This is a genomic window from Mesobacillus zeae (genome assembly GCF_003570705.1).
GTDB classification, from domain to species: Bacteria; Bacillota; Bacilli; order Bacillales; family Cytobacillaceae; genus Mesobacillus_C; species Mesobacillus_C zeae.
The window spans coordinates 1-57,671 of sequence record NZ_QWVT01000009.1; the positions used below are offsets into that span (position 1 = coordinate 1).

General features: G+C 43.3%; 53 protein-coding genes, 3 pseudogenes and 2 riboswitches (1 of these 58 running past the window's edge). Of the genes and pseudogenes, 20 read left to right on the plus strand and 36 right to left on the minus strand.

Going from position 1 to position 57,671, the window contains the following annotated elements:
• Window positions 1-75 precede the first annotated feature (75 nt).
• Window positions 76-1,854 carry a S9 family peptidase gene (locus D1970_RS04645; RefSeq protein WP_119111728.1) on the minus strand — a complete coding sequence of 593 codons (1,779 nt, stop codon included), beginning with the start codon at window positions 1,852-1,854 and terminating at the stop codon, window positions 76-78.
• Window positions 1,855-2,164: 310 nt separating this feature from the next.
• Here D1970_RS04645 and D1970_RS04650 point away from each other — a divergent pair, with 310 nt between their 5' ends.
• Both D1970_RS04650 and D1970_RS04655 read left to right on the plus strand, forming a co-directional pair.
• Window positions 2,165-2,890 carry a DUF3784 domain-containing protein gene (locus D1970_RS04650; RefSeq protein WP_119111729.1) on the plus strand — a complete coding sequence of 242 codons (726 nt, stop codon included), beginning with the start codon at window positions 2,165-2,167 and terminating at the stop codon, window positions 2,888-2,890.
• Between the two features lie 246 nt (window positions 2,891-3,136).
• Window positions 3,137-3,649, plus strand: coding sequence for a hypothetical protein (locus tag D1970_RS04655; RefSeq protein WP_119111730.1), 513 nt, complete (start codon window positions 3,137-3,139; stop codon window positions 3,647-3,649).
• 105 nt (window positions 3,650-3,754) lie between these two features.
• On the opposite strand, the gene D1970_RS04660 is transcribed toward D1970_RS04655, so the two are convergent.
• Window positions 3,755-4,558 carry an arylamine N-acetyltransferase family protein gene (locus D1970_RS04660; protein ID WP_119111731.1) on the minus strand — a complete coding sequence of 268 codons (804 nt, stop codon included), beginning with the start codon at window positions 4,556-4,558 and terminating at the stop codon, window positions 3,755-3,757.
• Window positions 4,559-4,696: 138 nt separating this feature from the next.
• On the opposite strand from D1970_RS04660, the gene D1970_RS04665 reads away from it, so the two are divergent.
• Window positions 4,697-5,092: a (deoxy)nucleoside triphosphate pyrophosphohydrolase gene (locus D1970_RS04665; protein ID WP_119111732.1), complete on the plus strand. Its 396-nt coding sequence runs from the start codon at window positions 4,697-4,699 to the stop codon at window positions 5,090-5,092.
• A 145-nt stretch (window positions 5,093-5,237) separates the two neighbouring features.
• On the opposite strand, the gene D1970_RS04670 is transcribed toward D1970_RS04665, so the two are convergent.
• The gene (locus D1970_RS04670) at window positions 5,238-7,400 is read right to left on the minus strand and encodes a beta-propeller domain-containing protein (RefSeq protein ID WP_119111733.1); all 2,163 of its coding nucleotides are present in this window, start codon (window positions 7,398-7,400) and stop codon (window positions 5,238-5,240) included.
• A gap of 101 nt (window positions 7,401-7,501) precedes the next feature.
• On the opposite strand from D1970_RS04670, the gene D1970_RS22025 reads away from it, so the two are divergent.
• The 4 genes from D1970_RS22025 to D1970_RS04685 all read left to right on the plus strand — a co-directional run bounded on the left by D1970_RS22025 (window position 7,502) and on the right by D1970_RS04685 (window position 12,010).
• Complete coding sequence (locus D1970_RS22025; protein ID WP_142920991.1) at window positions 7,502-7,861, plus strand: hypothetical protein; 360 nt, start codon at window positions 7,502-7,504, stop codon at window positions 7,859-7,861.
• 11 nt (window positions 7,862-7,872) lie between these two features.
• Window positions 7,873-9,597, plus strand: coding sequence for a hypothetical protein (locus tag D1970_RS04675; RefSeq protein ID WP_119111734.1), 1,725 nt, complete (start codon window positions 7,873-7,875; stop codon window positions 9,595-9,597).
• 333 nt (window positions 9,598-9,930) lie between these two features.
• Window positions 9,931-11,136, plus strand: coding sequence for an MFS transporter (locus D1970_RS04680; protein WP_119111735.1), 1,206 nt, complete (start codon window positions 9,931-9,933; stop codon window positions 11,134-11,136).
• Between the two features lie 247 nt (window positions 11,137-11,383).
• The gene (locus D1970_RS04685) at window positions 11,384-12,010 is read left to right on the plus strand and encodes a nitroreductase family protein (RefSeq protein ID WP_119111736.1); all 627 of its coding nucleotides are present in this window, start codon (window positions 11,384-11,386) and stop codon (window positions 12,008-12,010) included.
• 134 nt (window positions 12,011-12,144) lie between these two features.
• Here D1970_RS04685 and D1970_RS04690 read toward each other — a convergent pair whose 3' ends face one another.
• The 6 genes from D1970_RS04690 to D1970_RS04715 form a co-directional block, all read right to left on the minus strand.
• Entirely contained in the window at window positions 12,145-12,645 is a 501-nt protein-coding gene (locus D1970_RS04690; RefSeq protein ID WP_119111737.1) for a flavodoxin domain-containing protein, read from the minus strand.
• Entirely contained in the window at window positions 12,645-13,691 is a 1,047-nt protein-coding gene (locus D1970_RS04695) for a ribonucleotide-diphosphate reductase subunit beta (protein ID WP_119111738.1), read from the minus strand. The genes D1970_RS04690 and D1970_RS04695 overlap by 1 nt, the downstream gene beginning before the upstream one ends.
• 36 nt (window positions 13,692-13,727) lie before the next feature.
• Window positions 13,728-15,944 carry a ribonucleoside-diphosphate reductase subunit alpha gene (locus D1970_RS04700; protein WP_374978536.1) on the minus strand — a complete coding sequence of 739 codons (2,217 nt, stop codon included), beginning with the start codon at window positions 15,942-15,944 and terminating at the stop codon, window positions 13,728-13,730.
• A gap of 258 nt (window positions 15,945-16,202) precedes the next feature.
• Window positions 16,203-16,406: riboswitch (cobalamin riboswitch) on the minus strand.
• Between the two features lie 138 nt (window positions 16,407-16,544).
• Window positions 16,545-16,829, minus strand: a complete 285-nt coding sequence (locus D1970_RS04705; RefSeq protein ID WP_119111740.1) for a YkvA family protein — start codon at window positions 16,827-16,829, stop codon at window positions 16,545-16,547.
• On the minus strand, window positions 16,813-17,256 hold the full coding sequence (locus D1970_RS04710; RefSeq protein WP_119111741.1) for a sporulation protein: 444 nt from the start codon (window positions 17,254-17,256) through the stop codon (window positions 16,813-16,815). The genes D1970_RS04705 and D1970_RS04710 overlap by 17 nt, the downstream gene beginning before the upstream one ends.
• Window positions 17,257-17,304: 48 nt before the next feature.
• Entirely contained in the window at window positions 17,305-17,433 is a 129-nt protein-coding gene (locus D1970_RS04715) for an FbpB family small basic protein (protein WP_119111742.1), read from the minus strand.
• 434 nt (window positions 17,434-17,867) lie between these two features.
• Window positions 17,868-17,912, plus strand: a riboswitch (PreQ1 riboswitch).
• A gap of 11 nt (window positions 17,913-17,923) precedes the next feature.
• Between D1970_RS04715 and D1970_RS04725 the strand changes: the two genes are divergently transcribed.
• Window positions 17,924-18,409, plus strand: coding sequence for a QueT transporter family protein (locus D1970_RS04725; protein ID WP_119111744.1), 486 nt, complete (start codon window positions 17,924-17,926; stop codon window positions 18,407-18,409).
• Between the two features lie 76 nt (window positions 18,410-18,485).
• Here D1970_RS04725 and ymaG read toward each other — a convergent pair whose 3' ends face one another.
• The 3 genes from ymaG to D1970_RS04740 form a co-directional block, all read right to left on the minus strand.
• Complete coding sequence (ymaG, locus tag D1970_RS04730) at window positions 18,486-18,824, minus strand: inner spore coat protein YmaG (RefSeq protein WP_219915709.1); 339 nt, start codon at window positions 18,822-18,824, stop codon at window positions 18,486-18,488.
• A gap of 362 nt (window positions 18,825-19,186) precedes the next feature.
• Entirely contained in the window at window positions 19,187-20,746 is a 1,560-nt protein-coding gene (floT, locus tag D1970_RS04735; protein WP_119111745.1) for a flotillin lipid rafts scaffold protein FloT, read from the minus strand.
• Complete coding sequence (locus D1970_RS04740; protein WP_119111746.1) at window positions 20,743-21,291, minus strand: NfeD family membrane protein; 549 nt, start codon at window positions 21,289-21,291, stop codon at window positions 20,743-20,745. Before D1970_RS04740 ends, floT begins: the two co-directional genes overlap by 4 nt.
• A gap of 384 nt (window positions 21,292-21,675) precedes the next feature.
• Between D1970_RS04740 and D1970_RS04745 the strand changes: the two genes are divergently transcribed.
• A complete protein-coding gene (locus tag D1970_RS04745) occupies window positions 21,676-21,903 on the plus strand; it encodes a hypothetical protein (RefSeq protein WP_119111747.1) in 228 nt (75 codons plus the stop codon).
• Window positions 21,904-21,967: 64 nt separating this feature from the next.
• Window positions 21,968-24,571 (plus strand): bifunctional acetaldehyde-CoA/alcohol dehydrogenase, encoded by a 2,604-nt coding sequence (gene adhE, locus D1970_RS04750; RefSeq protein WP_119111748.1) that lies wholly within the window; start codon window positions 21,968-21,970, stop codon window positions 24,569-24,571.
• Window positions 24,572-24,831: 260 nt separating this feature from the next.
• Here adhE and D1970_RS04755 read toward each other — a convergent pair whose 3' ends face one another.
• Window positions 24,832-25,752, minus strand: coding sequence for a DUF1002 domain-containing protein (locus D1970_RS04755; RefSeq protein ID WP_374978537.1), 921 nt, complete (start codon window positions 25,750-25,752; stop codon window positions 24,832-24,834).
• 361 nt (window positions 25,753-26,113) lie between these two features.
• On the opposite strand from D1970_RS04755, the gene D1970_RS04760 reads away from it, so the two are divergent.
• Window positions 26,114-26,938: an undecaprenyl-diphosphate phosphatase gene (locus D1970_RS04760; RefSeq protein ID WP_119111750.1), complete on the plus strand. Its 825-nt coding sequence runs from the start codon at window positions 26,114-26,116 to the stop codon at window positions 26,936-26,938.
• A gap of 51 nt (window positions 26,939-26,989) precedes the next feature.
• On the opposite strand, the gene D1970_RS04765 is transcribed toward D1970_RS04760, so the two are convergent.
• From D1970_RS04765 to D1970_RS04775, 3 genes are read right to left on the minus strand one after another with little or no spacing between them, the layout of a single operon-like run.
• Complete coding sequence (locus tag D1970_RS04765) at window positions 26,990-28,390, minus strand: nucleoside recognition domain-containing protein (protein ID WP_119111751.1); 1,401 nt, start codon at window positions 28,388-28,390, stop codon at window positions 26,990-26,992.
• A complete protein-coding gene (locus tag D1970_RS04770) occupies window positions 28,341-29,078 on the minus strand; it encodes a FeoB small GTPase domain-containing protein (RefSeq protein WP_119111752.1) in 738 nt (245 codons plus the stop codon). The genes D1970_RS04765 and D1970_RS04770 overlap by 50 nt, the downstream gene beginning before the upstream one ends.
• Window positions 29,075-29,317, minus strand: a complete 243-nt coding sequence (locus tag D1970_RS04775; RefSeq protein WP_119111797.1) for a FeoA family protein — start codon at window positions 29,315-29,317, stop codon at window positions 29,075-29,077. The genes D1970_RS04770 and D1970_RS04775 overlap by 4 nt, the downstream gene beginning before the upstream one ends.
• Before the next feature lie 450 nt (window positions 29,318-29,767).
• Here D1970_RS04775 and D1970_RS04780 point away from each other — a divergent pair, with 450 nt between their 5' ends.
• Together D1970_RS04780 and D1970_RS22770 are read left to right on the plus strand one after the other, a co-directional pair.
• Entirely contained in the window at window positions 29,768-30,535 is a 768-nt protein-coding gene (locus tag D1970_RS04780) for a MerR family transcriptional regulator (protein ID WP_119111753.1), read from the plus strand.
• Window positions 30,536-30,770: 235 nt separating this feature from the next.
• Window positions 30,771-30,887, plus strand: a pseudogene (locus D1970_RS22770) (methyl-accepting chemotaxis protein); the annotation flags it as partial.
• 102 nt (window positions 30,888-30,989) lie between these two features.
• Here D1970_RS22770 and D1970_RS04790 read toward each other — a convergent pair.
• On the minus strand, window positions 30,990-31,598 hold the full coding sequence (locus tag D1970_RS04790; RefSeq protein WP_119111754.1) for a methyltransferase: 609 nt from the start codon (window positions 31,596-31,598) through the stop codon (window positions 30,990-30,992).
• 484 nt (window positions 31,599-32,082) lie between these two features.
• Window positions 32,083-33,600 (minus strand): DHA2 family efflux MFS transporter permease subunit, encoded by a 1,518-nt coding sequence (locus D1970_RS04795; RefSeq protein ID WP_119111755.1) that lies wholly within the window; start codon window positions 33,598-33,600, stop codon window positions 32,083-32,085.
• 185 nt (window positions 33,601-33,785) lie between these two features.
• Between D1970_RS04795 and D1970_RS04800 the strand changes: the two genes are divergently transcribed.
• Complete coding sequence (locus D1970_RS04800) at window positions 33,786-34,691, plus strand: TetR/AcrR family transcriptional regulator (protein WP_119111756.1); 906 nt, start codon at window positions 33,786-33,788, stop codon at window positions 34,689-34,691.
• A gap of 98 nt (window positions 34,692-34,789) precedes the next feature.
• Here the strand turns inward: D1970_RS04800 and msrB are convergent, their stop codons facing one another.
• Both msrB and D1970_RS04810 read right to left on the minus strand, forming a co-directional pair.
• On the minus strand, window positions 34,790-35,731 hold the full coding sequence (gene msrB / locus D1970_RS04805) for a peptide-methionine (R)-S-oxide reductase MsrB (RefSeq protein WP_119111798.1): 942 nt from the start codon (window positions 35,729-35,731) through the stop codon (window positions 34,790-34,792).
• A gap of 57 nt (window positions 35,732-35,788) precedes the next feature.
• Window positions 35,789-36,874: a YecA family protein gene (locus tag D1970_RS04810; RefSeq protein ID WP_119111757.1), complete on the minus strand. Its 1,086-nt coding sequence runs from the start codon at window positions 36,872-36,874 to the stop codon at window positions 35,789-35,791.
• Between the two features lie 256 nt (window positions 36,875-37,130).
• On the opposite strand from D1970_RS04810, the gene D1970_RS04815 reads away from it, so the two are divergent.
• Entirely contained in the window at window positions 37,131-39,122 is a 1,992-nt protein-coding gene (locus D1970_RS04815; RefSeq protein WP_119111758.1) for a methyl-accepting chemotaxis protein, read from the plus strand.
• Between the two features lie 79 nt (window positions 39,123-39,201).
• Here D1970_RS04815 and D1970_RS04820 read toward each other — a convergent pair whose 3' ends face one another.
• The 6 genes from D1970_RS04820 to D1970_RS04845 all read right to left on the minus strand — a co-directional run bounded on the left by D1970_RS04820 (window position 39,202) and on the right by D1970_RS04845 (window position 45,054).
• Window positions 39,202-41,388 (minus strand): MMPL family transporter, encoded by a 2,187-nt coding sequence (locus D1970_RS04820; RefSeq protein ID WP_119111759.1) that lies wholly within the window; start codon window positions 41,386-41,388, stop codon window positions 39,202-39,204.
• A 51-nt stretch (window positions 41,389-41,439) separates the two neighbouring features.
• Window positions 41,440-41,832 (minus strand): hypothetical protein, encoded by a 393-nt coding sequence (locus D1970_RS04825; RefSeq protein WP_119111760.1) that lies wholly within the window; start codon window positions 41,830-41,832, stop codon window positions 41,440-41,442.
• Between the two features lie 110 nt (window positions 41,833-41,942).
• Complete coding sequence (locus D1970_RS04830; protein WP_119111761.1) at window positions 41,943-43,322, minus strand: sensor histidine kinase; 1,380 nt, start codon at window positions 43,320-43,322, stop codon at window positions 41,943-41,945.
• Entirely contained in the window at window positions 43,319-43,996 is a 678-nt protein-coding gene (locus D1970_RS04835; protein WP_119111762.1) for a response regulator transcription factor, read from the minus strand. Before D1970_RS04835 ends, D1970_RS04830 begins: the two co-directional genes overlap by 4 nt.
• Window positions 43,997-44,079: 83 nt before the next feature.
• On the minus strand, window positions 44,080-44,658 hold the full coding sequence (locus D1970_RS04840; protein ID WP_119111763.1) for a histidine phosphatase family protein: 579 nt from the start codon (window positions 44,656-44,658) through the stop codon (window positions 44,080-44,082).
• A 3-nt stretch (window positions 44,659-44,661) separates the two neighbouring features.
• Window positions 44,662-45,054: a nuclear transport factor 2 family protein gene (locus tag D1970_RS04845; protein ID WP_119111764.1), complete on the minus strand. Its 393-nt coding sequence runs from the start codon at window positions 45,052-45,054 to the stop codon at window positions 44,662-44,664.
• A gap of 572 nt (window positions 45,055-45,626) precedes the next feature.
• Between D1970_RS04845 and D1970_RS04850 the strand changes: the two genes are divergently transcribed.
• The gene (locus tag D1970_RS04850) at window positions 45,627-46,571 is read left to right on the plus strand and encodes a response regulator (RefSeq protein ID WP_119111765.1); all 945 of its coding nucleotides are present in this window, start codon (window positions 45,627-45,629) and stop codon (window positions 46,569-46,571) included.
• Window positions 46,572-46,772: 201 nt separating this feature from the next.
• Here D1970_RS04850 and D1970_RS04855 read toward each other — a convergent pair whose 3' ends face one another.
• The 6 genes and pseudogenes from D1970_RS04855 to D1970_RS04870 form a co-directional block, all read right to left on the minus strand.
• The gene (locus D1970_RS04855) at window positions 46,773-48,029 is read right to left on the minus strand and encodes a M20 family metallo-hydrolase (RefSeq protein WP_209796898.1); all 1,257 of its coding nucleotides are present in this window, start codon (window positions 48,027-48,029) and stop codon (window positions 46,773-46,775) included.
• The gene (locus D1970_RS22035; RefSeq protein WP_142920992.1) at window positions 48,029-48,274 is read right to left on the minus strand and encodes a hypothetical protein; all 246 of its coding nucleotides are present in this window, start codon (window positions 48,272-48,274) and stop codon (window positions 48,029-48,031) included. The genes D1970_RS04855 and D1970_RS22035 overlap by 1 nt, the downstream gene beginning before the upstream one ends.
• A gap of 192 nt (window positions 48,275-48,466) precedes the next feature.
• A complete protein-coding gene (locus D1970_RS04860; RefSeq protein WP_119111800.1) occupies window positions 48,467-49,543 on the minus strand; it encodes a nitric oxide synthase oxygenase in 1,077 nt (358 codons plus the stop codon).
• Window positions 49,544-49,721: 178 nt separating this feature from the next.
• A pseudogene (locus D1970_RS04865) lies at window positions 49,722-50,042 on the minus strand (redoxin domain-containing protein); the annotation flags it as partial.
• A 15-nt stretch (window positions 50,043-50,057) separates the two neighbouring features.
• Entirely contained in the window at window positions 50,058-50,222 is a 165-nt protein-coding gene (locus D1970_RS22200) for a hypothetical protein (RefSeq protein WP_181213342.1), read from the minus strand.
• Window positions 50,223-50,374: 152 nt separating this feature from the next.
• Complete coding sequence (locus D1970_RS04870) at window positions 50,375-50,821, minus strand: GNAT family N-acetyltransferase (protein ID WP_119111767.1); 447 nt, start codon at window positions 50,819-50,821, stop codon at window positions 50,375-50,377.
• A 413-nt stretch (window positions 50,822-51,234) separates the two neighbouring features.
• On the opposite strand from D1970_RS04870, the gene D1970_RS04875 reads away from it, so the two are divergent.
• From D1970_RS04875 to D1970_RS04885, 3 genes and pseudogenes are all read left to right on the plus strand, one after another.
• On the plus strand, window positions 51,235-52,452 hold the full coding sequence (locus tag D1970_RS04875; RefSeq protein WP_119111801.1) for an MFS transporter: 1,218 nt from the start codon (window positions 51,235-51,237) through the stop codon (window positions 52,450-52,452).
• A gap of 150 nt (window positions 52,453-52,602) precedes the next feature.
• Window positions 52,603-52,935, plus strand: coding sequence for a hypothetical protein (locus D1970_RS23340; RefSeq protein ID WP_181213343.1), 333 nt, complete (start codon window positions 52,603-52,605; stop codon window positions 52,933-52,935).
• 74 nt (window positions 52,936-53,009) lie between these two features.
• A pseudogene (locus D1970_RS04885) lies at window positions 53,010-53,425 on the plus strand (transposase); the annotation flags it as partial.
• A gap of 247 nt (window positions 53,426-53,672) precedes the next feature.
• Here D1970_RS04885 and D1970_RS04890 read toward each other — a convergent pair.
• The 4 genes from D1970_RS04890 to D1970_RS04905 form a co-directional block, all read right to left on the minus strand.
• On the minus strand, window positions 53,673-54,527 hold the full coding sequence (locus D1970_RS04890; protein ID WP_119111769.1) for a hypothetical protein: 855 nt from the start codon (window positions 54,525-54,527) through the stop codon (window positions 53,673-53,675).
• 229 nt (window positions 54,528-54,756) lie between these two features.
• Window positions 54,757-55,035 carry a hypothetical protein gene (locus D1970_RS04895; RefSeq protein WP_119111770.1) on the minus strand — a complete coding sequence of 93 codons (279 nt, stop codon included), beginning with the start codon at window positions 55,033-55,035 and terminating at the stop codon, window positions 54,757-54,759.
• A gap of 168 nt (window positions 55,036-55,203) precedes the next feature.
• Window positions 55,204-56,751, minus strand: a complete 1,548-nt coding sequence (locus D1970_RS04900) for an aminotransferase class V-fold PLP-dependent enzyme (RefSeq protein WP_119111771.1) — start codon at window positions 56,749-56,751, stop codon at window positions 55,204-55,206.
• Window positions 56,752-56,760: 9 nt separating this feature from the next.
• The gene (locus D1970_RS04905) at window positions 56,761-57,336 is read right to left on the minus strand and encodes a glycerol-3-phosphate acyltransferase (RefSeq protein ID WP_119111772.1); all 576 of its coding nucleotides are present in this window, start codon (window positions 57,334-57,336) and stop codon (window positions 56,761-56,763) included.
• A gap of 223 nt (window positions 57,337-57,559) precedes the next feature.
• Here D1970_RS04905 and D1970_RS04910 point away from each other — a divergent pair, with 223 nt between their 5' ends.
• Window positions 57,560-57,671 carry the 5' portion of a MarR family winged helix-turn-helix transcriptional regulator gene (locus tag D1970_RS04910; protein ID WP_119111773.1) on the plus strand. Its footprint extends 302 nt past the window's final position, so only the first 112 of its 414 coding nucleotides appear in the window; the start codon lies at window positions 57,560-57,562; its stop codon lies beyond the right edge, outside the window.

The window sequence follows — 57,671 nt, forward strand, 5'->3', positions numbered from 1 at the left end:
AAGGGTGCCTGACCCCCAGCGCTTTAAAGCGCTGGGGGTCAGGCACCCTTCAATGCGTTGGTCTGCTAAATTCATTCATTTTCCGGCAATGGAATCAAGGAATTGGGCCATACGTGTATATGCGACAAATTTATTTTTCATTTTTGAAAGCGAATGTCCTTCGTCTTCGAACCGGATATAGGCTACAGGATGTTTTCTTTTCTTCAGCTTTGCGGCAAATTGCTCCGATTCGCCAATCGGAACTCTAGGGTCGTTCGCGCCATGAATGAGCATCAATGGACATCGGATCCTGTCAGTGTAGTGCAGTGGATCAATCGCATCAAAAAACGCGCCATCCCTCTCGATCGTTCCGTACTCCGCTTCTCTGTGCCTTCGCCTCCAAAGGCTTGTGTTTTCTAAAAAACTTCTGATACTCGAAATACCAACAATACTGATGCCTGCTGACCATATTTTCGGATAATGGGTGACAGCGGCCAGCACAAGGAATCCTCCATAGCTCCCTCCCATTACAGATAACCTGGTCGAATCGGCTCCTCCTTCCGCCTTAAGCCATCCGGCAAGTGAAACAAGATCCTTTACGGCATCCATCCTTTTTCGCCTATCATCGAGATGGGTATATTGTTTTCCATAACCAGTGCTTCCGCGAAAATTGGGCGCACAAACACCATAACCTTTTTCAATTAGATGCTGAATGAACGAGTTATAGGCTGCGCGTGCCTGGCTTTCCGGCCCGCCGTGCAGATAGACAACGACTGGAAAACGTTTTTTAGCTTGCTTTGGCCTGTAAAAAATCGCTGGGATCATAAGGCTATCAAAGGAGCGGAATGATATAAAGCTTGGTTCCACGAGTTCCTTCTCCCTTGTGAGATCTCTTAAAAATCCTGTCAAACGCTCTGTCTGAACTGTTGCCACATCAACCTTCCAAATATCCTGAGGGTGCGCTGGCCCGCTGAATGAAAAGGCCAATTTTTTCCCATCTGCAGAAAAAACAATATCATTAATCACCCCCATAGGCGTATCCCATGTAACCATGCTGCCAGTCTGTAAATCAGCGATTATTCCCCGTGAGATGCCTCCTTCATTGATGCTGAAGGCAAGCCTATTTTTATCCCGATCCATGGCGAGACCTTCATAATCCCACTCCCCCTGGCTTAGCCAGGTTATTTCACCTGTTGCAAGACTTAAAGAAGCCAGCCCATAAAACTCTCTTCCTATATTTGTGAGTAAATAGAGCCGCGAAGCATCTTTACTGAAGTGCGGGTTTTTAAATCCAGCTTCGCCTTTATGTAGCGTAAGCCAGCGGAGTGAACGTAATGACAGGTGAAGCAGTCCGATATCATTATCCTGCGGGGAATTGGTTTTTCGTATGACTAAATACTCACCGTCAGGAGACCACATGAGACATTCGTAAGTCCCATTCCCTGTAAAAACAGGATGGATTTCTTGTGTATCTAGCCGCTGAATATATATATCAAAATAAGCCGGATGCCTCCGGTTGCTTGACCAGGCAATCCATCGGCCGTCAGGGGAACTCCCACCGTAGTGGTGGACATGCTCAGGAGAATTTGTCAGTGGAATGGGGTCTTTGTCTTTCACCAGTAAAAACAATTGCTGTTTTTCATCCCCGCCCGCGTCCATGCCAATAATGGCCATGTCACTATTGGCAATATATTTAAAAAGCGTGATTCTTTCTTTTGAGAAAGTCACTTTTACAGGCTGGCCATCCTCCCCTTGCTGCTCCCAAATTTGCGGAAGACCGTCATAATCGGCAATAAAACGCAGTTTTTGTCCATCCGGTGCATATACCGGACTGCTGGCTGCTGGTTCCTGGAAGATGTAATCCTCGGTGTCCATCGTTTGACCCCCCTTTTCAGCGAATCTCATCATTCGGCTCACAAATTAATATATTGATACGGTCTATATGCCATGCGCGTTTTTTTGTCAGAAGCCTGAACCACTTATTCTTTTTTGAAAGTGATTTTTTGGTAAATGAGTCTGGAATGCAACAGTGATGATGATTACATAATATCCAGGATAAAGTTAATTCCTCTCGGCTTAAATTTTATGTATCTTTTACCTGCTACTGTCGTAAATAGATTAAGTGGGTATATAATTGAGATGAATGTTAGAAATATTCAGAACCAACGTTAAGGGGGAAAAAATCATGCTAGTACTGATTGTGGTTCAATTGGTCATCATTTTATTATTCTTCATCATTGGATGGGCATTATTGAAAAAGAAAGCTTACTGGATGCTCTCGGGCTTCAGAGGCCGTCCCCAGGAAGAACAAAACCTGCTGATTGAGAACGGGTATCCCCAGAAAGCAGGGAAACTGATTGTCTATACTGCTGCTGGTATGACTCTTTTTCTTCCTCTGTTCCTGACTCCATTTACATACACAATAGAAGTCCAATTTGGATTTATGATCTTATTTTTGATGGGGGGCATGATGTACCTTTCAAAATACGAAGTACCTCATAAACGCAGAAGGAGCTTTATCATTACGTCCTCCTTATTTGTTGTGGTTTTGTCTATTATCAGTGTGCTTACATTTTTGGGGTACCAGGAGCCTGTGCTTGTCACAAGGCAGGATTCATTTGAAATCACTGGAATGTACGGCCGGGAGTGGTCATACAAAGACGTGAAAAAAGTTGAACTCCTCGATAAAATGCCGAAGGTCACATACAAAGAGAACGGATTTGGAATGTCAGATATGTCAAAAGGCCGCTTCCATGTAAAAGAATATGGAAGCAGCCTACTATTTGTCCGGAAACACTCGCAGCCTATTTTGTTTATAAAAACTAAGGATCAAAACATTTTTATCACTGCCATAACTTCGGATGCAACTCAGGATTGGTATAATAATCTCAAAGGTAAAGCAGGTATTTGATATAAACTACTTCCGCTTCCCTCTAGTTTCCCAGGCGCCATTTAACCCGTTTATACGGCATTTAATGGCGATTTTTTATTTTTTTTAATGTTTTGTTATTATTTTATTTTAAAAAGTTGAAATTATTTGAAACAAATTTTATAATATAATAGTTGCCTTGTGTGCACCAAAGTCTGTTAACTATGGTTAATATTTCTTAGGCTATCATACTGGGCGTATATAAACAGAAAAAGGGAGGACTTTTACATGAAAAAGTTTTGGTTACTGGCAATGGCATTGACTTTTGCAATTGGCCTAACTGCATGCTCTGGCGGCAAGAAAGAAGAAAGCTCATCAGAAAGCAAAAAGGAAACTGAAAAGGCGCCTGAGAGCAGTGCGAAGAGCACACTTTATAAATTTTATATGGACATGTCTAAAACCATCAATGATGCTGATGCAGACTTGAATGCATATGAAAATGCTGCACCTGAGGAGCAAACACCTGAAATGAAAACAAAGGCGAGCGAATCGGCAGCTAATGTTTCAAAGGCACTTGATCAAGTGGAGGTTCCTGGCGAACTTAAAGACCAAAAAGCTGATTTGGAAGCTGCAATCAAAGACTTCTCCGCTTCCTATAAAGCGAAAGCAGAAGAGCTGAAAAAGGACGAGCCTTCCCTTGATGCTGCTAATGCGACCTTTACTACAGGCGAAGAAAAACTTGGAAAAGCTTTCGAAAGCGTAAAAATGAAAAAGCCAAGCCTTGTTAAAGAAGTAGGCTGATAAAAAGAAGGGTGCCTGGGATCAGGCACCCTTTACTAATTTAACGCGCTGGGGGTCAGGCACGCGGACGTAGGGTGATACTTCATTGCGTCAGCGCGTTGGGGGTCAGGCACGCTTTTGTAAGGCACGCTTTTGTATGCTAAAGTGTGCTTTCGCCAGGCTTTCGAATTTTTCTTCAGTGATTTCTTCTTTGGTCATTTTTCCATTCTCCCACTTGATAAAGCTGTTCTTTGTCAGGATTATATTCCCGCCATCCGTGAATTTTGTCAGTAGCGGCTTTTTATTGAAGGGAGATTGCGGGTGCTCCACAATGATTTGCTGTACCACATTCAAATCGTCCCAGTTTACCATTTGCTGCCGCGAGTCGAAAGCATAACCTTTTCTCCATTCATCGTCCTTATGCTTTAACTTCAATTCAAGAAAATAATCCCCGTGCTCACTGTCCTCCTTGCGAACCCTAAACTCTCCATTCCAGGAACGGACTACCTTGCCATCAAATGGCACCAATACTAGAGGTAAATTACCTCCAAACCCTGTATCAATGAGATACCGCTCATTTCCATTGATCAGCACGGTTGCGACATGCGTTTTCCCCGTCGGGCTAAAACTTCCATTCTCTTTGTTATAAACAGTTCCACGAACAAGCTGAACATTAAGGCCGTTTTCCCGCAAAAACAAGTAAAGGATGGCATTTAATTCATAACAAAGCCCCCCCTCGTTATGTTGCAAGATTTTATCCACAAGATTAGTTTCGTTCATCACCATTACATTGTTGTTTATCACACAAATATTTTCAAACGGAATGGACTTCGCCGTCAGTTCAAGGACTACCTCTAAGTTATCCACAGTAATCTCTTCATCCTCAGGGAATCCTATTCGCTGACGAAATAATAGGTCTATATCAGGCATTTTAATCTCCCTCCAATCATCAGTAGTATTTTATCAGAAGGCACTGTTAACCGGTTTCGTCAAATTAGGACCTTTAGCTCTGTCTTCCTAAAGTGCTATGCTTAATATAAGCATAACTTAAAAATGGAGGAGTATTCCTTGAAAGAGCTTATCAAAGTCGTAGCTGCCATTATCGAAAATGACGAGCACGAAATATTGTGTGCGCTTCGTTCTCCTAACATGATCATGCCAAATATGTGGGAGTTTCCGGGCGGGAAAGTTGAGAAGAATGAAGACCTTTTTACTGCACTAAAGCGCGAAATCTTTGAGGAACTGGGTTGTGTGATTGAAACACAGTATATCGTCAATGAACATACCCATGAATACGATACATTTATCATTAACCTGATTTCAATAAAATGTGAAATTATAAAGGGCATACCGGAACTTAAGGAACATTCGAAGTTAATCTGGCTTAAAAGAGAAAACCTTACTTCAATAAAATGGGCTCCAGCTGATATTCCGGCTGTGGAGGAAATCATCCGGGAAAAATAGGTATCGAGTTAAAGAAGGCTGCCATCAATTTAAAGGCAGCCTTCTTTAGCAGTTTAACGCACCGGGGGTCAGGCACGCTTCATCGGTGCATTACTTTAACGCACTGGGGGTCAGGCACGCGGGGGCGATGTGCCGCTTTAATGTTTTAATGCAGCTTCAATTCTCCTTTTTTATTATAGGTTTTGAGGCTGTGACTTGTGATTTTCTCTGGCGATAAGGCGTACAGGGTATCATCAATATAAAGCAGGCGGTTGATGCTGCTCTCATATTCTTCATACACCGGCTTTTGCTTTCCGTCTATATGAGTGATTTTCGACCTTAATTCGAAGCCTTTATCCGGGTCAATTCCGTAAACATTTGCTCCCTGATACTCAAAGGTTTGCTCCATTTGTTCGCCGCCCTTCTTATTGGTATAAACGGCCACTGGGAAGGCAAACAAGTTTTTATTTTTATTAAACAGCAGGGCTCTATGATCGTTGTTAAGAGGTGAATTAGTCCCAGCCTCCCCTATTGTCTCCGTGAACTTTTCTTTTGGGTTAGTCATGTCACTGACATCGAACAACGATATTTTGACACCACCACTAATAATCTGTGGCTCTTCCTTCCCTTTCCCGTCAATTACTTTCGTATCCTGGCCAAATCCAATAAGATGATTTTCATCATATGGATGAAGGTAATTGCTAAAGCCAGGAATCTTCAATTCTCCGAGAACTTTTGGATTTGAAGGCTCGCTAGCATCAATGGCAAACAAGGGATCCGTTTCTTTAAATGTGACCATATAGATGCGGTCACCCAGGAATCGGGCAGAATAAATCCTTTCCCCTTTCGCTAGCCCCTCAAGCTTTCCTGCCAGGTTCAAGCCTTCATCGAGAATATAAAGCTGATTTGCCGAATTTCCTTTTTCGTCCCATGCATGCCCTTTTGTTGTGACTACCCTAAAATGACCATCATGTTCGTCCATTGAAAACTGGTTCAAGACCGTTCCTTGCACCTCAGCCGACCCTTTAAAAATAACTTCCATACCATCGATGGAAAACTTGTGGATATCGGTGTCCGGAGCAATCATCTGCCTGTCCTCTAATGGCTGCTCACCATACTTCGAGACAGCCAGGTATAAATGATTATTTGACATATACATCTGTCCGCCGCTTCCCAAATAGGTGGTGACCCCGGCTTTTTTTGAAAGATCATTAAGATCGAGTGCCATAATCATCGTGAAATCAGGCTCGCGTGATTCAGGAAAAAATTGAATTTTATCATAATCTACCTTCTGCTTTACAGGCTTGACCGCTGTATCTGAATAACCCGGCCTAAAATCAATATTTCGTTTTTCTTTCATAATCCAATAATCTGGGCGGTGCTCAGCTGTCATATAAAGAAAACCGTCAGCCTTCCTAGAAGAAGCGTAGGAACCCTCGAGTTCTGCTTCTCTCATAACTTCTGGCTTTTCTGGGTTCTCCACATTATAGACAATCACTTTTGCCGCTTGGGACATTGGTGCAATTATTGCAGCTTCCTCTTTGGAACTCCAGTCTCGGTATTTGGAACCGATGACAATCAACTGCTTCTTGTGCAGGAAAAGCTGATATGGTGTGAAATTATGATCGTAGGAAATCGTGGCAAGGAGCTTCATTTTATCTTCCGGAACTGCTTTTATGATTCGCACTTTATTTTGTTCAGCCTGAAAAATATGTGTCCCATCGGTTTTAACGATATCCGCTTCATCCACGCCTTCAACCTGGACATTCGTTTCAGAAAAATCACCTTCAGCGGAACTAAATTCTTTTTTCTCAGAATCATCACTAATCATAGACTTGGATTCTCTCGTTGTAGTAAAAAAACCTCCAGAAGTGTTCTCTTCCTCCAAAATAGTATCGAAGTAGTCAGCAAGTTTTTGCCGTGACCCCACGACAGGCAGCTCCTTCTGAACGGTGAATGTCTGTTTCATGGCCGAGACCAACCTCCGCCCTGATACTGAACGAATGCCCTTTTTGAAGTGGATTGTGTACGACTTTGAACTGGTGTCGTATCCAGATTTGGGAGGATAAATATAGACAGTCTTCTTGTCATCACTGAGAGATAATTTGTTCTCCTGTGTTTCTCCTTTGTCGTTCATAACATAAATCTTGTTTGGTTTTAAGCTCTTTGCGGATATCTTCTGGGAAAACTGCACTTTCCATACTTTGTTTGTTAAAACGACTGTCTTATCGTCAAGCTTGTTGGTGATTTTAACCTGGGTTGCAGAAAGAAAGATAATTCCAGCTAAAATTAAAAGCAAAACGGCGGTCCACAGACGCCAATATTTCATGATCACCCCTCCTGTAAGATTAGACGAAGTTTCATAATAGGGGTTTCAGGAGCGTCTTAAAATAGATGTGTTTTTCCCCTATCGCTTTTTGCTTGTTTTAAATGGACTATTTTCAGCGGAAGCGCGTCGAGTATGATTCATCAGTGCATTACTTTAAAGCACCAGGGGTCAGGCACGCTTCATCGGGATACTACTTTAAAGCATCGGGGGTCAGGCACGCTTCATCGGGATACTACTTTAATGCACCGGGGGTCAGGCACGCTTCATCGGGATACTACTTTAATGCGCCGGGGGTCAGGCACGCTTCATCGGGATACTACTTTAATGCACCGGGGGTCAGGCACGCTTCATCGAGATACTACTTTAATGCACCGGGGGTCAGGGGGCTTTGCGGTGATGAAATGAATCTTTTTCCGTTTTTTTTCGTAGTATTATTTGGTTTATATGACAGATTAAGATAGAAGGGATATTTATGGAAAATTTATTTTTATTTTCGCTTACCGTAGGAATTGTCGCTGCCTTCGGTCTTGTACCTATTTTTGGCGGAAACGTCAGAAACATTAAAAGCACAAAAAATACTAAAGCGGCTAAAGGTAATAATGCTGAAAAAGGAGGCAAAAGCCTTCAGGCTGGCGGCTTGGTCGCGGCAGCTATCATCTTGACGCTTATCATACTGGCAGTCTATTACTTTACGAACCTTGACAGGAACCTTTCTTCCTTGTGGCTTCCTGCCATCCTTGTCACTGGAGCCGGTACACTTTTCGCATCAGGAGCAGAAAGAACGGTTAAGTTTTCGCTCTTTTCAGCAAGCCTGATTATCGCCACCTATTTTCTGGCTGCACCACTGTTTAACTCCACTGAAAAATTCGAAAGCGCAAAAATGGCTCAGAAAGTGGAAATCAAAAGTTTCGATGAAAAAGAAACTCCGGCAAGCGTCCCGCCACAGTTTGCACGCAATAAAATGAAAAAGGCATTCGGCCAGGTTCCAAACACAAGTTATTATGAACTTGGTAGCCTGCAGATCCAAAAAGTCAAAGGGGATTATGTCTATGTTGCACCAGTAGAATTCTCTGGTTTTTTCAAATGGATGAAGGGCAACGAGACTCCAGGGTACTTTATGTTAAGTGCAACTGACTCATCTGCCAATCCGAAATTTTCTAAAACAAAAATGACATATACTCCATCTTCATTTTTCAATAAAAATATTGAGCGGCATATCCGCAAGAACTACCCAGAAGCTATTTTTAACGGAGACACTCAGCTTGAAATTGATGAAGATGGAAAACCATATTATATCCGGACTTATGGTGAATTTATTTCAGCCCGTAATGGTTTTGAAGCAAAAGGGGTTGTGATTGTCGATGCCCAAAGTGGGAAAGCAAAAGCTTACTCTCTTGCGGAAGCACCTGAATTCATTGATGGTGCAGTTTCTCCTGAGACTGTCAGCCTGCAAAACAGCTACTTCGGTAATTATGTGCATGGCTACTGGAACAGCCTATTCGGTAAATCGGATGTAAAGCTTCCTTCAGATCAGGGAACAGAAGCAAATGTCACGCCGATATTTACACCGAACGGGGAAATGTACTATTTTACTGACTTTACGAGTCCCAAGAAAGGTGTAGACTCCATGCTTGGCTATTCACTGACCAACGCAAGGAGCGGGAAAGCTACTTACTATACGGGAGACCCAGAAGAAGCCTATATGGATTCACAGGGTGCACTTCAAATTATCGAAAAGAAATTCATTGAGAAAAAATGGAAAGGTAAAATGCCTGTTCTCTACAATTTTTACGGTGAAGCCAGCTGGCTGACACCTGTCCTGGATTCCAATGGATTCCTGCAAAATTACTTTATCGTTTCAGCTGCAAACCAGGAAATTTCAGCGTATGGCAATACGCCAAATGAAGCCCTGAGGCAGTATAAAACTGCTTTGCAGCGAGGAGGCGGAAGTGTTGACGGAACTTCTAAGGCTGATGAAAAGACTACAGCTGGTGCAGTGAAGCGCGTTTATAAGGAAAAGACGGGTGATTATACCGTTGTTTCGTTCCTTCTTAATAATGGCCAAAGCTACATGATTTCGTCTGAGAAAGAGCCAATGGCCATCTACCTGAAGGAAGGAGACAAAGTAAAGATTGTCTACTTCGAAACTGGGGAAGACTTCCTCCCAGTAAAAAAACTTGAAATAGAAGGCCTTTAATTGGAAAGCAGAGCTATTAAAAGACTTTCATGACAGTGCCTGCCCCTTAAGCTAACTGAAGGGGCAGGCATTTTCTGTTGTGAGGGATACTTTTCCAATGTAAAGCATCACCGCCCCGGGGGTCAGGCACGCTCTATTTATTTACCACTTTACCGCACTGGGGGTCAGGCACGCTTTGGGGGAGGAGCGCTTTGTTGTATTGGCGCTTTATATTGATGAGGAGGCTTCTTTTCCCCATATATTTTTCATATATTTAGCGAGTCGAAGTATTACAATTGAGTGAATATTATGGTACTTTATAGAGACAAGTAAAAAGGATCGTGAGGACAAATTATGTGGCGAAATAAAAATGTGTGGATTTTATTGTCGGGCGAGTTCATCGCTGGTCTCGGATTATGGCTTGGAATTATTGGCAACCTTGAGTTTATGCAGGAAAAAGTACCATCAGACTTTCTGAAATCGCTTCTGCTCGCGGCTGGTTTGCTTGCAGGGATTGCAGTCGGACCCCTTGCTGGCCGACTGACGGATCAAATGAGCAAGAAGACCGTCATGCTTGCTTCCGGCTTTGTACGCGCCATATCGATCCTCTTTATGCTTATTGCCATCCAGACCGGCTCCGTTTGGTGGATGCTGGTGTTCCTGGTGTGCCTACAGATTGCAGCAGCATTTTATTTTCCTGCTTTGCAAGCAGCAATCCCGCTGGTCGTGGCTGAAAAAGACTTGCTCCAATTGAATGGTGTCCATATGAATGTCTCCACTCTTTCACGTATATTGGGAACTGCACTAGCAGGTATCCTGCTGGTACTTATTCCTTTATACATGCTGTATGTCCTTTCACTTGCAGCATATATCATCCTTTTCGTGTTCACGATGTTCCTTCAGTTCGAGGAAAAAAAGAAAGAGCTAGGAACGAACACTAAGAGTGCAGAAGGCGGGTTCAAGGAAGTGTTCCCTGTCATCAAGATGCTCCCCATTGTCTTTATGACCCTTGTCATGTCGCTTATACCCCTTTTGTTTATCGGTGGATTTAACCTCATGGTGATCAACATCAGCGAACTCCAGGACAGCTCGGCCATCAAAGGCTGGATTTACACCGCTGAAGGAATCTCCTTCATGACGGGCGCATTCATAATAAAACAAATCAACTTTAAATTTTCACCTTACAAAATTCTGTTCACAAGTTCGCTTGCCATTGGACTATCACAGCTGCTTCTTTACTTTGCTAATATCCCGCTCCTGACGATTGCCGCCTTCTCCCTTTTTGGTTTTTCAGTCGGCTGTTTTTTCCCGACCGCTGCAACTATTTTTCAAACGAAAGTGCCGAAAGACTTTCACGGTCGCTTCTTTTCGTTCCGTAATATGCTTGACCGAGTCACCTTCCAGGTCGTCCTGCTCCTAACCGGCTTCCTGTTAGACAGTGTAGGGCTGCAGCTCATGTGCGTCCTCTTCGGCATCCTGTCTATTGTCATGACCGGCCTATTCTTTATAAAATCCCCGCAGCTGCGCGCAGGAACTGAATCGCAGCAGAACGCCGGGTAGTTTATGCCTTATGAAAAAAAACGCCCGATGTGGCGTTTTTTTTGTTGTTGATAATTACCTTGCTTCAAAATTTTTTACCCAAAAAAATCGTTTCGAATTCAAAAGGTTTGACAAAAGTCACTTACTAATAGTAAGCTTTACTACACCACTTACTTTAAGTAACTTAGGGACTCTAAGCTAATCGTATAAACACTAAAATTACATTAGATTATACACATTAATTTTTAAAATCATGGGAGGAAATAGAATGTCAACAATTCAGCAAGATTTATCCACAGTTATCCGGGAGCGCCACTCAGTCAGAAAATATGACCCTAGCTTTAAAATTTCTCGCGAGGAAATCAGCGAAATGCTGAATGAAGCGATCCTGGCTCCGTCTTCGAGCAACCTTCAACCTTGGAGTTTTATTGTGATCCAGGACGAGGAAACAAAGAAAGAACTTCGCGGCATTGCCAATAACCAGGAACAGGTTGAGACTGCATCAGCGGTTATTGCCGTTCTTGGTGATAAAGAAATGTATAAAAATGTTGAGAAAGTCTATAACAGCGCGCACGCTGCTGGCCTGATCGATGAGGCTACGAAAAACATGATGATTGAGAATACGAACAAGCTCTATCCTGCTGCACCTGCCGAGGTAAGGACCAATATCGCGAACTTTGACGCCGGGCTAGTTTCCATGCAACTCATGCTGATTGCGAAAGCAAGAGGTTATGACACAGTGCCAATGGGAGGCTTCGACAAGCAGAAATTCGCCGAACGGTTTGACATTTCGGAAAGATACTTCCCGGCAGTACTTATTTCACTAGGCAAAGCAGCCGCTCCAGCATACAAATCAACCCGCATTCCATTAGAAGAAATCGTGACCTTTATCTAAAACAAAGCGTGCCTGGCCCCTTTAATTTACTAAAGGAGACCAGACACGCTTTATTATATTAACGCGCTGGGAGTCAGGCACGCTCTATTGATGCACTACTTTACAGCGCTGGGGGTCAGGCACGCTTTGGGGCTTTAATGCTGGAATCCCATGTCGCAGCCTGCGCCTGGCAGTTTTTCTTTTACAGGTTGAGCCTGGTTCACCTCTGACTTTTCGAGCAGGCTCTGGACGAATTTGCGGCAGCGCTCCCGGTCCTTCTGCTGCGGGCTCAATTCGATTTTCAGGGTCGCTGCCAACAATGATTGTACGTACAGCATGTCCCTGAATCTGTCGACCGCCCCGCAAAAATGAGGATAGAAGCTATCACCCGTTCCTGTGACCCCGGTCACAAGCCCTTTAGTATCACCCTCTTCAAAAGCCCTGAACACTGGCACCATCTCATTTGGGATTTCCCCGTCCCCCCACGTATATGTAGCAACGACCGCTAAGTCCAAATCTTCCAGCTGCTCGACAGAAAACTCTTCCGCTGTATACATTGCAGGCTCCACCCCTGCCTCCTCAAGAAAGCCACAGATGATCTCTGCAGCTTCCCGTGTATTCCCGGTAATTGACGCTAAAATAATGGCCGCTTTCATTACAGCTCGTCAAACCCGTTCGTCTGGGTCACTTTCGTATATGTCCTTGATTTTTGCTCAAAGAAATCGGATTTCGTTTCATTGATCATCTCATCGCTGAATACATGAATCCAAGGCATCGGATTCTCCCTCTCCTCGTAAAAATTGCGAAGGCCAAGCTGGCGGAGACGCTTGTTCGCAAGGTATTCGACATAGAAGCCGAACTCCTCCAGGTCGATTCCCGGAATATCCTTCAAAATAATGCCCGCCCACTCTTTTTCAAGCTCAACAGCCTCACCCACAGTATTGTAAATATACTGGATATTTTCATCCGTGTTCAGTTCAGGATTTTCTGTCAATAAAATCCTGATGAACTGCGAGATAAAGAACGCATGCTGCATTTCATCCCGCTGGATGTAGCTGATCATGGTGCTCGTTTTCAGCATCTTCTGCTGGCGGGCCAGATGATAGAAGAAAGCGAACCCGGCATAAAAATATATTCCTTCAAGATTGATAGAATTCACACCTAGCTTGAATAGATTCTGCGCAGAAGGCTGCTCCCGGAAAGCCTCATAAGCCTCTAGGATCAAACCGTTCCGTTTTTGAACGACGGGATCATTCTTCGCATCGTCAAAGCGGGCATTCTGTTCACTCAGCGGCACAAGCGAACTCAAGATATAAGAATACGACTCATTATGGACTGCTTCCTGTTGTGAAATCACGGAAAAAATGGCCTTGAAGCTTGAATCTGTCACATAATCTGCCACCTGGCTCATGGTCGGAGTCTGCAGGCTGTCGAGCGATGCCAGCTGTGTATTGATTCGGAGAAAAACATCCCTCTCCGTCTCCGTCAGAAAGTCCCATTGTTTAATGTCATCCTGCATATTAATTTCCTGGGCTTTCCAGAAGTTTGAAAGCAAGGTTTGGTAAAGCTCGTACATTTGCGGATAGGCAATGTCATTCCAGTTCAGCAAACCGGATGACTTCCCGTTGATGATTCCCGTCGATTTATTCGGATGCGCTGGATTCAGCAGCTTAATTTTGTCTAAAGGAGCATGGATATTCATTTTGGTCCTCCTGTTTCTCACTGTAAAAATAACCCATTAGCTATGGCAGGATTCACATTCCTCAATTTCAGCCTGGGACGTGCTCCTGACGTAATAGGATGTCTTCAGCTTTTGCCTCCACGCCTCAAGATGGAGGTTCAAAAGCTCCTTCGCCTTGATGTTATGCTTGACGTAAAGGTTGAAGCTGATGCCCTGGTCGACATGGCGCTGGCGGGCAGCATTCTGCCTGATGCTCCACACCTGGTCAAGCTCATGGCGGGCCCTTCGATAGTAATTATAAGTGATGTGGTTCAGGTCAGGGGCCGTCACTTTAAATTTGAAATTCTTCTTTTCCTCGGCGTATTCAATTGAATAGAGCGGATCGATACCGTCAGTGGACCCGCCAATTTTTGCCGTCGAAGAGTTGGGTGCAACCGCCATGAGCCAGCCGTTCCGGATTCCGTGCTCCCCAACGTCTGACCTTAGCTGCATCCAACGCCCAGACACATATTTTTTCCTGTCAAAATAACGGCCCGTTTGCCATTCCGAGCCGGAAAAAGCACTGTAGCTCCCTTTTTCCTTCGCGAGCTCCATCGAAGACTTGATTACAAAATAGGCGATATCTTCATACACCTTATCTGCGTATTCAACCGCGTCCTCGCTCTCCCAATGAATGCCCTCAAGCGCAAGCAAATGATGCCACCCAAACGTGCCAAGGCCGACCGCCCGATATTTCCGGTTGGTTTTTTGCGCCTGCCCGACAGAAATCGTATTCATATCAATCACATTATCGAGCATCCTCATTCCAATTGGAATAATCCGCTCCAGCACGCCAGCAGGAACCGCTTTTGCCAGGTTGATAGATGAAAGGTTACAGACAACAAAATCTCCGGGTTTCCTGACAATGACAAGATTCCCATCGCTATCCTCGTATTCTTTCACAATTTCAGTGGCTGACATGTTTTGGGCAATCTCAGTGCACAGGTTACTGCAGTATATAGAAGTGCGGCCTTCACCGGCAACATGCTTGTTCGGATTCTGCCTGTTTACTTCATCACGGTAAAACATGTACGGCGTTCCGGTTTCAAGCTGCGCGACCATAATGCGCGCCATGATATCCATCGCCCTATACGTTTTCCTTGGAAGTAAGGGATTCGCGGCAGCTTCTTCATACTTCTCGGTGAAGTATTTTTTATCATCTTCATCGTAAAAATCCTCAAGGCCGAGCGGATTCCCGTTTTCATCCTGCCAACCCATAAACTGCTTCACCTGATGTGGGCAGAAAGTATGCCATACCCCAACACTTCGACCCGTTTCGTCGACCTCCTGCAGTTTTTCCATAAACAAATCAGGCACAGACATTCCTGTAAAAATATCGTGGGCCTTGCGGCGTTCATCTCCATTATTCGTCTTCAAGTCGAGGAATCCGTTCATGATATCTTTATGGAACAAATCAAGGTAAATAGCAACGGCTCCCTGGCGCTGGCCGAGTTGGTCGACACTGACCGCTGTATCATTCAGCAGGCGGATCCACGGTACAACACCTGATGACATTCCCTTGAAACCTTTTATGTCGGAGCCGAGCGCCCGGACTTTGCCATAATAAATCCCGATTCCCCCGCCATCCTTGCTGAGCCTCGCGATGTCCCAGTTGTTAAGGTAGATTCCATCAAGGGAATCTGCCACTGTATCAATGAAGCATGAAGACAACTGTCCATAGCTTTTGCCAGCGTTGGCAAGCGTTGGAGTCGCAACCGTCATATAGAGGTGGCTTAATGCCCAGTAAGCTTCTTTTACCAGCGAGAGCCTTACATTAGCAGGTTCTGCCTGCATGAGTGCCATCGCGATCATCATGAATCTTTCCTGTGGCAGTTCGTATACATTTCGGTCATGGTCCTTCGCTAAATACCTATCCGCAAGTAGGAACAGGCCTATGTAGTTAAATAGTAAATCACGTTCAGGTTCAATTACAGCAGAAAGCTCTTCTACCTCTTCTTTTGAATAGGTTTCTAACAGTTTTGGTGAGTAAATCCCTTTTCGGGTCAATTCACTGATCAATGTAAAAAGGCTGCCATAATTTTTAGAACTCTCATACCCTCGGCTTTTTGCTGCTTTGCTGTATAGCTCATCAAGGTACAGCCTTGCTGCGATAAATGACCAATCCGGCTTGTCCATCGCGATATTGTTCAGTGCATACAGCATCGCCTGCCGGTTGGCTTCCTCCCCGGTTCCGCGATAATCATTAATTTTCGCAATGATCTCGGCGGAATCCATCCCGTATGCTGCACAAGCGCGTTCAACTGTTTCCAGAACACTTTTCAAATTTGTTTTGACTTCAGGACTCATAATAGATGTGCCTCCTTAAAAATAAACCTTGCACTATGGCAAGAAGCTCACGGGCGGAGTGTTCGACGCAAAAAAATCCGCCCAATAAATTGGACGGATGAAACGATGGCGGCAAAAGAGCAGGCAAGACCTAGACAATCCTGTCTTCTGCTGCCATCGCTCCACCTTCCCAATCCCCGAAGAAGCTGAAACATCTTAAGAAAGACAGGTCTCCTGACTCATGCGTCATTCTAGTCCGAGCCCTTCCCGTTACAAGCACCCAATTTATCATCAAGCACGCTGTACAGTGGTACGCTCATTTCGTCAGCATTTACAGTTGCGGGGGCAGTCCCGGTTTTTCACCGGATTCCCTTTTAAGCCATTTTGGCATCTCGTCTTAAGGCAACACGATATATAGTTGTTTTGAATTAGTTTCATAACAATATATAGTTTCCATGATATGCTTACATACTAATATATTAAAAGAAGGTTTTCAAGTTTTAGAACAGGAAAACCTTCTTTATAAGTCCCTTTAAGCAAAACTATATTTTACAGTGTTTCGGGCAAACCATGCTTTTCCTTTAGAGAATCCGGCGCCAATTTAACCATTCTCTCCAGGACGAATCCCGCAATCACGATATCATCTATTACACCGAAAAAGGCGAGAAAATCCGGAATGAGGTCAAATGGGAAGAATGCATAAGCTAAAATGAGTACTAGGCCGATTATTTTTTTATTAGCTTTTACTTCCCTGGACAGGAAAAAGTCCTTAATAAACGGAATGAATTTCCAAAATTTGAATACAAACTTGAATCTTTTAAAGAGTTTCCTCAATCGACTCCTCCTCCCTTGTTAGCGTCTCGTCTTTCCGCTGAAGGACTTTGATGATATCAAGATCCATGCTTTCCGCTCCCTTGGTGAAAGTAAGCTTGGTTTTAAAATGGTAGAATGCGGACTGATCATGTTCAGGACCAATCGCAGCAGGAAGCCTGAAGGTAACAGGAATTTTACCGTTTTCCCCAGCAGCAATCGTTGATGAGCTGAGAATGGTGATCGAGTCCAATACTTGCTCTATACCCGGAGAAGGCCCGCTTGCCACCAGGTCACAGTCAATTCGTTTAAGTTCTTGTTCGATTGTTCCTCCGCTTAGCAGAAAGTATCCTTTTACAAGTTCACCAGGATAATAGGTTTCTTTTTCTAAAACGAGGTCGATTCGTGCGGCTCCAATTCCTAAAAGGGCCATATATTTCCTTAGCAGCATGGGTCTCCTCCTTTAATCTATTGTGTTTGTGATAGTGGGTGCCGATTCTTATTTTTCCGTCCGGCATCGTCTTTCATCGATACGGCGTTCGATTGCAGCGATCCGTTCCTTATCCTGAATCAGTTCTTCCCTGCATATTTTAGTCAATTCTGTAATGGTTGTTTTTTTCTTTTTCATCAAGATCTCTCCTAGTTTAATAGATTTAGTTCACTCGCGGTATTGGTTTGACATTCATGATGGTTCTCGACACGCTTGATGTGCTGGCTTCCTCCATGGAAATAAAAAACCTTTGCCGTATACCGGCAAAGGTTTTTTTGTATAAAACAAAAGACCTCTACCGGCTGGTAAAGGTCTTGCTAACAACATACGTTGCCAGTAAAGCCGGGAGGAACGCCTCCGAAATGACGACCTTACTGTAAAAGCTACTCCCCTTTAGGAGAACTAGTAATTAATTTTCACACCCTTAACATACACAAATAAAGTGAGAGTGTCAAGGGATAGAGGCCCACTCTGCCACATTAACGCACTGGGGGTCAGGCACCCTCCTGCTTTGAATTTTTTTATTGTGCCCGCACATAAAGTGTTCTATAATATGATTCTTCGGGCTCTGTTCCCGCGTGGTTCGAGAACCTCCCACGATAAAAAACTAAGGAGAGATAAGGAAAAAATGAATAGTAGATCGATTGTCCGCAACGGGATTCTGGCAGCATTATACATTGCCATTTCCGCGATCATCCAGCCCTTTGGATTTACAAATGTACAATTCAGGGTGTCTGAGATGTTCAACCATCTAATTGTCTTTAACAAAAAGTACTTTTACGGCATCATCCTTGGTGTCTTCTTAACCAATCTGTTCTTCTCCCCAATGGTTCAGTATGACCTTGTTTTCGGAGTAGGCCAGTCGGTCTTGTCTTTGCTGATTACGATTTTTACAGCAAAATACATTAAGAACATAATAGCAAGAATGGCCGTGAATACAATCGTGTTCACCTTCACGATGTTCATCATTGCATTTGAACTGAAACTTGCGTTCAAATTACCTTTCCTGTTTACATGGATCACAACGGCCGCAGGTGAATTTGTTGTCATGGCCGCGGGCATCCCCGTTATGTATGCAATCCATAAACGTATCAATCTGGAAAAGCTCGTATAGCAAAAAAGCAGAAGCCGCCACCGGTTTCTGCTTTTTTCAATTCGTTTAATCATTTTCTCTGAAAAAATAAGCATGCTCAATAGTAAGGGTAATATGGGTAGCCATAGTAAGGATAAGGGTATCCGTAATACGGGCTAAACAATGCACTGCCTACCAGCCCGCCGAGTACGCCTCCGAAAAACGGGCCTCCCCAGCCGAACGGCCCTCCAAACCCAAACGGTCTTCCGAATCCAAATGGCCCTCCGAACCCAAACGGCCTTCCGAACCCAAATGGCCCTCCGAACCCAAACGGCCTTCCGAACCCAAACGGCCTTCCGAATCCAAATGGCCTTCCGAACCCAAACGGTCTTCCAAAACCAAACGGCCTGATTCGCTCTTCACCAATGATTGATTCTCCTCCGCCATACGGCTGCATCTCTATACCATTATTCATTGGAACTCCTCCTCGAAATTTTCATCTCAATAAAGAATATGCAAATGCCTAATGGAATGGCTGGGTGTATACCCATTGATTGCTTTCACATTGAATTCCTGCTTGAAATCCACGAAAAAAAGCATACAAATACTGCATGCCCAGATTGTAGAAAGGCCCCCTTATTTTAAAATACCTTTTGAAAAGGGGGTTATTAATGTTTTATTTGTCTTCGACCACAATATACAAGTATCAAGATACTACCTAAACCACTATATGTTGTAGGTTGAATTTATAAAAAAGCTGTCGAGACTTTCTCGACAGCCTAAGCATGCAAATACTGCATGCCCTTTTCCGCTACAAAGCTATTCCTTTTTTTCCTCTCTTGCAGGCTCACTGGCTGCTGCCGTATATACGGGAGCCCCGGCGATTTCCGATGCCAACTGGTCGATGCTCTGGCGGACATTTCCCTTGCCGGAAAAATTCTCAATCAGTTCCTTCACGTCGATACCTGAAGAAGCTTTGAGAGATTCCTGGAGCCCTGCCATCAGGTTTGTCGCATAGCCTGTCACCCTGTTGGCACCGCTGTTAACTCCGTCTCCGCCACCTGTGTCAACAACCGTAATTTTATCAATATTTCCCATTGGCGCTGCCACTTGCTTCGCATATTCCGGAAGCATTTTCAGAATCATGTCGATAATGGCTGCCTGCCCGAATTGCTCGAATGCTTCAGCAATCTTCTCTTTCGCTTCTGCCTCGGCCACACCTTTCAAGCGGATGATTTCTGCCTCCGCTTCCCCTTGTGCCTGCTGGGCTTCCGCTTTCGCGAGACCGTCCATCCGTACCCGCTCGGCTTCGGCACGGGCCATCGCTTCAACCTGGTACTTATTTGCATCGGCTTCTGCCATCTGCTTCGCTTTATGCGCTGCCGCTGACTGCTCCACCGCATAGCGGTCTGCATCCGCTTTTTTCTTTACTTCCGAGTCATACTGGCGCTCACGGCGCAGTATTTCTTTTTCCTCAAGCTCAATTTGCTTTTGGCGCTCGATAATCCGAACCTGCATTTCCTGCTCTGTAACATCCTGTTTCGATCTTGCCGTTTCGAGATCGTACGCCTGGTCAGCACGGGCTTTCGCACTTTCCTGCTCGCGGCGGAATTCAGCCACTTTCAGCTTATTTATTTTTTCAGCTTCCGCAATTTCGGTCGCCCTCTCAAATTCTGCCTTTTTCGCTTCCTTGTCCGCTTCCGCTTTCTTGATCCGCGTTTCTTTATCCGCTTCCGCCGAAGCGATATCTGCATCACGTTTTACCTGAGCAATCCGCGGTTTCCCGAGTGAATCGAGATAGCCATTTTTGTCCCGGACATCTTTAATGGTAAAAGAAACAATGACAAGGCCCATTTTTGCAAGATCCTGTGAAGCCACGCGCTGTACTTCCTGGGAAAATTTATCACGGTTCTTATAGATTTCCTCCACCGTCATCGAGCCAAGGATGGAACGCAAATGCCCTTCAAGGACTTCCTTTGCCTCGTTCTCGCGGTCTTCTTTCTTTTTGCCAAGGAACTGCTCTGCTGCAGTGGCAATTTCATTGATGCTTCCGCCAATTTTTATAATGGCCGTCCCATCTGCCATGACCGGAACTCCTTGCTCGGTGTACACTTCCGGTGTTGTTACTTCAAGCTTGCTCGAAAGGAGGCTCAGCGGTCGTGCCTGTTGAAATACTGGAAAAATAAAAGCTCCGCCGCCCCTGATGATTTTTATTTTATTATTAGAATCATCCATATGTACATTTTTATTGCCAAGGAAGCTTCCCGTCACGATTAAGGCTTCATCCGGCCCAGCTGTTTTGTACTTTGCGACAAAAACCCCAATAAGCGCTAAAATAATAAAAACTGCAAATCCTGCTGCGATCCAAACCAAATTCATATTTTTGTTCCCCCTTCAATAAAGTTCTCCATTTCTTCATACAATTCAACCTGCAGAACTCCATTGGCAACATCAATGACGAGCACTTTTTTGCCATACGGAATTTCCCTTCCCGAAAAACTGGCTGCTGGCTTCGCGATCCGGCCGCTTACGCTCTCAATCAGCACTTCTCCAAAGCCGCCCCCCGGTACAGAGGTAATCACAGTGCCTGTCTTGCCCCTTAAGTCGCTTTCTTTATAGACAAGTGACTCTTCGGCTCCTGAAATCGGAATCAGCACAAACACATTCAACAATGTTACAAGAATGAAGGATAAAGCGGCTGAGGCTGCAGCTATAAGTCCGCTGTTGAAGCCCGTAACGTTCTCGGCTATATACCCTCCAGCTGAAAAAATCGTAATAAAGGAAAAGATAAGTACTGGATTGATGAATGCATCCATAATTCCATTCAGAATATCACCAAAAAACAAATATAAAACCGTTACTGCGCCAGAAATAATCAAGCCGTATAAATATAAGGTCTCAAGCGGCAAGCCAAATAACTCCATTACACATCTTCCTCTTCTTTTTTGCTCATTTCCCTGCTTTCAGGAATGTACCCGCCAATGAGAAAAACCTCTTTATAAAAGCCCATTGCACCAGTCCTTTCGGAGAATTTTCCTGACAATTAAATATACGGATAAAATGTAAATTAGTTTCATAATTTGGGATTATTTCTAATGAAAACAAGGAAAATCCACCTATACATATCCAATCTTTCAGTTTTTTCTATTTTAATATAATAAACCAGTTACCCTATTTACTTACTTCTGAGAAAAAAGACCCATTGAAAGCGTTTCAAAAAGAGCCAAAGTTTGTTCAATATTTCACAAACTGCTATTACTTCGATATGGTATATTTAAATCAGAAAAGGAAAACAAGGAGTGATAAACATGATTCTCTGTGAATGGAAGTCCTTCTCTACCGATACTGAAACATATACACTGGAAGCATTTGAAGAAGCTGTCGGTGATGAATTCGAAGCAATGCTGTTTAAGGACAATGATGAAATACCTGCCGTAATATGGACAGTAAATTTTGTGATCATCGTCAAGAAGTGTTCCACCGTCTCAAACGACATACTGTTTGATAAGATTCCTAGAAATCCTGTTTGTGAATAAAATTTTTATCAGTGTTTGTGAATAAATTCACACATGTTGTTTATAAACTTTGGAGGGATTACAAATGGCCGTGGATAAAAAAGCTTTAACCGAGAATGAACAGGTTTCAAAAATGGTTGGCAGCCTTGTTGAAAATGGATTAAAAGCTCTGCAGGAATTCAGGGGTCTCACACAGGAAGAGATTGATGAAATCGTCCGGGAAATGGCGCTTGCCGGCCTTGACCAGCATATGCCGCTTGCAAAGCTTGCTGTAACGGAAACAAAACGCGGTGTATACGAGGATAAAATCATCAAGAATATGTTTGCAACCGAATATGTCTACCACAATATCAAGTACGATAAAACGGTTGGCATAATCAGTGAAAACGAACACGAAGGCGTACTCGAAATCGCAGAGCCAGTTGGAGTCATTGCAGGTGTTACACCTGTCACCAATCCAACATCCACCACTATGTTCAAGGCCTTGATCAGTATCAAAACAAGAAACCCAATTATTTTCGCTTTCCACCCATCTGCCCAGAAGTGCAGCAGTGAAGCAGCGCGAATCCTTCGGGACGCAGCTGTGAAAGCTGGAGCGCCAGAAAACTGCATCCAATGGATTGAGAATCCATCCCTGCAAGCCACCCAGGCATTGATGAATCACGAAGGAATTTCCCTTATCCTGGCAACAGGCGGAGCCGGAATGGTGAAATCAGCTTACAGCTCCGGAAAGCCTGCACTTGGAGTCGGACCTGGTAACGTCCCTTGCTACATTGAGAAAACAGCTAAAGTAAAGCGTGCTGTCAATGACTTGATTTTATCAAAGACTTTTGACAATGGAATGATTTGTGCGTCTGAACAGGCCGTTATCCTCGACAAAGAAATTTACAATGAAGCTAAACAAGAAATGATCAGCAATAACTGCTATTTCCTAAACAAAGAAGAAACAGCAAAGGTCGAAAAACTTGTGATCAATGAGCATTCCTGTGCAGTCAATGCTAATATTGTCGGGATGCCAGCCTTCAAGATTGCTGAAATGGCCGGTGTGGCTGTACCGGAAGATACAAAAATCCTGGTTGCTGAATTGAGAGGCGTTGGCCCACAGTACCCGCTTTCCCGTGAGAAGCTTAGCCCTGTCCTTGCCTGCTACAAGGTGAATTCACTTTCTGAAGGGCTCACAAGGGCGGAGGAAATGCTTGAGTTCGGAGGCCTTGGCCACTCTGCCGTCATCCATTCAACAGATGACAGCACCATCAAACAGTTTGGCTTGAGGATGAAGGCTGGGCGGATCATTGTTAACGCTCCGTCTTCACAAGGAGCCATCGGTGATATTTACAATGCCTACATGCCATCATTGACACTTGGCTGCGGTACTTACGGCGGTAACTCTGTATCAACTAACGTTGGTTCCATCCATTTGGTCAACATCAAAAAGGTAGCGAGAAGGAATAATAATATGCAATGGTTTAAAGTGCCATCCAAAATTTATTTTGAAAAGAATTCCACGCAATACCTTGCGAAAATGCCAAATATCTCCCGGGCGATGATTGTGACCGATCCTGGGATGGTGAAGCTTGGCTATGTTGATAAAGTGCTGTACTACTTGAGGAAGCGTCCGGACTACGTCCACTGCGAGATTTTTTCCGAGGTTGAACCGGATCCAAGCATCGAAACAGTCATGAAAGGTGCAGAAATGATGGCAAGCTTCCAGCCGGATGTCATCATTGCCCTCGGCGGCGGTTCTGCGATGGATGCAGCAAAAGGAATGTGGCTCTTCTACGAACATCCAGATGCCGACTTCCATGGACTGAAGCAAAAATTCCTTGATATCCGGAAGCGGATTGTGAAGTATCCTACGCTTGGCGGTAAGGCGCAGTTTGTGGCGATTCCGACAACATCCGGCACAGGGTCGGAGGTTACTTCCTTCTCCGTCATTACCGATAAAAAAACGAATATGAAGTACCCGCTTGCTGACTATGAATTGACGCCAGATGTGGCCATCATCGACCCTCAATTCGTCATGACAGTGCCAAAAGGCGTAACAGCAGACACTGGAATGGATGTACTCACACACGCAATCGAGGCTTATGTCAGCTGTATGGCGAATGACTATACAGACGGCCTGGCCATGAAAGCTATCCAGCTTGTATTTGAATACCTGCCAAGGGCATACCGAAACGGAAGCGATGAGGTAGCACGAGAAAAAATGCATAATGCCTCAACAATGGCTGGAATGGCGTTTGCGAATGCGTTCCTTGGAATCAACCATAGCCTTGCACACAAGCTTGGCGCTGAATTCCATATTGCTCACGGCCGCTCCAACACAATCCTGCTGCCGCATGTTATTAGATACAATGCAGCGAAGCCGAAGAAGTTCACAGCATTCCCTAAATACGAGAGCTTTGTCGCTGATCAGCGGTACGCCGAAATTGCCCGGGTACTCGGCCTTCCTTCCAGCACAGTGGAAGAAGGAGTCGAAAGCCTTGTACAGGCAATTATCAAGCTAGCAAAAGAGCTTGATATCCCAATGAGCATCAAAGCGAACGGTGTGGATGCAGCTGAATTCGAAGCAAAAGTCGACTGGCTTGCAGATCGTGCCTTCGAAGATCAGTGCACCACAGCCAATCCAAAGCTGCCGCTCGTATCCGAGCTAGCCGAAATCTACCGTCTCGCCTACAAAGGAGTTTAAAAGACAAGCACGATTGTAACAAGACAAGTATCCATGAGTAAATGTAATTATACGCGAATGCTATAAGGGCTAATCGGAGTCCTCTAGCAACAGAAAAACGGTCCCCTTTTGAAGGGACCGTTTTTCTGTTGCACCCTGACGGGGGCGCGATTGAATTCTTCACCGCAGCACCGCGCCGGGGGTCAGGCACGCTCACACTCTTCACCGCACCACCGCGCCGGGGGTCAGGCACGCTCACACTCTTCGACGCTTTACTCTACTTACGAGAACAGGCTCTTGATGCCGTCGATTAGGTCTTTGAAGAAGTTGGAGACGGAATCGAGGAATCCTTTGTTCTCGCTCACTGCTTTTTCAATTTCACCTTTGATATCTTTCGACAGGTTATCAAGCTGGCTTTTAGCGTTATCGAAATTGATATTCAGGCCTCTCATCTTATCAAACAGGTTGACCAGCAACTGGCGGTCTTCCGGGCTAAGGCTGATTTCCAGTGTCTTCAGCTTTTCATCGATAATCTGCTCGATTTCTTCTTTGGTCGCCGGATTCTGTCGGGCAATTTCCTGCTTGATCTCCGTCAACAGCTGGCTCACCTTGTCCTGGTCCATGCCTTCTTTCTTCGCCAGGTCTGTAGCAAGGCTTAATTCTTCATTCGCCACTTCGGTCCGGGCTGGGTCAAGCTCTGCCCCTTTTCCCGCATCATACGCTTTGTACATCCCGACAAGGGCAGAATGCCCGCTTACTTTCAGCGGGGAAGCAACTTCGACTAATGCATCCTTCACACCTGCTGTGAGCAGCGCGTTAGCATACATCTCATCGGTTACTTCTGTAATATTTTCAGGCGTCACCTGTTTGATGACAATCCCCTCGCCTGTGTCTTTCCTTGAAATTCTAGCTGAGGAGTACATATTTGAATTCGGGTCACCCTTAATATATTTAACAAGGTCTTCTCCAGTCACAGTAATTTCCTTTACTTGACCAGCGTCCCTTACTTTAAGCAGATTTCTGACTTCATCTTTCTGTGCAGGTGACAGTGACTCTCCGTAAACAATGATTGGCGGTCCGTATTTCTCGTTGATACTTTCTTCATTGTTACCATTCGAGGCAGCAGCATTACCAGCGCTTCCTGTAAAAATAGCGAGGAACAATAACGCAGCAGCAGCCGCTGCTTTCACTACTCTATTCATTATCATAGTCGTATCTCCTTTTTTGTAAAAAAATATCTTGCTGAATTGTACCCTCTTTTTCATATATTGTATCCTATTTCCCGGCCCTTTCAACCAATAAGCCCATCCGGCGACTCCCCGTAACTATCCCACTTGGGGGAGATCCGAAAGAAAAGGAAGCTCCAGACTCCCCCCTTTGCCTTGCCACATTACTACGAAAAAAACAGCTTCCTGGTTTCATCATCCCCAATTCCAACTAAAAACAGATAGAAATTTAGGGTCTCACTCTTCATTTTTCCCTCTCCTATGTTACAATCGAGTTTGTGGCAAAACATGAAAATTGTCTATCTCGAATTCTATGATAAAGGAGTACATGAACATAATGGATTTCCTCATGATATTGAAAGCCATCATTCTTGGTATGGTGGAAGGGCTGACAGAATTTGCTCCAGTCTCTTCAACAGGACATATGATCATTGTTGATGATATGTGGCTCAAGTCACAAGAATTCCTTGGCAAATATACAGCCAATACTTTTAAAATCGTCATTCAGCTCGGATCCATCCTGGCTGTTGTCATCATTTTCAAAGCCAGATTCCTTGAAATGCTTGGATTTGGCAACCGCCATGAAAAAAAACCTGAGCAGCGCCTGAAACTGACACAGGTTCTCGTTGGCTTAATACCGGCAGGCGTTCTCGGCGTCCTATTCGATGATTATATCGACGAACACCTCTTTTCTCTTAACACAGTGTTGATTGGACTTGTGATTGGCGCCATCTTCATGCTGATCGCTGACTTCTTTGGAAGCAAGACACCGAAAACCGAAACGGTTGACCAAATCACTTACAAACAAGCAATCACAGTCGGATTGTTCCAGTGCCTGTCCCTATGGCCAGGATTTTCCCGATCAGGTTCGACGATTTCCGCTGGCGTCCTTTTCGGGATGAGCCATCGCGCCGCAGCTGATTTCACCTTCATCATGGCCGTACCAATCATGGCCGGGGCAAGCTTCCTTTCCCTTTTGAAAAACTGGCAATACTTCACGGTCGAATCGCTTCCATTTTTCATCGCCGGGTTTGCTGCAGCATTCGTATTTGCGATGATATCCATCCGATTCTTCCTGAAGCTGATTAATAAAATCAAGCTTGTGCCTTTCGCCATTTATCGCATCGTACTGGCTCTAGCCATTTACGTCCTATACTTTTAAGTAAAAAAGCAGCAGTCACCTCTTCAGTGAACTGCTGCTTTTTTCTATGGCCTAAATCAACTGGAAAAACACTGCAGCCTTCGCCACGATAAAAGTAACAAAAATCGCGATAACTGTCGGGATAAGGAAAGACAGGAAAGTCCATTTCACACTTTTCGTTTCCTGATAAATATTCACCATTGTCGTTCCACAAGGATAATGAAGTAGGGAAAACAGCATCATGTTCAGCGCTGTCACCCACGTCCACCCATGATCAAGCAATATTTGCTTCAGCCCACCAATTCCATCCACATCCACCATTGCCCCTGTGGATAAATAACCCATCAGCAAAATCGGTAGCACCACCTCGTTTGCAGGCAGACCAAGCAGGAACGCCATCAGGATATATCCATCCAGCCCGAGCATCTGCCCCATTGGGTCAAGGAACTGGACAATGTGAAGCAGAATGCTGGTGTCGCCGACCGTCACATTCGCCAAAATCCATGTCAGAACCCCCGCGGGTGCCGCTATCTTCACTGCACGGCTCAGAACAGCAAGAGTCTGATTAATGGATGACCTTATGACAACATCAAACACTTTTGGCTTCCTGTAAGGAGGAAGTTCAAGAGTATAGTGTGTCGGAACGCCCTTCAGCAAGGTTTTCGATAACAGCCATGACACGAAAAAGGTCACGAAAATCCCAAACAGGACAAGGCCGACGATCACCCCCGTCGCTGCTAGCAGCTGAGTTCCTCCCGCCAGGCTTCCTGCCATAAAAAGCGAAGCAAGGACAATCAGCGTCCCCCATCTGCCATTGCACGGAACAAAGTTATTTGTCAGGATTGCCAGCATGCGTTCACGCGGAGATTCAATAATCCTCGTTGACATGATCGCCGCAGCATTACAGCCAAACCCCATGGCCATAGTCAGAGACTGTTTTCCATGGGCCCCGACAACCTTGAACAAGCGGTCCATGTTAAATGCTACACGCGGTAGGTAGCCGTAATTTTCAAGAAGGGCAAATACCGGAAAAAAGATTGCCATTGGCGGGAGCATGACGCTAACCACCCAAGAGGTTCCACGATAAAATCCGAGCACCAAAACGCCATACAGCCAATCAGGTGATCCTGCTTTCTCAAACCCCACTGCGATATACCCCTCAAGCCAGCTAAAAAAATCGGCAAGCATTGCGGAAGGAACATTCGCCCCTGCAATCGTCAAGTAAAAGACAGCCCCCAGCAATGCAAGCATGATAGGAAACCCAAATACTGGCGATGTAAAAATCCGGTCGAGCTTTTCAGAATGCTCATCATGCCCGCTTTTCGTATAGGTCACTCCTGCAGCAGTCAGCTCGCTGCTTTTTTTATAAAGCTGTTCAACAACGTGGTCGCGAAGACCAGGCGTCGACAAGTGGCCGGCTTCCTTAAACAGATCTTCCAATCGTTGAGACGCTTGCTCTCCCTGCAAAGCCATCCTCTAACCTCCCTGCAAATCGTTTCTCTATTTCTTCTATCAATCTCTGGTCTCCGTCCAGCAGGCGGAGAGCGACCCACCTTGCTGGCAGCCTGCCTTGAAAAATATTTTCCGCCTTTTCTTCCAGCAGTATGATTTTTTTCTCCGTTTCTTCGTCATAGACAACTGTAACTGGCTCGGTGCTGATTTCTCCGGTAATCATTCGATCAATTGTATCAAGCAGCATGTCGACACCAGTCCGGTTACGGGAAGAAATTTTAATGACTGGCACCCCGAGACGCCTCATCAGAATTTTTTCATTAATAAGGATGCCGCGCTTATCCGCCTCATCCATCAGGTTCATTACAACAATTACGCGCCCGGTCATTTCGAGCACCTGCAAGGCCAGATTCATGTTCCTTTCAAGCGACGTGGCATCAAGGACAACAATCGTAATCTCAGGCTTTTCAAAAATAATATAGTTTCGGGCCAATTCTTCATCAGCCGAGTTTGAATAAAGAGAATAAGTGCCTGGGAGGTCGACGATTTCATACTTGCGGTCCTTATGCGAGAAATAACCTGCCTTCATGTCAACCGTCTTCCCTGCCCAGTTTCCGGTATGTTGTTTCAAGCCTGTTAGCAAATTAAACAATGTGCTTTTGCCTGTGTTTGGGTTGCCGGCAAGCGCAATCGTATGTTGTTCAATCATGAGTCAACCAACTCCCCTTCTATCTGTCCGCTTTCCTCTTTCCTCAATGCGATACACGTTTGACTCACCCTGAATGCAATCGGATCACCAAGCGGGCTTTTCCGCAGTACTTCGACAATCCTGCCGGGGACAAAACCAAGGTCAAGCAGCCTTCGCCTCATCACACCTTCAATGTGAAGCTTGCTAATCCTTATCCTATCCCCTTTTTCTCCATCAGCTAGAGAGATTGTTTTAGCCATTCCCACTTTTATTTCCCCTTCCCACTTTTGTTTACCTTATGCAACTTTATCATACCATATGTTTGTTCACTTATAATGGTTAAAGTTTTTACCATTAAATTTTTGCTTTTTGTTCTAAAAAAAGACTCTGCTTTTCTCAAAAGCTCCCAGCGCAGGCTAGACCTTTTAAGCATAGAAAAAAGGGAACCCTGTAGGCACCCACTTACCTTTAAGTTATAAAATTAAATCGTTTCATTCCCCTCGCACAGGAAAAATCGCCTTTTTTGCGGAAAAGTATTCATGACAGATACCTTTCGCTAGGCTGACTTATTCACCAGCGCCATTGCTGTTGTGTAACAATTAAAGCATCCTATTTCACCCACGCCAAAAAGAGCAATTATTTTTTTATTACCCTATTGACCTTCACGCTGCGTCAAGGTGTAAAGTGAATTTGTCAGGAGGTGACAACGAATGGAATATACGATTCAAAGGCTTGGGCAGCTGGCTGGGGTCAGCACCCGGACGCTTCGGTACTATGATGAAATTGGCATCCTTAAGCCGGTAAGGACCAGTTCGTCAGGATACCGGATTTACGGTCAGGAGGAAGTTGACAGGCTTCAGCAAATTTTGTTCTACCGTGAAATGGGAGTCAGCCTGGAGAAAATCAAAGCAATCCTGTCTTCGCCTTCCTATGACAGCGCCAAAGCATTAGAAGAACACCGAAAACAGCTCCTCGACAAAAGAAAACAGCTAGATTTACTGATCGCCAATGTTGAAAAAACAATCGCTTTGAATGAAGGGAGAGTGTCCAGCATGACTGATAAGGAGAAATTTGAAGGTTTTAAGCAAAAAATGATTGAAGAGAATGAAGCGAAGTATGGGGCGGAAATTCGAGGTAAATATGGTGATGAAACCGTCGACAAGGCGAATATGAAGCTTAAGAATATGTCTGAGGAGAAGCATGCAGAAGTAACGCGCCTCGCCTCTGAAATAAGCGACATATTGGCTGAAGCGGTTAAAACGGGAGACCCGTCAGGCAGCCTCGCACAAAAAACGGCTGACCTGCACAGACAGTGGCTGGGCTATTACTGGAGCACATACAGCAAGGAGGCGCACGCGGGCCTTGCACAAATGTACGTGGATGACGAGCGCTTCAAATCATACTATGATGCAAAAGAGCCTGGCACTGCCGAATTCCTGAGAGATGCCATCTTTATTTACACAGGCTTTAAGCAATAGCGTTAGAGGCAGCACCTTCCTAACAGGGGATGCTGCCTTATTCTTTATTAGAATGACTGTCAAACATCGAACCTTCCACCCTATATAACGAGTACTACATTTCGTAAAACGGAAGGGAACATATGTCGATTCGCAATAAACTATTGCTTCTTATGGGGCTTCTGATTTGTTCAATATTGTTTCTCGGGATATACTCCATCATTGAATTCACGGCATTGAGTCTCTGTCGTAAGCCGCTTCAAGAATCAGCACAATTACAGCATTGATTAACGATATTGCGGCCCAGACTAACTTTCTTGCCCTTAATGCTGCCATTGAAGCAGCACGTGCAGGTGAACATGGCAAAGGATTTGAAGAGCGCAAGAAAAAAACCCATCTGAATCATCAGATGGGTTTTATTGCGGATTCTGCCTCTCATTTTCAGCAGCCTTTACTTCCTTTACATTCTTTTCCCTCAATATACCAATCGGTATATCAAAAATCTTTCATCTGAGTTGCGGTCATTCAGACTGGGAAGTTCTATTTCTTTCCATAGCTGAAAAGATGTTTGTGATTCCAGATAATAAATATAATCCTCGGAAGGATAGTATAAAATCAAGTGGACTTCCCGAGGCTCTTTTTCCAGCGAAATCAAGATGTTGTTAATGACTTTGGTGAATATCTGGACCGAGAAGGGATTGAAAAAATAAAATCGGTTGTCCTTGGGGCCTATTTCAAATTCTTCTGCGAGCCCGCAATAAAAGGTGATTTTATCTTCCCCCTCTTTTACTTTCCTTGAATAATGTTCGAGGTTTTCCATGGCATCTTGGCAGAATTCTTCATTCATTTCCACTCCGAGAACGCTTGCGCGAAACATATAATGGAGCAGGAAAGCCAGTCTCCCTTTTCCGCACCCAAAATCAATGACAGTGTCACTTTCCTTCAATTGGTATTGTTCGAACAACTTTTCTAAATCAGCATATGGGGTCGGCTCATATCTGTGATAGTGAAAAGAAGAATAGAAACCATCCTGGCTTCCCCCAGTCCATATATTCAGCATCTCATCATAGCGATTTTCTTCCATTGATACCCTCCTGTCGGGCAAGCACTTGTTTATCTGTACTTATCATTCCATGAATAGATCAGTTTGTACATGCCTTACGGTAAATGCTTCGAAAAATAGAATTGTATAAGATCCATTTTTTCTTAAGATAGTGGCTGTGATTCGCCGGGGTCTTGTTTTATCACCATTTTTCAGCCAATTTGCAATAAAAAAATTCCTACGCTCGAAAAACACAACAATTTTACAGTATATTTAAGAGTGTAACCGGTTACCGGACTGCAATTTCATCAGCCTAAAATTTCTAAAAATAGATATTCCTAATTACGACGGATATATTCCCGGTAAACTCCTTTATATTCCGAATCACATGCGGTATATTCCCAATTAGCGCAACTATATTCCAAGTAGCTGTATCAAGTTCCTACAATTGTTTTTATAAGGAAACACCATCTTTCCTCAACATAATAAAAGCCCATCCTTTTTCTTATGGATGGACTTTTATCCGCTACTCGCCTGTACCGCTGTGCACAGTTTTTACTGCAATTGGCTCTTCTGCCTGATTTGCCCGTTTGATAAAGAAGGCTAGGACAAAAGCTACAACAGCTATTCCAGTGGCGACAAAGAATGCCTCATTGATGCCTTCAAGAGTCGCTTTCATGATGATCTGCTGTTTCATTTCAGCCATGGCTGCTGCAGTCGGCTGGCTGCCAGCTGCCGATTCCATCGCGGATTTTGTCATTTCCCCAATATGCGTCTCTGTACGGTTCGTCATAATCGAGACTAACAGCGCCGTTCCGATCGCTCCGGATACTTGGTTCATCGTATTATTCATAGCCGTTCCATGCGGATATAATTTCGTAGGTAATTGATTAAGCCCGTTTGTTGAAACAGGCATCATAACCATGGACATCCCAAGGCTCCTCACAGAGTAAATCATGATTAAGTGCATATACGAAGTTTCCAGGGTAAGCTGGCTGAATTCGTATGTGGTGACCACAATGATTGCCAAGCCCAGCACTGCAAGGACTCTTCCGCCAATCTTGTCGAACAGCTTTCCTGTAACAGGGGACATGACAGCCATCAAAATCGCTCCTGGCAGCATCAGAAGCCCTGCATCCATTGGTGAAATTCCCCGTAAGTTTTGTGTGTATATAGGAAGAAGAAGCATACCCGAAAACATGGCCATATTCACTGACATGGAAATGGCCGAGGATAATGCGAACATCGGATATTTGTATACCTTAAAATTCAGCATCGGCAATGGCTGGTTGATCTGGCGGATAATGAAAAGGACCAGGAAGACAACGCCAAGAATAATCGTTCCGTATACCTCGAAGCTGTCCCAGCCCTTGCTTCCAGCCGAGCTAAACCCATAAAGAATTCCGCCAAAAGCCACGCTCGACATTAGCAGTGACACTAAATCAAGACGGAGATCCTGCTTTTCTTTTATATCTTTTAATTTAAAGAAGCCAACCAGCAATATAATAATGGCAATTGGTGTTACAAAGTGGAACAGCATTCTCCAGTCATAATGCTCAATAATCCATCCTGAAAGAGTTGGGCCGATGGCTGGTGCGAACATAAGGATTAGACCGAAAAAGCCCATCGCCACTCCTCGTTTTTCAATCGGGAAACTCACCAGCATGACATTCATCAAAACAGGCATCAAAATGGCCGATCCGGAAGCCTGGAGCATACGTCCTGACAGCAGTACCGAGAATACATCGGCACTCCCTGCCAAAACAGTTCCAATGGTGAACAAGCACATCGCTGCCAAAAATAAATTCCGGACCGAATATTTTTGAATCAAGAAGGCGGTCGTCGGAATCAAAATCCCGTTCACCAGCATAAATCCAGTAGTCAGCCACTGAACTGTTGATGGACCTATTTTCAGGTCTGCCATGATGGAAGGCAGAGCGATATTCAATAATGTATTATTTAAAAAAGCAATAAAAGCGCCGACCATTAAAACGGCAATTACACCGTACGGCGGCCGGACATCTTTTTTTACGGTATGTTCCATATATTCTCCTCCTGTATACTTCGAGTTCATTATTTTATACCATCGTTATACGCAAACACTATAATATACTATCAGTATAATTTTTTCAATCATAAAAAACCTATATTATTAAGGTTTGTGTATTAACAAAATATAGGTTAGTATAAATATTAGACTCACAGTCCAATTTATTCAAAGGTGATTATATGAACGATAGAAAGCATCATGTTATCAAAATGGCCCACCAATTATTTATCGAGAAAGGCTTCCAGGCCACTTCAATCCAGGATATCCTTGACTACAGCGGAATATCCAAAGGGACTTTTTACAATTATTTTTCGTCCAAAAATGAATTGCTGATGGCCCTCTTTAAAAAAATTTATAAACAGCTTGAGCAGGATCGAAATGAGCTGCTTGTCGGCCAGGATCATGCTGATATAAATATCTTTGCACAACAGATGGAATTAAATTTAAAAACGAACAGGACAAATAAGCTGATCACTCTTTTCGAAGAAGTCATCTTCTCCAATGATCCCGATCTGAACCAGTTTATCAAAAGAGGACACCTTATGATGCTTCGCTGGCTGTATCAGCGCTTCTTGGATATCTTTGGCGAGGAAAAACAGCCTTATTTGCTCGACGCTGCCATCATGTTCCTTGGTATTCTCCAGCACCAGCTGAAGTACAACGCCCTGGCGCACGGCGGAAATACTGACTACCGCAGAATTGTACGCTACAGCGTGAAGCGAATCGTGAAAATCGTCGAAGAAGTCGCAGCCTCTGGGGAACAGCTTCTCCAGCCAGCCATTATGGAACAGTGGCTTCCTGACAACAGCAATTCCCGCCAGGCGTTACAGCGAAAAATTCATCATGCTACATTGCAGCTTAAAAAAGATTCCAACCACCATGTTCAACAGGCGAAATACAATGAACTGCTCGATTTTCTGCAGGACGAGCTTCTTCATACGAAGCACCCAAGGAAATTCCTTATTGGAAGCACTCTTTCAGCACTTGAATCAGGAAAACACGGCCTGAATAAAGACCACTTGCAGCAGCTGAAAATGCTGATTGCTGATTATTACAAAGTGCTTGAGGAGACGCAGGAACAATAGCTGGCATTATTTCAGCATGTACCCGTTTCAATGTAAAAAAAACCCCGGCCCTACTGCTATTGACAGCGGCCGAGGTTTTTTTTTATATTAAATAGTCTTTACAAGTCTTCCTGCTCCATTCTTGTTCCGAACATAGACAGGAATTCCCTGTATCCTTCTACCTCAAGACGGTCTTTCGGTACAAATCTGAGGGCGGACGAATTGATGCAATAGCGAGCCTTGTCAAGTCCAGGCCCATCGTCAAATACATGGCCGAGATGGGAATCCGAACCCTTTGCCCGCACTTCTATCCTTCGCATTCCATGGCTTGTGTCAAAACTTTCCGCAATCTCCTGACGGCGCAAAGGCTTTGTAAAGCTTGGCCAGCCACAGCCCGCATCATATTTATCAATTGAACTGAACAGCGGCTCCCCTGAGATGATGTCTACATAAATACCGTCCTTGAAATGATCCCAAAACTCGTTCAGGAAAGGAGGCTCCGTCGCATTCTTTCTTGTGACTTCATACTGCAGCGGAGTTAGTTCTATGCGCAGCTGTTCATCGCTTTTCCGCGGTTTCCAGGTCTCCCTGATAAACCTCGCCCTGCCAGACCCTTCCCTGTAAAGATTATAATGGAAAGGATTTTTTTGATAATAATGCTGTTGCTTTTCCTCTGCTCTCTGAAAGCTAGCTGCGGGAAGAATTTCCGTCACAAGCTCTTTGGAGAATTTTCCACTTGCTTTCAGTTCAGTTAAAGAAGCCTCCGCAGCAGCCTTTTGCGCCTTGTTATGATAGAAAATAGCTGTACGGTAACGATTTCCCCGGTCAGTAAACTGACCTCCGGCATCTGTCGGGTCAATTTGCTGCCAATACAGCTTTAGCAGCTTTTCATATGGAATGACGGACGGATCAAACAAAATCAGCACAGCCTCATAACGATCGTCCGGGCCATCGGCATAGCCTGACACAATTTCCTTTATGCCAGACAGGCCGTCAAACGGAGGCACCATGCACCAGAAGCAGCCTCCGGCAAAAACAGCTCTTTCAGCATTGTCTCCCATCATCCTTGCCCCCCTTAAAAGCCGGCGTCCTCGCCACTAAATTTGGAGATGACTCTTTTAACTTTCAACTAAGACTTTAGACGATTTTTCCAGCATAGCATTCATTCCTTCAATTTCTTCCTCTAATTCAGCCTCCATTTGCCTGAAAGCTTTTGACAGAGATGCCGCGCTGACTCCATAGTCTTCAGCAAGATCTTTTTGCGTATGGAAACTCATTCCCGGAATATTCATTTCAAGAAAATACTGGAGCCCGGCCGCATACACTGCAGCCTTTCGGATGGATGGCTTTGTCCTTTGACAATATAAATTCCAAATCATTGTCCCTGCACTTTCAAGCGCATCGGAAATACCCTCCAGACTCTTAATGTTGCGGCTGAATAATTCCACTACCTCCTGATAAACAGGGCTTTCCCAGACAAATCCTTCCACGTTAACTTCCTCAGCAGCAAGCGGCTGTGAAATCAAAAGATTGATGATGGATGGGTATTCCACTGTCAAGAACTCCGTAAAGTTTTCCATTCCACTGTTTTTGAACATTGCCGTGAGAGTTCCTAATAAACTGGAGGCTTCTTCTGGAAGGAGGTCCAGGGCAAATCTCATGTAGGAATAATAGTTTCCATACGGGAGCAGGAAGCCAAATAGCATGAGCCCCTCTTTCATTTCCGATTCTTCAAAAAGTACCCTTACCTTTTTGATTTCCTTTGTGGCGAAATCTTCAACTTCAATCCACTCATGATCAATTATCTTTGTAATCGTTACAAAGCTTGGAGGTGTATCTTTCCATTTCTCAAGCTGGACCATCGTTGATGGCCTTACCTTGTTGCTCTTGCGCTTTTCCTCGATAAACTGTTCAGCCAGTGTACTGGTACTGTGAGGCTGATGGAAAGTAAACCAGATAACCAGCAGGAAAGACACGAACCTTTCTACTTCTGTATTTTCAATTTGGCTGAGGGTAGTCTTGTCCGCTAATTTTTGATAAATCGTATCAGGATCATTTTTGCCTATATAGTCGAATAGCTGCTCCTGAAGCTGGTCAAGTTCTGGACCAATAACAGTGTTGAGCGAAACCACTTTATTCATGCAGCACTTCTTATATTTTTTTCCGCTGCCGCAAGGACATTGGTCGTTTCTTCCTATATTCATTGTATCCTTCTCCCTTCTAACAGAACTATATTACATCTTTTTCACTTGAAATTGAACCCTTCCAACATTCTGTCATTCTGTTAACCTACCAAACATTACGCCACAAAGCCTATTTCTCATGCTAAAAATACGACACAATTTCGCCGGCAAAAAAAGATTATTTCTATTTTCCCCTTAAATGTGAAAAGAAATGAACGATATATACAAAGTACCAACAGTGCATTCTACTATATAAAGGAAAGGCAGGATCATCAGGATGAACACAAGAAAAACCGAAATGCAAAAAAACAAGTTCACAATGACTATCAAAAGAAAGCTGATTATCTCCTTATTAGCGCTATTGATCATACCAACATTGACAGTAGGGTTCATGTCTTACAATAAAGCCGCTAATGAAATTGATAAGTCAACCTTAGCCAGCGCTACGGAAAGTGTTAAAGTACTGGATCAAATCTTGAGTAATAGTCTTGAACCAAAAATGGCTGACGCGTATTACTTTGCGAATAAGATAGACCGAACCTCATATAGCGGAGACAAAAAAGAAGAAGCCATTAATTCCTTAAAAGAGTATTACGCACTCCATCCGGAAATTGTCGCGATTTATGTTGGAACAGAGAAAGGAGAAATGCTCCGTGCTCCTGCTAAACAATATGACCCTGGATACGATCCAAGAAAGCGGCCATGGTATACATTTGCCATGGAGAACAAAGGAGATACTGTAATCACTGAACCATATTTAGGTGCATCCACTGGAAGCGTATTGGTCACAGTTGCGCAGACCGTCAAAGACGGTTCCGGAGTCATAGCGATTGACCTTAACATGGACGCCATTAAGGAGTCAGCCGATGACATAAAAATTGGCAAAAAGGGATATCCTTTTGTTGTTAGTGTTGAAGGGAATTATATAGTCCACCCTACTGAACCAGCTGGTAAAAAAAGCAAAATGTTCACCCATTCAATGCTAGGAAAAGACCACGCTATTCATTCTTTTAAATATAAAGAACAGTCTAAGAAACTTACTTTTGTAACTAATAAGATTACAGGATGGAAAATTGTTGGATTGATGGATGTGTCAGAAGCCAAGGATCAGGCCAAACCTATCCTTTACACCACGCTCATTGTAGTAGGAATTTTCATCGTGATTGGCGTCCTTATTTCGTATATGACGGTTCTATCGATCACGAAACCGTTAAAGGCCTTGGCCGAGTTGACCGACAAGGTGAGCAAAGGCGATTTGACGGAGAAGTTCGACAATGGCAGAGGCGATGAAATCGGACTCCTTGGAAAGAGCTTTAACACGATGATTGATTCCTTGAGGGACTTGATTCGCCATGTAAGCGAAAAGTCGCATGCTCTGGCTTCTTCCTCCGAACAGCTGAATGCAAGCTCTGAACAAAACAACTCGGCAACAGAGCAGGTGGCAACTGCTATCCAGCAGGTGGCAGCAGGCACCGAAAAACAAACAGATATGGCGGCTGAAAGCGCCCATGTTGTCAGGGAAATGTCTACAGGGCTCGTATCCATTTTGGAAAACGCTGAAAATGTCTCAAGGACATCTGTTGAAGCAGCCGAAATTGTTAAGAGTGGCGAAGGGGCCATCACGCACTCCATTCAGCAGATGACAAATATACATGACACTGTAAACGACCTTGGTAGAGTAGTCCATACACTTGGTGAACGCTCCCACGAAATCAGCAAGATCATTGACGTCATCTCTGAAATTGCCGGGCAGACGAACCTGCTGGCATTGAATGCCGCCATTGAAGCAGCAAGGGCTGGGGAACAAGGAAAAGGATTCGCCGTCGTTGCCGATGAAGTAAGGAAGCTTGCGGAACAATCCGCGAAAGCGACCGAAACCATCCGTAGTTTAATTTCTTCAATTCAAGTCGAAACAGGTGCTGCGGTCGATGCGATGAACAAAGGAACCGACGAGGTGGAAAAAGGAATTACTGTTGTAAACGAAGCTGGTATTTCATTTAAAAAAATACAGGAATTCGTCGATGCCGTCAGTTCCCAAATACAGAATGTCGCTGCCTCTGTCCAGCAAATGAACCGGGGCACAGAACAAGTTGTAGAAATGGTCACCGGGATGGATGAAATCTCGCAAAAGACTGCCCATGAAACCCAGGAAGTATCGGCAGCAACCGAAGAACAGCTCGCATCCATGCAGGAGATTGCTGCATCTGCAGAATCACTTGCTAATATGGCAGAGGAGCTGCAGGATTCCATCAGCAGCTTTAAAATTTAGCATAAGGATCGTTTTGATCATTAAGGCTGCAAACGAAAAAAACTCCCAAAGGGACTGTACCCTTTGGGAGTTTTTTGTTTTATTGACAGCTTTTCTCTTCCTGCACTTTTAATGGCCACAGGCTGTATTTCCCTAGTTTCACCATGATGGCAGGAACTAGTACGGTACGGATCAGAAATGTATCGATCAGAACCCCGATTGCCACCGTTGCACCAAACATATACAGCTCCATGATTGGCTGGGTGACCAAGACCCCGAAAGTAGCAGCAAGAATGAGGCCGGCTGACGAGATTACACCGCCAGTATGGGCAAGCCCCTCTTCGATTGCTTTTTTGATTGGGTAACGTCTTGCTTCTTCCTTGATTCTTGAAATCAGCATGATATTATAATCCACACCGAGCGCAACCAGGAAGATAAACGAATATAATGGAATCCTGTAGCTGATTTCTTCAAAGCCAAAGATCTTATCAAAAATAAGGGAGCCCGTTCCAAGCGCCGTAAAATATGAAAAGATAATCGTGAGAATCATATACAATGGTGCTATATAGGATTTCGTCTGGATAAACAGCAGAACAGTGATCAAAATAGTGATCAATGTGACCAGCACCCATGTATCACGGCTATTGGCTTCTCTCGTATCAAGTTGTTTCGCCGTTTCACCTGAGTAGTAAAGCTTGGCCCCTTCGAGACCAGCATCTTCAACAATTTTGCCGGAATCCTCGCGAAGCTGTGATAATTCATTCAATGCAGCCTTCTCATAAGGGCTGCCTTTAAACGTCAACGTCAGCTTTGCTTCTGTCCCGTCTTCCGAAAGCCAGGTATTCTGCATCGGTCCGTTCTGAGCAGACAATTCAGGTGTAACTGACGCAACACCTTCATGATCCAGCAGTTCTTCCCTCAGCTTCTTTATATCACTGCTTTCAAGCTGATCTTTCCCCTCAACAATTACTGTAGCGGGAGCCAGATCGCCAGGAGAAAAGTTATCTTCAAGAATATGGTATCCTTGACGGGACTGAATATCATCAGGGAACGATTTGATCAAGTTAAATGAATATTGGACGTTCAGCGTATTCAAAGCGAGGAGCAACAATGGGATGAACACGATTAATGCGCCAACAATCGGCCGTTTGACAACATTTTTTGCGAGCTTTTCCCAAATAGTCGCGCTTCCTTTTGCAGCAGATCCAACTTTCGGGATAATCGGCCAGAAAGATTTCCTTCCAAGCAGGACAAACAATGCTGGAAGTAGAGTCAGGCCACCCAGCAGGATCAGGACCATCGCAATTGAAAAGACAGGTGCGAAGTTGCGGTATGGCTCATAGATGGCAGCAAACAGAACAAGCATGGAAGCCAATACCGTACTGCCGCTGAAGAAAATCGGCTCAGTTACTTCCTCCATACAGCGTTTCATCGCTACATACTTATTCTCTTCTTTTCTCAATTCTTCCCTGAACCGTGAAAGAATGAGCAATGCATAATCCGTTAATGCAGCAAACAATAGAATGGACATGATAGAAAGCGATTGGCTCTCAATCCCCATTCCTCCCTCTCCAAACAAACCGATCGTCTTATTGACAACCTCGTAAACAATTCCGGCTGCAATCAGCGGAACAATGGAAAGGATAGGCGACCTGTAGATGAGAATCAACAGGACAAAAATCAAACCGACGGTTCCCAGTAGCAAAACGATATCGGCATTAGAGAAAATTGAAATCATGTCGGAAACGATACCGGCAGGACCAGTAATTTTCAAACTAACAGCATCTGCTGCTTTCAGTTCATCTTTCCCGAGTTTCTCCAAATCCTTAATCGTTTCGTTGATGACTTCTCTTTCAAGGTTGTCCTTCAGGCTGACAGGCAAAAGAACCGTTGTTTTATTTTCAGAAACAAACGAGGTTTTTGCCACTGGCGGCATTTTATAAAGAGGGACGACTTTTTTTACAGCAGCTATTTTTTCGTCCTCTATCTTCTTGCTGACGCCGTCAATGATTTTCATTTCCTCTTGCGTCAAAGCCGTTTTCTTATTGAATACCAATATGGCAGGTGTACCTTTTTCATCAGGAAAATACTCGTAAACTTTCTTTTCGGCAATCAGTGATTTTGCATCGCTTGGCAGGCCTGTTGCATTGATGCTTGTCGCGAACTCTTTTGCACTTGGGGCAAAGCCGCCAAGAAGGACGGATGCCAAAACCCATATGGCCAGTGTCCATTTCGCTCCTTTTTTGGAGCTTGCCAAAGAGGTTAATTTTTTCATGACTGTGAGCATAATATACCCTCTCTTTCAAATAGCGGGTGGAGACCACCCGCTGCCTGTATCTTATTCATCTTCATTTGAAATCATGAAAGTTGTAACAAGGAATAGAACGAAGCTAACCAGCAAAATAGATCCCCCGGCAATATAGAACACGAGCGCAAATCCATCAGGTATGCCGAATGGTTTAATGTTCTGGAACCACATTCCGGCAGTCAAGCCAATGGTGCCTGTAATAGCAGTCCATACATGGATGCTAGCCAGTTTCTTTGATTTTATTGTGAAGAGTTTATAGTAAACTCCCCATGAAAACAGTGTCAGCCAGCCGACAACTAGGATATGGGCATGGATGGGCCGGAATTCATAAGCCCCCGATCCAGCCATATGTGAACCTATAAATGCGCCGATTGCCGCAAAAATGGCTGAGAAACGAATAAGCAATAAGCTGTGTTTTTTCATAAATATCCCCTTCCCTTTATTCATAAGGATTAGTTTCTTATTTTCAAAAAAAAACCGTTCACCTTTACCACATTGTATGGTGTAAAGATGAACGGAAGGTGAACACAATATTACATTTTCGGAAGGATCACAGTAAAAGCGGAACCTTCCCCCTGCTTGCTGTCTACATGAATCCGCCCCTCATGCATTTCCACGATACTTTTGACTATGGATAATCCCAGGCCTGTCCCTTCCACTTTTGTCCTGGAGTTATCGGCCCTGTAGAATCGGTCAAATATCCTTTTCTGCTCCTCTGGTGACAATCCAATCCCCGAATCCTTGAATACCACCCTGATGTGTTCTTGTTCATCGGTCAGAAGGATTTCAATCTCTCCATTCTCTTTGTTGTATTTCATGCTGTTGGTCAATAAATTTTCCCAAACGTTATAAAGCAAAGTCGGGTCGCCATGAAAAATAAGATCTGGAATCGAATAATTGACACTGATTCCTTTTTCGTCAAGAAGCCACAGATACTTCCAGATAATGTCCTTGATTTGTTGTGAAACCTCGAAATAGGCGGGTCTCAGAAAACCCTTTTCTTCTTTGTCGACAGTGGTCAGGACCAACAGTTGCTGCGTCAAAGAAGAGAGTCTGTTTGTTTCTTCATCAATCACCCGAAAATAATGTCTTTTTTCCTCCTCGGTAATATCCCCCTTTTCCAGCAGCTTTGTATAGCCCTGAATGTTCAAGAGAGGTGTCTGGATATCGTGCGAGACATTCGAAACAAACTCGCTTCTCAATTCATCGAGCTGCCCCAGCTTCGTGAGCATTTCCTTAAAGCTTTTTGCCAGCTGTCCAATTTCATCCTCTCTGTTGATATCAAGCTCAACATCGAAATTTCCGCCGTGGATTTCTTTAGTGGCAACCGTTAATTGCGTAATAGGGTTCACCATATACTTGGATGAAATCAATACAAACATAATCGTAAGCACAGCCATGATTCCGGTTATCCAGCCAAGCAAACTATGAACTTCATTAAAAAGCAGCTGTATATCAGGCCTGATGAAAAGTGCGTAATTCCCACCATTGTAATGGAAGGGCACTCCAACAGTATTGGTAAGCTCATTGGCGAAAAACCCAGTGACAAAAAGCTGTTTCGGGAAGTCTCGCATTCCGTGATAGACCTTTCCGGATAGCACCTTCTGTCTTGCATCATTTGAAAGATTGTTATTGCGGAAATCTGCGCCAAAAAACTTTTCCTCGCCGCTGTCATTGATCATATAAATCTGGTAACCCGATGCCGCAGCGTTTTTTAAGTATCTTTGAACGCTGTCAGGTTTTTCGGATTCTATATAGTCCGCAAATTCTTTTGCAATTTCCGTGTTCTTCCTATCATTATTGTGCTTGATTGCGTTGTGGTAATAGCTGTTGGCTGCCATCAGACCGAGAATGAAACTTAACAGCATGATGCCAATTGTGGTAAGGACAAATCTCGAGTACAGTGATTTCATTCCTGCCTGTCCTCCAGCAGGTAGCCAAGGCCCCGGACCGTTTTAATGGTGATATCGTCTGTCAGGGACGAAAACCTCTCTCTTAGCCTTTTGACATGCACATTTACCGTTCTCTCGTCGCCGTTAAAGTCCAGACCCCAAACAGCCTCGATGATTTGCGGCCTAGAAAGAACCTGGTTTGGATAGGATGCCATGTAGAAAAGAAGCTCGAACTCTTTCAATGGTAAAATCAGCGTACGCTCCCCTACCTGTACTTCATAATTTTTGCGGTTGATAGACACTTCCCCGATTGCAATGACTGAATCGCTTGGTTTGTTGTATCTTTTCAATATCGCCTGTATGCGAAAGAGAAGCTCTTTCGGATTGAAAGGTTTGACAATATAATCATCCGCGCCAAGGCGGAAGCCCGTTTCCTTGTCGCTGATTTGACCCTTGGCGGTAAGCAAAATAACCGGAATTCCGTAATTTGATTTAACCTGTTTCGTCAGCTCGAATCCATCCATTTCAGGCATCATTACATCAATGACTGCCAGATCGACCTGATTGTTACCGAGCAGTTCCAGCGCTTCAGGCCCTCCGCTGGCCTGAAGGACGTGATAGCCCTCCTCCTGGATATTCTTGTGAACCAGGAATCTCACATTCTTATCATCATCTACCACCAGTATCGTGGCCATCGCATTATCTCCCCGTCAGAAAAGTAATAGTAAAGCTATCATGACTCCACTCAAATTTACCATAAAATCCGAGTTTGTTTGCGTCAACCGCGGGAGAAATCTTCATAACGCAGCGTCGTGCAATTCCAGTGCTTTCCAACTGATTTCCTGCCTTTCCAGCCGGTTTTCATAAGCTCTTCTGCTACAAGCCGGTTAAAAAAACCGTGGCCTACAAGAGTGACGGACTGGTACTCTTCCGCATAGCCGGCTAACAGATGTGCTGCTGTTTCTGCTCTCTGCCTTGCTTTCTTCAAAGACTCACAGCCCTTTGAATACCCTGACAGCCATAAACATCTAAGGATAACGGCCCAAGTATTCGGACGCAGTTTTAACTGGAGCAAGTGGAGCATCGGGCTAGGCAGCTCCGCTTCACGAAAAATCGGGTCAGGAATTACTCTGTCATGATCGCCGAGCAAGGCGGCTGACTCAATCGCCCTGCTATAATCGCTTGTCAGCACAACATTGGCCAACCGTAGCGCATGTCGGGCAGATGCCGGGTAGACCTCCTCAGGAAAAACCCCAGAATCATCATACCTTTTTACCCAGTTATGAAATTCACGACAGGTTACGCGCCCGCGATCAGTACATAGTGACCGTCCATGCCTGATTAAAGATATTTCCATCCCTTACTCTCCTGTTTCCATTTCTTGTTGTTCCGTTAAAACTGCCGCAATCGTTCCCTGATGGAAAAACATGCGCCACTGTCCACTTTCCCGCTTCCAAATCGAACTCCTTAATGTTTCAAGTTTTCTCGTACAGTCTATGACCCGGTATGTAGCGAGTACTACGTTTTCGGAAAGGAGACTGATTTCAAAATCGTTCAGCGACATTTCCCGGACACTTAACCCGCTTTCACCTACGCAATCCTCCCGGTGAATCACCTTGCCTGAACTGCCGAATTCAAAAAAATCCTTTGATAGTAAAAGTTCAATTTCCTCTGGCGAAATGCGTACTTGAGGCGATAAAAGCCTCGCTTCCAAATGGCATAACACTTCCTTTAATGACTGGGTATTTTCCATCTCTTCCCCACCTTTTATTTTTCTTATCAAGGGATATTCTAGAAGTGAATAAAAATACCTTCCCTAATAGAAAAAAGTCCGCTCCCTAGATAAACAGCAAATGTTACAGACTATAGACAAATCCAGTAAAACAAAGGATTTCCCTATAGTTTTTAGTATAATAAAGTGAGTACATATATTTACGTTATGAAGGATGCTAATTAAAATTTCAAGATGAATATTGACCAATAAATGCCAATTATAGTTGAACAATTATAATTGACTTTGTATTCTACATCGACATTAACTAGGTATAAATACCTAGTTAATTGTGTGAGAATTACGACAAATGATAAATCAAGAATTTCGCTAACTCAGTTTTATTTCACCACAAATATCCAAAATATTGAAAGCGCTATCAATATTTTGGTAATTCCCCAGAATAATATTATTGCCATTTTCAACCAACATTATTGTTAGCGAACTGCAAGGAAGAATACCTACTAATTCAAGTCCTGATCATATGCAGAAAAATACAGCTTCACTAATGCAACTTCCTATAAAAAACATCAATGACATCGGGTGATAAATTTATGAATTTCTTCATTGTAGATGATTCCACTGCTATCAGAGCAATGTTATCAGACATTATTGAGTCAGAAAAATTAGGTACTGTTGTTGGAGAGGCAACAGATGGAGTCGAGGTAACCTATGAACAGCTTCACAACAAGGAAATTGATTTCCTGCTTATTGATTTATTAATGCCGGAACGGGACGGTATAGAAACAATAAGAGAGATTAATCCTCAGTTTACAGGGAGAATAATCATGATTTCTCAAATTGTCCCAAAAGACATGGTTGCTGAAGCATACTTGCTGGGGATCAATCATTTTATTACGAAACCAATCAATAAGTACGAATTCATTAGTGTGATTAAGAATGAAACGAAGCATTATTTACAGGAAAAATCTCTTTTAAAAATTCAACAGTCATTATTATCTTTGACTCACCATCACTATGAAGTCAATAAAGCCAAAATACTTGAGCCTACTCCTGATTCCCATCTTTCAATACTCATAAATTCCGGAAAGAATCTATTAATGGAATTAGGAATTGTTGGAGAGAATGGCTATTACGAATTGTTGGAAATTATCGAATATTTATTTCACAAGGAGAATAATACTGAATCTAGATTTCAATTCCCTTCCTTAAAAGAGCTTTTTGAAAAAATTGCTGGAGAGCATTGCAAGGCTTCCAACCGTGAGAAAATCTGCATTAAGAAAGAAGCTAAAGCAAGCGAACAGAGGGTTCGAAGAGCGATACAGCATGCATTGAACAATCTTGCATCCTTGGGATTGACTGACTATGCAAATCCTATATTCGAAAGCTACGCTTCTTCATTTTTTGATTTTACCCAAGTAAGAATGAAAATGCTTGAATTGGAAGGGAAAGAAACGAATCTGGCTCCTCTCAGGTTAAATATAAAAAAGTTTATTGAAGCATTATACATAGAGGCTAAAAAGTCCATGATTGAATAAAGTGAAGCTTCAATTACAGGATTCACCGCATCATCCACTGAATATTGGCGATTGCTATTGGCTGGAATTTCAGCCAATAGCAACTAAATGCACATAAAATAATAGGTTGGCAGTTGTATACTATAAATAGTTTACAACTGCCAACCTAAAAAATTGATTAAATTAAGAACATCGCCGAATATCAAGCTATTGCCCTTTTCATTATTGGTCTTCCATTGCTAGTTTATAAAGACTTGCATATAACACATCCGCGCCGTTGCAAATATCCTCCATTTCAGTAAACTCTTTGATGTTATGGCTGATGCCGTCAACACTAGGAATGAAGATCATGCCTACATCAGTAATTGGAACTAAATTCATGGCATCGTGACCTGCACCACTATGCATAATTTTATATGGATAGCCTAATGATTCAGTCGCTTCTTGTATCGTGTTGATGATCTTGGCTGACATTTGTACAGGTGTATCATTTACTAGCAGCTCTCGTTCAATGATTAAATTACGTTTACTCGCTACTTCATTTATTGATTCAATAAATAATTCATATGCTTTTCGTTTTTCATTCATATCAATATCACGAATATCTACAAGTAATTCTACTTCACCAGGAATTACATTCATTGCACCAGGGGTTACTCGAACATCACCAACAGTACCGACAGTATGTCTTCCTGCCTCTTCACTCGCGATTTTTTCAAGCGCAAGGATAATTTCACTCGCGCCAGCTAATGCATCTCTTCGCATGTTCATCGGAGTATTGCCAGAATGGTCAGCTTTTCCTTTAATATTTATTTTCATTCTTGTTGGTGCAGCTATGAAAGTTACAATACCGATAGGCTTCTTTTCAGCTTCAAGAACAGGACCTTGTTCAATATGCAGCTCGATGAACGCATGATAATCACCGATGTATTTCTTTACAGAGTCCAATTTATCAGGCTCAAATCCCGCTTGTGAAAGTGCATCGTAGAAAGAATTGCCATTCTTATCCTTCAATGATTTAATTTTATCAATTGTAAGGGAACCCTTCATACATTTACTGCCCATAGTAGCTGTTAGAAATCTACTTGATTCTTCTGCGGTAAAATTGACTACCTCAATAGGACGTACTGTCTCGACTCCTTCATCGTTTAACATTCTTATAGTCTCAAGAGCAGCAATAACGCCTGCAATGCCATCATAATTGCCGCCACATGGGACAGTGTCAAGATGTGAACCTATCATAATAGGGGCTAATTTTTTCTTTCCTTCTCTTCGCCCGATAGTATTGCCAACGGCATCAATAGTGACATTTAATCCAGCTTCTTTCATTTTTTCAATCAAGTACTTCCGTCCATCCATATCTTCCTTAGATAACGCTAGTCTCGTAACGCCACCCTCAGACAACCCCCCAAAACGGGCAATTGTTTCGATATCTTCTTTGATCCTGGTGCGGGATGCTTTCACAATAGTTGCTTGCATTATAATCCACCTCGTATAGTAATATGATTCTTATGATCATTATTTATAAAAGAATAAACATTGGTGGTGCCTCGGGAAGAACCATGTCTCTCGAGCTTTTCAATTTTGTGTTCGTCAGAAGCAAAACCTTTATGCTCTTTTAAAATAAAAGCAACAATTCCCAAACCTATTGCTCCAATATTTAATCGTATTTCTCCCCCTTTTAAAAAGTCATTATGTGAAATACTTAACAAAAATAATTTCAAAGTACCCTTTTTGCAAACATGATACTTTATATATTTTTGATATTTTAAACATAATGTTAATTTGACGGAATCCTACAAGAAGTGACAATGGTGGTAATCGTATACAAAGAACTGTCATAATTTAATTATCCCAAAGTAACAAAAAAACCCGCAGTCAAATATGAACTGCGGGCAAAATTTAGAGATATAGTTTTATTGGTATGCTTTTGGCTGACTTAGATAGATGGGCTTTTGCATCTCGTTATCATAGCCCTTATGGAAAATATGTGTGGCAGCCGGAGAAACAGGCGGAATGAGCCAAGTCCAGTCACCTGTCATTTTGCGCTCTTTCTCCTTCTCTCTATCTTCAAAAACTTTAAACTGGCTTGCGGCAGTGTGGTGGTCCACAATTGTAACCTGGTCTTCGTTGAAGGAATGAAGCACACTTGCATTTAATTCAATGATGGCGCGGTCTTTCCACAGTGACGAGCTCTTTTTCATATTAAGGCCCATCCGTTCCGCCACTTCCGGCAGAAGATTATAGCGGAATTCATCCGCAAGGTTACGGGCACCGATTTCCGTTCCCATGTACCAGCCATTAAAAGGAGCGGCCTTATACTGGATGCCGCCAATTTCCAGCATCATGTCGGAAATCAATGGCACCCCATACCATTTCAGGCCTAACTCGGCAAACCATTCATATTCCGGGTGGCGGAGCGGAACTTCCAGCACCAGGTCTCTCGGTATCTCGTACCACTTGGGAGCTTCGCTGCCAATCTGGATGACAAGAGGAAGTACGTCAAACCTGGTGCCCTCCCCTTTCCACCCCAACTCTTCACAAGCACGCGTCAATTCAAGCGAGGCCGGATCGCCCAGCACACCATTTTCAGTATTATAGCCTGCATAGCGGATGATTTGGTGATTCCAGAACCGGATTGTCGGCTCATCGTTTCGCTCTTGCCGAAAAACAGTGATTGTCGGCCGGATCTTCCCATTGTTTGTCGTATAGTCAAGATGGCTGAAAACTGCATCCCTTATATCTTCTTCCCGGGATAAGTTCCGCTGGTCAAAAACGGTCAGGCTTTCCCAAAACAGCCGGCCAATACAGCGATTGCTGTTCCTCCATGCCATCCTCGCCCCATGTTCAAGTTCTTCAAAAGTATGATGATAGGAACCAGACTCGCTGATTTCATTGCGGATTTCCGCGATTCGCTGCTCAGCTTCGTCCTCTGTCTTATTCAGCTCATAATAGGCTGTTCGGATAAATTTTTCGGCTTCATTCAATATCATTTCCGTCAAACTCAGCCCCTCCTATTGTATTATTAAATGCTTTTGATGATATAAGTATGACATATGTATTCAAGGCAGCCTGCACCATTATTATATACTTCAAAAGTATATTGCCCTAATAAAGAAACCGCCCTCGGCGGCTTCTGGTTTGTTCAAATCCAGTTTTTTATGTCTATATTTATTTTCCGTCAGCAACTTTTTTAGAAGCAAACTCAAAAATCGCGGATGCTTGTTCCCCAAACGGATCTATTTCTTCTGAATGGAGGACCTTTCCATTTTTATCCAAAACTGCAAATCCTCGAAGTGCCTTCGGAAACTGTGGATCCACCAACTCAACTTTGCGAATAAGCTTTAAGTCTTCATCGGACAGGACTGGATAATCAAGACCAAGCTCGTCCTTCATTTTACTATGTTCCTTTACAGATGCCACACTAACCGCGTATACATTCCCCGGGAACTGGCTGAATAGTTCTTTATTCTTTTGCAGCTCGACCAGCTGCGATTTACAATAGTCTCATTCAACGCCCGTAAAGAAAAACACGAGAGCGGGCTGATCCATATTTTCAAAAGCAACATCCTTGCCCTTGTCATCCTGGAGAGTAAGAGAATCGTCCCCGGAACATCCGCTAATCAATACCCCTGCCATTACAAGAAAAATAAGCAACAATGATTTACGCATATCTTCACTCCTTTGTCCTATACTCCATTAAGTATATAATTTTTTCCAGTGCTGGTTTAAAAGCATCTGTGGAGATTTTGTAGCAAGTGTGCTCTTTATTTCCTATTATGGTTAATGAATTACTTTTATAGTTGTTAAAAGCATGACGTTATTTATAATTGCAGCTTCATCCCTTCATGAGTAGCCTTAAATCCAAGGCGCTCATAAAAACGGATTGCTTCTTCTCTTTTTTTGTCTGTAGTCAATTGAACCATTCTGCACCCTCGTTCCTTTGCACGCTGTATCCCAAACTGTATAAGCTTGCTGCCCACACCCTGACCTCGCTGGGAGGCGGCAGTCCTCACTCTCCACCCGCCCTGATGCGTGAGATAAGGCGTAAACGTGATTTGCTGGACTCCGATGATTTCTTTGCCGCTGCATGCTACAACCAATTCATTATTCGGATCAGCATCAATCGCTTTAAAAGCTGATTTATAGCTTTCGGGTAAAGGCAATACAAATTGTTCCCTTTTATCCCCAAGAATATCGTCAGCAAGCATTCGAACAATCTCTTCTAAATCATTTTCTGTCGCAATCCTAAATGTCACCTTTGTATCCATTAGTTTCCACCTTGGTAAAAGTGGTTGATTCAACTTGATTTAGTGTAAATTCTTTTTGTTAGCATGTTCAAATCATACACAGGACTCAAGACTTTTTTTCACAGACGTTTCTAAATAAGTTTGTCTGCATATTGAATTTCGTCTTATAATGAAGTAATATTAGATTACTAATTTGCGGAAGGGTGACAAGGGGCGATGATCTACTAAACCTGTATTAGAAAAACATTCGTAAAGCAACTCGTACGATTACTTTTCTGGATAGGATTAGTATAGCCTTTTGGAATCACTAAATTGAAATGAAACGCACCCGAGGTGTGTACTCTTCTTTTTTGTTTCCCGGCTAAATCCTCCTGTCCAGAAATGGAAATGGAGGTTTTTTTGTGGCTGAACATACAGAGGATCAACAATTAAGCATGGGAAGTTTGTTTCATAATCAAGTGATCAGGACGATATTATTATCCGTCTTTTTCCTTCAGATTGGCATTTGGGTACGGAATTATTCCATCCTCCTCTATGTGATCGAAAAGACGAATGAAGACCCGGTTGCCGTTTCGATGATCTCCGTGGCCGAATTTGCCCCAATCTTTCTCTTTTCCTTTATTGGCGGTACGTTTGCCGACAGATGGCGGCCAAAGAGAACAATGATTTGGTGCGACTTGTTAAGTGCGGTCTCGATATTTGCTGTGCTTCTGACTTTATTCTTCGGAAGCTGGAAGGTCATTTTCTTCGCCACCCTGGTTTCTTCGATTCTTTCACAGTTTTCCCAGCCATCCGGCATGAAGCTTTTCAAGCTACATGTTCCTGAGAAAATGGTACAAATGGGGATGTCCATGTACCAAACAGTATTTGCGATTTTCATGATTTTAGGTCCTGTTATCGGAACTTTTGTCTACCAGAACTTTGGCATCATGGCGGCAATTGCAATCATGGGCGTTGCCTTCCTATTATCGGCCGCTGCACTTTTATTGCTGCCGCCGGACCGGGAGCTCGAAGAAGATAAGCTGAAGACAACATTAACAGAGGAAATGAAGGCTGGCTTCCGCTATGTGTGGAACAGTAAACCATTAACCCTGCTGGGCGGCTGCTTTGCCGCTGCCGGCCTCGGAATCGGGCTGACCCAGCCTCTGGGTGTATTCCTGATCACAGAGCGCCTTGGACTGCCAAAGGAAGATTTGCAGTGGCTCATGGCGGCATTTGGCATTGGCATGATACTTGGCGGCGGGCTGGCAGTGGCCTTTTCAAGAAAAGCACTGCCGCAGGTGCTGCTCGCAATCGGAATGGCAGCCAGCGCAATTGGTTTTATTGGAATGGGCTGGTCCACAGCCTTTTGGCTCACGCTGACGGCCCAATTCTTCTCAGGCCTGTTCATGCCGTGCATCCATATCGGAATCAACACGATGATCCTGCAAAACACGGAAGCCGACTTTATCGGAAGGGTTAACGGAATACTGAACCCGCTCTTCATGGGAGCCATGGTCATCACGATGAGTATGGCTGGCTTGCTGAAATCAAATATCTCTATCGTCTTTATATATGAAGCTGCAGCGCTCCTCCTTATCGTCGGTATCATGACGATGATTCCCCTCATGAAAAAGGGGCAGGCCCGTCAGGCAGTACGTGAAGAAGTGTAAAGACTTACGAAAATTTTCATAAGCTAAAGTAAAAATCCTTCCGCTCTCCCTGAGAGTAGGCGGGATTTTTTGTATCGCTCAAAGTGCTTAAAACAGGCTGATGTCCTGTCATAATTCATGCTGTTTCCACACAAATTTTCAAAAGAAGAAATGGAAGCCGCCTATCGGTACTATGAACCGATTACAACACATGATTCTTCATTGTCACCATCATGCCATTCGATAATCGCAGCATGGATCGGCAATAAATCCGCAGCAGAACAGTATTTCATGAATGCGACCGCCATTGATACCGCCCCAGAAAAGCTTGGTTCTGCGGAAGGCATTCATATCGCTAACTCGGAGGAATCTTGCAGGCCATTGTCCTCGGGTTTGCAGGAATCCGAAACGCGGTTCAAAGCCCCACACTCGAGCTGCACCCAAAAATGCCGGCTTTTGCGGAAGAAATTTCTTTTTCAATCATATGGAAAGGCTCCCCGGTAGGAATCCTGCTGAAGCAAAACTCAGTATCAGTACAAAATAAAGGAAATCTGCAACTCTCCCTATCTATCTTTGATCAGATACTCCAATCTATCCCTAGAATCGGAGAAAAAATCGAGGCAATGATTATTTCTGAAATTGGAGAGATAGATCGGTTTAATGATGCCAAAAAGCTCGTTGCATTCGCTGGAGTAGATCCTAGTGTGTATTCTTCTAGTAAGTTTACTGCATCGATTAACCGAATTACCAAACGAGGGTCTTTTAGACTTCGCCATGCCTTGTATATGGCTGTTCAAAGTGGTATTTGGGATGCCCGTAAAAAGAAAACGACTGATGAAATCATTCCACGCAATAAAGAACTAAGAGAGTTTTACGAAAAAAACGAGAAGAAGGAAAACCCTTCAGAGTAGCCATAATTGCCTGTGTAAATAAGCTCTTACATTGGATTTACGCCTTACTAAAAAGAAGAACAACTTTCCAAGATATAGTTTAGAAACTAAATCTATCTAAACAATAAAACCTTCCAGTTAGGGTTTAACGGAAGGTTTATTGGCATGAATATTTTTAGTATATTATGAGGTTATTAATCTTTTTATTGAAAAATGTTGACAAACTATTAGCTGGTTTCGTAAGTACATTATTTCACAATCTCTTCTACACTTTAAATGTTTTTAAAGAAAAATAAATGAGTTACTTTATTTCATATTATAAGAACATTTCATCTTAACTACAAATATAGATTATCCTCTTAATCTTCTATACAATTTTGTATTGAAATATAAAGCAAATACTCCAAGAACCGAAAAAGAACCTGATTTGCAAATCAGCACAGGTAAAGTTATCTCATATCCTGATAAAGATTGGCATATCGTTTGAGAAATCATCATCACTCCTACAATCATACAAACCTTAAAAAGAATCGCTAATATTAAAGTTCCAAGATTATCTTTCTTATTCAACAGATAAAGGCAGACTAAACATAATGGGCCAATAATTCCCATATCTAACACGTAAGTTATCTCTGTTGTATATACTTCAATAAGTGATAATGTTCTCCCTTCAATAATGGAAGGTATAATGTCTGGCATCCATGCAACAATAAGTGCTATACCTGTTAAAACAAGAAAAATTTTTATCCCTAATGTTATTTCAAAATTCAATTTATTTATCTTTATTTTACGTATTGTGGAAAACATTCCGAACAAAGAGCATGAAAATAATGCAATATATAGCAGGTGAAATAGATTATATGTAACTCCAAACGAAATACTTGCAGCATAATATAAAGCCACTGCATACACGGACACCAATTGAACTTTTGTAATATTTGTATCCGCTCTCATATTTTTAACAGAAGTATATATAAATAGCGGAACTAAAACAAATAGAATACAAATATCGGAACCAATTGAAATTGGAGCCTTAAAATATGAATCATGTGCATAAATACCATTTCCAAACATTTTCACAATATCACCGTATTGATTTGTTGCATCATAACTTTTTGAAAAATCCATAGAAAGTATTCCTGCAAGCGAAATAATACATAATAAAAAAATAGTTATAATATCTAAATAATTTATATTCTTTTTCATACTTACCCTCCTTTATAAAATTTCCCAGTTCGTAGTTTCCTACAAATGTGTAGCTCTGAGCATATTATTTAATAATATTATATACCTTTTATATCACTTGTCCTATTCTTGACTTTTTTAACTATTCTACCCGTTATTAGCACAATAAGGAATTAAACAAAAAAGGCGTTAATCCTTCTTGGATCAACGCACCCTATAGTTGAAAAACAATTACGCACTTTTTTTACTCCTAATAACTAGAAATGAAAACAGTTCTTGTTGTTTCTTTGTCCGTACTAAAATTCTCTGGGATGTTATTTCCTATAACTTGCAGGTAAAAACCTGTTCGAGGTTTTGTATTATCGATTTTTTGCAGAGTTTTATTCATTAAAAGATAATTATTTCCCTCTAATCTTATATTTTCAATCAACCCAGATGAAACGATTAATTCGTATGCATATTTTTTATTTTCAAAGAAACCCCCTTGTATTTTTAAAGCTAATCCTAAACCACCGGATAGGAACCACATTTTTTTAATTTTAGCTGGGGTGTTTGAAATATTGCTTCATCATCGGCCAGCAATATTCTCCTGCCTCTTTGTATGCTTGAATAAGGGACTCCAGGCCCTCTTCACCAATATTCCGTAGTGAATTAACTTTTTCCGACCCATAAGATACTGAATTTCAAAACCCAATCTCTACACTCCATCTCCAATGTGCACTTGCATATAATAGCTAAATATTTTTTCAAGTTCCCCTATGGCCTCTTCAAAGCCCGGCTGAATGATGGATAACTGCATAAAATCGTGTTCAAGCAAATAGTTGCTTTCACAGTGCACATACAGTCCATTCAGCTTTAAGTCATCGCTAAAATGGCATAGTCCCTTAGGCATTATAAGCGTTACGATCATTGGATAACCTCTTGTTTTTAGGGCAAACCTTTTCATCACTTCTGTTGTCTGAAGCATTTCGTATCTAAGCTGCAGCTGGGCGTAGCGTTCTGGATAATTCCTTAATGCCTTGGCCACATTATCTACAAGCGTTGCAGGGATTGTAAACGGGATACCGATAGCTTGATAGTGCTGGAGGTTCAAATAAGCCGGTATTCTCGCAGGCTTTGCAAGCTCCTGTGAAAAAACAAAAGCCAGACCGCTTACGGCTCCGATTGCCTTCCCACTAGTAGACGTCGCCAAGTATAACTCCTCCATCGAATAGGGAAGGGCGCCAAAAGTGCTGATGCAGTCTGCGCATAGCTTAACTTGATACTGTTTCGCCATTTCTCCCAGCGTCTCTAAATCATTGTAGGTACCTGTCGATGTTTCTCCATGCACGAATAGGAGCCAGCCGAATTTTCCCGTTTTTAATTTCGCTTGTATTGAATCCAAATCAAAGGCTTGTCCCCAGTCAAACTGCATTGCTTCAAAATCAAGCGTCCACTGCTCTGCCTGGGCAATCAACCGTCCTCCGAATTCGCCATTTGACAGAATCAATCCCCTCTCACTTCTCTCTTTTAACTGACCAAGCATCACATCGTTCGCAAGCGTGCCTGAACCAACCAATGCCGAAACATAATTTGCATGAGATAGCTCTAGGAGCTTTTCGTTCATTGTTCGTAATAAACGCTGAAATGTGCCTGAACGGTGGGATAAGCCTGTTTGTTCTAACGGTTGCAGCTGTCTTACCGGGCCAGGATAAAAAGTTGTACTGTTAGTGACAAGGCGCTCCTCTAAATGCTTCTGAAATCGTTCTCTTGTCAATACCATAGGCAAAAACTGCGCATCTGCAGTACCCACCGCTTCTGCAAACTGTACAAACCCCATTTGGGTATACAGTTTTTGTTCGCGGGTTGTACCCGAAATCACCACTGCTGTATAGCCTTGATCATAAGCAAAGTTGTATACTGCCTGGGTAAGCCGCAAAAATACTCGGCCGGTACGGTATTCTTTTTTAACAGCCAATAGCCTCATTTCACATAGTTTCACACACACTTCTTGCGGCAAATGAGTCTCGACTGCACCAATTTTTTCATCAAGTGAAAACGGCCGCTGGTCGCGAAATGTCAGCATAGCAACCATTTTTGTATTTTTATAAACTAGAAGATAAGTATTTCCATCATGAAATCGGTCCACTTTCCGTTTCGTTTCATTTGGTTCATGCTGCGGTATTTCTTCTACAAATGTTGCATAATTCAATTGCGCAATTTCATCGAATTCCTGCGGTGTCCTTGCAATTTTGCACCAATACATTTTTAAACCTCATTTCTGTCGCTTCAAATTCAAAGCATCCTGCAAATTTTGGCGGTGTTTCCATAGCATGAAGACAATAGCAAGGATGACTGGAATGTAAATAATGAACTTGCCTGTGGCGATGATAGCCGCTGTATAAAAAATAAACCCTCCAACCATGCTGAGTGTCAAACTCCGTGCAATGGGCATTGCGACCGCTGTGCCTATGATCATCCATAAGAAAAGAAACGGATCAAGTGCAATCCCAGCTCCGATAAAAGTAGAAATTCCTTTTCCTCCCCTGAACTTTAGCCAGAAAGGATACAGATGCCCAAGTATAGCGAAAAAAGCAGCAGTTACTACAGTCCAAAGCTCCAATTGCATCCAATATCCAAGGATGACAACAAGACTCCCTTTCAGGGCATCCCCAAGAAAGGTAAGAACAAAAGCTCTCTTCCCCAGAACACGGCCTGCATTCCTGGCACCAAGGTTCTGGCTGTGATGCTGTTGCAGGTCGATGCCCCTATATTTACTAACGAACCAGGCTGCCATCAGGTTACCTGCCAAATAGCTAAAGATCCAGTAACTCAGAATAAGCAATGTCATTTGTATCAACCTTTTATATGAATTTAAAGAATTTTCCCATTACTATTTTACTTCTTTTCACTCGACAATAGTACTAGAAAAAATCCCGCAGACCTTTTGTCTGCGGGATTTTTCACTGATTGCCATTTTCTCTTTCTTAGGTTGTTTACTTTCAATTGACATTCCAACATAATATACTTAGCATATATTTTAATTAGTAAATATTATAGCGGGCTGTGATTCTATGGTAAATGATAGTCAAACGTATAATTTGGAAATGATTATGAAGGAAATGCTGGAAATACAGCAAAAGTCAAAAATGTTCGTTAACCTGCTCTCTGAAGGAGAGTCTCTCT

Bases quoted from the DNA above. Each gene is read 5' to 3' on its own strand.
- D1970_RS04645 (WP_119111728.1), bottom strand. From the start codon at position 1,854: ATGGACACCGAGGATTACATCTTCCAGGAACCAGCAGCCAGCAGTCCG.
- D1970_RS04650 (WP_119111729.1), top strand. From the start codon at position 2,165: ATGCTAGTACTGATTGTGGTTCAATTGGTCATCATTTTATTATTCTTC.
- D1970_RS04655 (WP_119111730.1), top strand. From the start codon at position 3,137: ATGAAAAAGTTTTGGTTACTGGCAATGGCATTGACTTTTGCAATTGGC.
- D1970_RS04660 (WP_119111731.1), bottom strand. From the start codon at position 4,558: ATGCCTGATATAGACCTATTATTTCGTCAGCGAATAGGATTCCCTGAG.
- D1970_RS04670 (WP_119111733.1), bottom strand. From the start codon at position 7,400: ATGAAATATTGGCGTCTGTGGACCGCCGTTTTGCTTTTAATTTTAGCT.
- D1970_RS22025 (WP_142920991.1), top strand. From the start codon at position 7,502: ATGGACTATTTTCAGCGGAAGCGCGTCGAGTATGATTCATCAGTGCAT.
- D1970_RS04675 (WP_119111734.1), top strand. From the start codon at position 7,873: ATGGAAAATTTATTTTTATTTTCGCTTACCGTAGGAATTGTCGCTGCC.
- D1970_RS04680 (WP_119111735.1), top strand. From the start codon at position 9,931: ATGTGGCGAAATAAAAATGTGTGGATTTTATTGTCGGGCGAGTTCATC.
- D1970_RS04685 (WP_119111736.1), top strand. From the start codon at position 11,384: ATGTCAACAATTCAGCAAGATTTATCCACAGTTATCCGGGAGCGCCAC.
- D1970_RS04690 (WP_119111737.1), bottom strand. From the start codon at position 12,645: ATGAAAGCGGCCATTATTTTAGCGTCAATTACCGGGAATACACGGGAA.
- D1970_RS04695 (WP_119111738.1), bottom strand. From the start codon at position 13,691: ATGAATATCCATGCTCCTTTAGACAAAATTAAGCTGCTGAATCCAGCG.
- D1970_RS04700 (WP_374978536.1), bottom strand. From the start codon at position 15,944: ATGGATTCCGCCGAGATCATTGCGAAAATTAATGATTATCGCGGAACC.
- D1970_RS04710 (WP_119111741.1), bottom strand. From the start codon at position 17,256: ATGCTGCTAAGGAAATATATGGCCCTTTTAGGAATTGGAGCCGCACGA.
- D1970_RS04715 (WP_119111742.1), bottom strand. From the start codon at position 17,433: ATGAAAAAGAAAAAAACAACCATTACAGAATTGACTAAAATATGCAGG.
- D1970_RS04725 (WP_119111744.1), top strand. From the start codon at position 17,924: ATGAATAGTAGATCGATTGTCCGCAACGGGATTCTGGCAGCATTATAC.
- ymaG (WP_219915709.1), bottom strand. From the start codon at position 18,824: ATGCAGCCGTATGGCGGAGGAGAATCAATCATTGGTGAAGAGCGAATC.
- floT (WP_119111745.1), bottom strand. From the start codon at position 20,746: ATGAATTTGGTTTGGATCGCAGCAGGATTTGCAGTTTTTATTATTTTA.
- D1970_RS04740 (WP_119111746.1), bottom strand. From the start codon at position 21,291: ATGGAGTTATTTGGCTTGCCGCTTGAGACCTTATATTTATACGGCTTG.
- D1970_RS04745 (WP_119111747.1), top strand. From the start codon at position 21,676: ATGATTCTCTGTGAATGGAAGTCCTTCTCTACCGATACTGAAACATAT.
- adhE (WP_119111748.1), top strand. From the start codon at position 21,968: ATGGCCGTGGATAAAAAAGCTTTAACCGAGAATGAACAGGTTTCAAAA.
- D1970_RS04755 (WP_374978537.1), bottom strand. From the start codon at position 25,752: ATGAATAGAGTAGTGAAAGCAGCGGCTGCTGCTGCGTTATTGTTCCTC.
- D1970_RS04760 (WP_119111750.1), top strand. From the start codon at position 26,114: ATGGATTTCCTCATGATATTGAAAGCCATCATTCTTGGTATGGTGGAA.
- D1970_RS04765 (WP_119111751.1), bottom strand. From the start codon at position 28,390: ATGGCTTTGCAGGGAGAGCAAGCGTCTCAACGATTGGAAGATCTGTTT.
- D1970_RS04770 (WP_119111752.1), bottom strand. From the start codon at position 29,078: ATGATTGAACAACATACGATTGCGCTTGCCGGCAACCCAAACACAGGC.
- D1970_RS04775 (WP_119111797.1), bottom strand. From the start codon at position 29,317: ATGGCTAAAACAATCTCTCTAGCTGATGGAGAAAAAGGGGATAGGATA.
- D1970_RS04780 (WP_119111753.1), top strand. From the start codon at position 29,768: ATGGAATATACGATTCAAAGGCTTGGGCAGCTGGCTGGGGTCAGCACC.
- D1970_RS04790 (WP_119111754.1), bottom strand. From the start codon at position 31,598: ATGGAAGAAAATCGCTATGATGAGATGCTGAATATATGGACTGGGGGA.
- D1970_RS04795 (WP_119111755.1), bottom strand. From the start codon at position 33,600: ATGGAACATACCGTAAAAAAAGATGTCCGGCCGCCGTACGGTGTAATT.
- D1970_RS04800 (WP_119111756.1), top strand. From the start codon at position 33,786: ATGAACGATAGAAAGCATCATGTTATCAAAATGGCCCACCAATTATTT.
- msrB (WP_119111798.1), bottom strand. From the start codon at position 35,731: ATGGGAGACAATGCTGAAAGAGCTGTTTTTGCCGGAGGCTGCTTCTGG.
- D1970_RS04810 (WP_119111757.1), bottom strand. From the start codon at position 36,874: ATGAATATAGGAAGAAACGACCAATGTCCTTGCGGCAGCGGAAAAAAA.
- D1970_RS04815 (WP_119111758.1), top strand. From the start codon at position 37,131: ATGAACACAAGAAAAACCGAAATGCAAAAAAACAAGTTCACAATGACT.
- D1970_RS04820 (WP_119111759.1), bottom strand. From the start codon at position 41,388: ATGCTCACAGTCATGAAAAAATTAACCTCTTTGGCAAGCTCCAAAAAA.
- D1970_RS04825 (WP_119111760.1), bottom strand. From the start codon at position 41,832: ATGAAAAAACACAGCTTATTGCTTATTCGTTTCTCAGCCATTTTTGCG.
- D1970_RS04830 (WP_119111761.1), bottom strand. From the start codon at position 43,322: ATGAAATCACTGTACTCGAGATTTGTCCTTACCACAATTGGCATCATG.
- D1970_RS04835 (WP_119111762.1), bottom strand. From the start codon at position 43,996: ATGGCCACGATACTGGTGGTAGATGATGATAAGAATGTGAGATTCCTG.
- D1970_RS04840 (WP_119111763.1), bottom strand. From the start codon at position 44,658: ATGGAAATATCTTTAATCAGGCATGGACGGTCACTATGTACTGATCGC.
- D1970_RS04845 (WP_119111764.1), bottom strand. From the start codon at position 45,054: ATGGAAAATACCCAGTCATTAAAGGAAGTGTTATGCCATTTGGAAGCG.
- D1970_RS04850 (WP_119111765.1), top strand. From the start codon at position 45,627: ATGAATTTCTTCATTGTAGATGATTCCACTGCTATCAGAGCAATGTTA.
- D1970_RS04855 (WP_209796898.1), bottom strand. From the start codon at position 48,029: ATGCAAGCAACTATTGTGAAAGCATCCCGCACCAGGATCAAAGAAGAT.
- D1970_RS04860 (WP_119111800.1), bottom strand. From the start codon at position 49,543: ATGATATTGAATGAAGCCGAAAAATTTATCCGAACAGCCTATTATGAG.
- D1970_RS22200 (WP_181213342.1), bottom strand. From the start codon at position 50,222: ATGCGTAAATCATTGTTGCTTATTTTTCTTGTAATGGCAGGGGTATTG.
- D1970_RS04870 (WP_119111767.1), bottom strand. From the start codon at position 50,821: ATGGATACAAAGGTGACATTTAGGATTGCGACAGAAAATGATTTAGAA.
- D1970_RS04875 (WP_119111801.1), top strand. From the start codon at position 51,235: ATGGGAAGTTTGTTTCATAATCAAGTGATCAGGACGATATTATTATCC.
- D1970_RS23340 (WP_181213343.1), top strand. From the start codon at position 52,603: ATGGAAGCCGCCTATCGGTACTATGAACCGATTACAACACATGATTCT.
- D1970_RS04890 (WP_119111769.1), bottom strand. From the start codon at position 54,527: ATGAAAAAGAATATAAATTATTTAGATATTATAACTATTTTTTTATTA.
- D1970_RS04895 (WP_119111770.1), bottom strand. From the start codon at position 55,035: ATGTGGTTCCTATCCGGTGGTTTAGGATTAGCTTTAAAAATACAAGGG.
- D1970_RS04900 (WP_119111771.1), bottom strand. From the start codon at position 56,751: ATGTATTGGTGCAAAATTGCAAGGACACCGCAGGAATTCGATGAAATT.
- D1970_RS04905 (WP_119111772.1), bottom strand. From the start codon at position 57,336: ATGACATTGCTTATTCTGAGTTACTGGATCTTTAGCTATTTGGCAGGT.